We start from the raw sequence: 57,671 nt of genomic DNA, 5'->3' as shown, positions 1-57,671 counted from the left end.
CGACGGCTCGTCGAGCAGCAGCAGCTTCGGACGGCTCATCAGCGCCCGGCCGACCGCGAGCATCTGCTGCTCGCCGCCGGAGAGCGTGCCGCCGGCCTGCTTGCGCCGCTCGGCCAGCCGCGGAAACAGGGTCAGCACCCGGTCCAGGTCGGCGGCGATGCCGGCGGAGTCCCGCCGGGTGTACGCCCCCATGTCCAGGTTCTCCATCACCGTCATACCCGGGAAGATCTGCCGCCCCTCCGGCGACTGACACAGCCCCCGGACCACCCGCAGGTCGGCCCGGAGCTTGCTGATGTCCTCACCGTTGAACGTGATCTTCCCGCTGGCGAGCGCCCGGGTCCCGGAGATGGCCCGCATGGTGGTGGTCTTACCGGCGCCGTTCGCGCCGATCAGGGCCACCACCTCACCCTCGTTGACGCTCAGGCTGATGCCGTGCAGCGCCTCGATCCGGCCGTAGGCAACGGCGACGTTCTCGAGCTCAAGCAGCGTCATCGGCGGGCTCCCCCAGGTATGCGGCGATCACCTTCGGATCGCGGCTGACCTCCGCGGGCGCACCCTCGGCGATCTTGCGGCCGAACTCCAGCACCACGATCCGGTCGGTGACCCCCATGACCAGCCGCATGTCGTGCTCGATGAGCAGGACGGTCAGGCCCTTGTCACGGATCCTGCGAATCAGGGTGAGGAGCTCCTCCTTCTCCGCCGGGTTGAAGCCGGCGGCCGGCTCGTCCAGGCAGATCAGCTTCGGCTCGGTGGCCAGCGCCCGGGCGATCTCCAATCGGCGCTGGTAGCCGTACGGCAGGTTGCGCGCCTCGTCGTTGGCCCGGTCGGCGATCCCCACGAAGCGCAGCAGCTCGAGCGCCTTCGACTCGGCCGCCCGCTCCTCGAGGATGTGCCGGGACAGGCCGAAGATCTTCGCGGCCGACAGGCGCACCTGCTGCCAGGTCCGGACGATCCCGGACGCGGCGGTGACCTGCGGCAGCTCCTCCGGCTTCGGGCGAACCCGGTAGAGCCGGAACAGCGCCCCGGGCACGCTCGTCTTGTGCCGCGAGTCCGTGCCGACCATGACGTTCTCCAGCGCCGTCATCTCCGGGAAGAGACGGATGTTCTGGAACGTCCGGGAGATGCCGAGCTGGCTGATCTGGTGCGGCTTGCGACCGGTCACCTTCTGGCCCCGGAACCGGACGGCCCCGGACGTCGGCTTGTACACCCCGGTCATCACGTTGAAGCTGGTGGTCTTGCCGGCGCCGTTCGGCCCGATGAGGCCGAGGATCTCGCCCTCGTAGATCTGGAAATTGATCTTGTCGAGGGCGACCACACCGCCGAAGCGGAGCGTGACGTCGTCGACCTCGAGCAGTATCGGCCGCGGTCCCGCCTGAGTCGGGATCTTCGGCGCTGCGGTGCTGGTGGTCTGGTCAGACATGAGCTGGTGCCTCCTCTGCCTCCGCCGCGCGGTCCTTCAACTCGCGAGCCCGCCGCCGGCTCGGGACAAGGCCCTGCGGACGCAGGATCATCACCAGCACCATGGCCAGACCGAAGACCAACCACCGGTAGTCGGCGAAGTCGCGGAACCGTTCCGGCAGGTACGCCAGCAGCACCGCGCCGAGCGAGACGCCGATCATGTTGCCGGAGCCACCGACGACCACCATGGCGACGAAGAGGATGGACAGGTTCGCGTTGAACTGGGTCGGGTCGATGAACGCGTTCCGGCTGCCGAACAGGAAGCCCGACAGGCCGCCGAGGGCCGCACCGATGGCGAACGCCCAGAGCTTGAACTTGAACGGGTACACACCCATCACCGCGGCGGCGTCCTCGTCCTCCCGCACGGCCAGCCATGCCCGGCCGACCCGGCTGTGCTCCAGCCGGCGGACCAGGAAAACCATGATCAGCACGAAGGTGATCGCCAGCCAGTACCAGGGCTTCGCGTCGATCAGACCGAAGACCTTGTTGTCCGCTGACGGCGCACCCTCCGGGCCGGGGATGGCCGAGATGCCCACCGGGCCGTTGGTCAGCCCGGTGGCGTTGCGGGCCACGATCCGGATGATCTCGCCGAAGCCCAGGGTCACGATGGCCAGGTAGTCACCGCGCAGCCGCAGCGTCGGCCAGCCCAGCAGCACCCCGGAGATCATCGTCAGCACGATCGCGATGAACAGGCAGATCGCCCAGGTCACCGCCCAGGTCGCCGGCAGGTCAAACTCCTGCTGGATCCACTTCACCACCGGCGAGTTCACCGAACCGAACAGCGCCACGCTGTACGCCCCGATGGCGAAGAAGCCGATGTAGCCCAGGTCGAGCAGGCCGGCGAGGCCGACCACCACGTTCAGGCCGATCGCGACCAGCACGTAGATGGCGCAGACGAAGAGCACACCCGCCCAGTTGTTACCGCCCTCGATCGAGTCGGTACGCAACCAGGTCAGGCCCGGAATGCCGAGCAGCGGCAGGTAGTAGAGGACCGCCACGAAGGCGGCCAGCCCGAGGGCCTGCTGCCACTTCGTCAGCGCCCGCCAGCGGTCGCCGACCGTGGTCAGCAGGCTCACCCGGCGGCGATCAGCGGAGCGAATCTTGTCGATCATGCGCGGGCCCTCCCGAGCGACTCGCCCAACAGACCGGTCGGCCGGAACATCAGCACCACGATCAGCACCACGAAGGCGATGACGTCCTCCCAGTTGGACGCGAAGAGCGTGGCGCCGTAGACCTCGACGATGCCGAGGAAGAGGCCACCCAGCAGCGCGCCGCGCAGGTTACCGATGCCGCCCAGGACCGCGGCGGTGAACGCCTTGAGGCCGAGCACGAAGCCGATGCTGTTCTGGGTGAAGCCGAACCGCATGCTCCACAACAGAGCGGCGGCGCCGGCCATGATCCCACCGAGCACGAAGATCAGCATGATCACGCGCTCCTGGTTGACGCCCATCAGCGCGGCGGTCTCCGGGTTCTGGGCCACCGCCCGCACGCCCCGGCCATACCGGGTGCGGTTGATGAACCAGTCCAGCAGCGCCATCATCGCCACGGCCGCGACGAAGACGATCACCTGGATGTTCGTGATCGCCGTGTTGCCGATGGTGAACAGGGTCTCCTGCTGGATGATCGTCGGCATACCGACGATCTGCCGGGGCCGGCCGAACGCCTCCGGCAACACGCCACCGAGCAGCTTGGGCAGCACCTGGCCGAAGAGCTCGACGAAGACCAGCGACAGACCGATCGCGGTGATCAGGAAGATCAGCGGCGGCGCGTTCTTACGCCGCAACGGCCGGTACGCGATCCGCTCAAGCGCCAGAGCCGTACCGCCGGAGGCGACCGCCGCGACGATCAGACCGAGCACCAGGAACAGGATCGCCTGGCCGACAGGGGGGTTATTTTGCACCCCGAGCTGGGTCCAAAGGATCAGCACCGCGAAGGTACCGACCATGAAGACCTCGGAGTGAGCGAAGTTGATCAGACGAAGGACGCCATAGACGAGGGTGTAACCAAGGGCGATCAGGGCGTAGATAGCGCCCTTGGACAGGCCATCGACCGTGTGCTGGCCGAGATGGCCGATCAGTTCATCGAAATGCACCGGGGGTCTCCTTGAATCGAGCGCGGCCGGGGTGAGACACCCCGGCCGCACTCCAATGCCTGGGCGTCAGCTGAGCTTGAGCTCCTGCAGCGGCTCGATAGCCGTGCCCTTGATCTGGTAGGCCCAGATGACGACCTTCGACGGGTCGACGTCACCCTTGGCATCGAACTTGATGTACTTCGACACGCCCTGCTTGTCGTACGCCTTCACGTACGCCAGGATGTCGGCCCGGCTCTTCTTGCCGTCCTTGAAGGCGTCCAGGTAGACCTTGGCGCCGTCGAAGCCCTCCGCACCGTAGGAGCCCGGCGCGATGCCGTACTCCTTCTGGTAGTCGGCGGAGAAGGTGCCGCCGGCCTTGTCAGCCGGGAGGCACGGGCAGGTGATGATCGCGCCCTCGGCACCGCCGGAGGCACCCGCCGGGAACGCCGGGTCGTAGAGACCGTCCGGGCCGACGAACTTGGCCTGGACACCGGCAGCGCGCATCTGCTTCACCAGCGGAGCGGCCTCACGGGTGTAGCCGCCGTAGAAGACGAAGTCCGCCTGCGCAGACTTGATCTTGGAGATGGTGGCGTCGAACTGCGCCTGCCGCTCCTGGATCTTGTCCTTGTTCACCACCAGCGGGCCGAGCTGCTTGCCCAGCTCCTCGGTGATGCCCGCGCCGTACGCGCTGGCGTCATCGACGAGGAAGACCTTCTGCGCGCTCTGCGTCTTCAGGTAGCTCGCCACCGCACCGGCCTGCGTGCCGTCGTTGCCGACGACGCGGTAGAAGGACGTGTTGCCCTTCTGGGTCAGGTCCGTCCGGGTCGCCGACGGGCTGATCATCGCCAGGCCCGCGGCCTGGTAGATCGGCATCGTGGCGTCCGACTCACCGGAGAAGTGACCACCGATGACACCGAGGAACGAGTTGTCCCCAGCGATCTGGTTCGCGAACGGGGTCGCCACCGCGGGGTCACCCTGGGTGTCGAACTCCTGCATGGTGACCTTGCAGTTCGGGTTCGCCTCGTTGAACTGCTTCACGGCGAGCTTCGCGCCGTTCAGCGACGGGATCACCAGACCTGCGTTGTCACCCGTGAACGCGCCGAAGATCGCGATCTTGCCACCGCAGTCACCGGACGCGGTCCCATCATCGCCTCCACCGGAATCCTGGCAACCAGCCGCGACCACTAGGGTCGCGGCGAGCGCAACGGTACCCAGCGCCCGTACATAGCTTCGCCTCACGGCTTCCTGACCTCCTCCAGATGCGGACGCGGCTGACCCGAAACGACGGCGACAGCAGCAGGCCCGCAATTCCACCCACCCCGCAGGGACTTCCCCTGCGTTACGGCTCGTGATGGCGGAGCGTACCGACACGGCACACCGTCCCGGAAGGCCTGAACGGGGGGTCTGCGAAACCGTTACGAAGACGAGCGCAATCTTGTCGATGTCCGTAACAGGTGAAACCGCCGGTCGGTCCTTAAGCCGGCGTCCGGTCGGAGCTCACCCGCACACGCCCGGACCGGGATCCCCCTGGCGAAAAGCCACCTGACCTGCGGAAACGGCTCGGCACATCCCACCCGGAGCAGAGCGCCGCGCGACCACCGGTGCTCAGGCGCCCACGCCGGCCGCCGACCACAACCCCGCCCGCGTGCCGTCGTCCGCCGCCAACCACCACCGGTCGCCCACCGCCACCAGCGCCACGTCCCGATCGACCCCCGCCGACACATCAAGCGGCATCGCGGCCTCCCGCCACGACCCGCCGCGATCGGCCGAGACCCACACCGAGTGCCGGGCACCGTCGGTCACGGCGGCGACCAGCCGATCCCCGGCGGCGACCAGCGAGGCCACCCCGGGCACCCCGGCCCCGGCCCGCCGGCCGAACGTCCCGGCGGCCACCCAGCCCGACGCCTCCTGCCGCCACGCGCCGAACGTCGCCCCGCGCAGCCCGACCGCCACCGGCACCCCGCCGACGAGCGTCACCCGCTGCATCTCCTCGTACTCCGGGCCGCCCGGCAGCACCGTGCGCTGCCACGACCGCCCGTCCGGCGACGACCAGACCGCCGGATCCCGGTCGATCCGGCCGGCCGGCAGCAGGCCACCCACCGCCAGCCAGCCCGGCGGCGCCGCCACGGCGTCGAACGCCCAGGTCACCCCGACCGGGTCGCTGGCCAGCTCCGGTGCGCCCTCCACCAGTGCGAACTCCGCCGCGTCCGGCGAGGACACCCAGGAGGCCGCGCCCGCCGAGCGATTGCCGACGATCAGCCAGCCCGGGGCGCCAGCCGCCAACCGGGACACGTTGACCGCCGTCGGCCCGCCGAACGTCTCGAACGACGCCTGCACCTCGACCAGCGTGCCGTCGGGCAACTGCCGCCAGGTGCTGATCCGCGGATAGCCGTGCGCCCCACCGGTCTTGGCGCCGATCACCGCCGCCCTCCCGTCGCGGCAGGCCACCGACGAGAGCACGTTCTGCCGGCCGTAGAAGGAATCAGCGCGCACCGGCACGACCGTCCAGGTCGTACCGTCCACGCTGGTCCAGGCCGCCGGGCGGGTGCCGCCAGCGGCGTCGACGACACCACCGACCAGGAACCAACGGCCCGCGCAGGCCGCCGCGTCGCGGAGCAGCAGGCGGCCTTCGCCACCCGGCGGCGCCGGCACCGTCAGAGGCTGCCACCCCGGCCGGAGCACCGGCGCGGCGGCGGTCGGCCCCACGCTGGTCGACGTCTCGGCGGCCGGATCGGCGGGCCCGTCGCAGCCGGAGAGCAGCAGCACGAAGAGACCGAACACCGCGATGACCCGTCGGACGGACACGCCTCGATGTTATGCCCCGCAGCCGCCGCGCGGTGGCCCCCGATGTGCCGCACGACCGGAACCGATCCGACGGGGCAGTCGGGAAGCGGACGCCGATCAGACGGTCGGCTGCGCCACCTCGCCGCCGGCGGTCTCGGCGAGGATCCGCTCGGCGACCTCCTTCATGGTCATCCGGTGGTCCATCGCCGTGCGCTGGATCCACTTGAACGCCTGCGGTTCGGTCATCCCGTACGTGGTCATCAGCGCACCCTTGGCGCGCTCCACCGTCTTGCGGATCTCCAGGCGGTCGGTCAGGCCGGCGACCTCCGCCTCCAGCGCGGCGACCTCCGAGTAGCGCGACAGCGCGATCTCCACCGCCGGGACCAGGTCGCTCTTCTGGAAGGGCTTCACCAGGTACGCCATCGCGCCCGCCGCCCGCGCGCGCTCGACCAGGTCACGCTGGCTGAACGCGGTCAGGATGATCACCGGGGCGATCCGGGCGCCGGCGATCCGCTCGGCGGCGGCCAGCCCATCCATGATCGGCATCTTGATGTCGAGGATGACCAGGTCGGGCTTCAACTCCTCGGCGAGGCGGACGGCGGTCTCGCCGTCGCCGGCCTCCCCCACCACCTCGTAGCCCTCTTCGACCAGCATCTCGGCGAGGTCCAGCCGGATCAGCGCCTCGTCCTCGGCGATCAGCACCCGCCTGCGCTCGGCATCCGTCGGCGTCTCGGCCACCAGCCCTACCCCCACCATCGTTCCTGCACGGCTACCACCCATGCTCCCGCAGAAGCGTAGTCGGGTACAGTAAGCGGCACTCGCCGGGATGGTGGAACGGCATACACGGAAGTCTCAAACACTTCTGCCCGAAAGGGCTTGCGGGTTCGAATCCCGCTCCCGGCACCCACCTCAGACGCGGGCTCGAGCCCGCGTCCACCGCGCTCGCCGCCACCGCACCCGGTCGGCAGCACGCGTACTCTCATCCGTTGCTTCCGCCGATCGCACGGTGTCGACAATCCGACGGACCCCGCCGCCTACGGCTGGCCCGACCGGACCGGCCGGGCGACGAGATCGACGACAGAGGTGGGAACTGATGCGGGTGGTCATCTTCGGCGCGACCGGCATGGTCGGTCAGGGCGTGCTGCGCGAGTGCCTGCTCGCCGAGGACGTGCAGGAGGTGCTGACCGTCGGCCGGAAGCCGACCGGGCAGCGGCATCCGAAGCTGCGCGAGCTCGTCGTCGCCGACGTCGGCGAGCTGGACGCGGTGCGCGCCGACCTGACCGGCGTCGACGCCTGCTTCTACTGCCTCGGCGTCTCCTCGTTGGGCCTCGACGAGGCCGCGTACACCAAGATCAGCTATGACTATCCGCTCGCCGCGGCGCGGCTGCTGGCGGAGGTGAGCCCGAGGGTCACCTTCGTCTACGTCTCCGGCGTCGGCACCGACTCCACCGGGCGGGGCCGGGTGATGTGGGCGCGGGTCAAGGGCCGCACCGAGAACGCGGTCCGCGATCTCCTGCCCAACGGCTACGCGGCCCGGCCGGGCTTCATCCAGCCGACGCACGGCGCCGTGTCACGGACGCGCTGGTACCGGGTGCTCTACGCGGTGACCAGCCCGCTGTTCCCGGTGGTGAGCCGGCTCTTCCCGAACCAGGTGACCAGCACCGACCGACTCGGCCAGGCAATGCTGCGGGTGGCCCGGGAGGGCTCGCCCCGGCGGGTGCTGGCCGGCAAGGACCTGGCCTGAGCCGACCGGCCCGGCCGGTCAGCCGAGGATGTCGAGCGCCTGGGCGAGGTCAGCGCGCAGGTCCTCGGTGTCCTCCAGCCCGACCGAGAGGCGCAGCAGACCGCCGACGGGCTTCGCGTCGCCCTCGACCGGCCGGTGGGTGAGCGAGGCGGGGTGCTGGATCAGGGTGTCCACGCCGCCGAGGGACACCGCGTGGGTGATCAGCCGGCAGGCGCCGGCGACGGCGGCCGCGGCGGGTGCGCCGCCGCGTACCTCGAAGGCGAGCAGGCTGCCGGGGCCGGCCATCTGCCGGCCGACCAACGCCGCCGGGTCGTGCACCGACGGGTGGTACACGCGATGTACGGACGGGTGGTCGGTGAGCCAGCCGGCGAGCTTCTCGGCGTTGGCCTGCTGGGCGCGGACGCGCAGCGGCAGGGTCTGCAGCCCGCGGTGCAACAGGTAGCCACCGAGCGGGTGCAGGATCGCGCCGGTGACCGCGCGGACCTGGCGCAGCCGGGCGCCCCACTCCGCGTCGCAGGCGACGACGCCGGCGAGCACGTCGCCGTGCCCGCCGATGCTCTTGGTGGCGCTGTGCAGCACGAGGGCGGCACCGTGCCGGGCCGGCTGTTGCAGCACGGGGGTGGCGACCGTGTTGTCGACGAGCAGCGGGACGTCCCCGGCGGCGGTGGCGACGGCGGCGATGTCCACCAGGTCGAGGGTGGGGTTGGCGGGCGTCTCGACGATGACCAGCGCCGTGTCCGAACGGACGGCGGCGGCGACCTCGTCGGGGCGGGCCCAACTGACGGTGGTGCCGAGCAGCCCGGTGGCCAGCACGTGGTCGGTGCCGCCGTACAGCGGTCGGACGGCGACGACGTGCCGACGGCCGTCCCGGCCGGCGGCGAGCAGGGCGGCGGTGAGGGCGGCCATGCCGCTGGCGAAGGCGACGGCCTGCGCGGTGCCCTCCAGCTCGGCGAGGGCGGTCTCGAAGCGGGCCACGGTGGGGTTCCACAGCCGCTGGTAGACGGAGCCGCCCTCGGCTGGGCGAAGGCCGCCGGTGGCGAGCTGCTCGTAGGCGTTCCCGCCGTCCTCGACCGAGGGCAGCGGGTTGGTGGTGGACAGGTCGATCGGCGGTACGTGCACGCCGAGCGTCCGTAGGTCGTCGCGGCCGGCGTGCACGGCCCGGGTGTCCACCGTCGTCATGGCGGTAGCGTCGAACATCCGCCAACCAATGGGCAATAGCCTGGAACATAATTCTGTCCGGTGGGCTGGTTTTGCTGACAGATTCGGGCGAGGATGGCGGGATGCCCCCTGAGCCGAACGATGTGCGGTCCCACCCAACCCTGGACGAGGTGGACCGCGCGATCCTCACCGAGTTGGCCGCGGATGGCCGGCTACCGAACAACGCCCTCGCCGAGCGGGTGGGGGTGGCGCCGTCGACCTGCCTGACCCGCACCCGGGCGCTGCGCGACCGCGGCGCGATCCGCGGCTTCCACGCCGAGGTGGATCCGGCCGCGCTCGGTCTGCCGTTGCAGGCGCTGGTGTCGGTACGGCTGACCGCGCACGAGCGGGCGGCGGTCGACGCGTTCCGGGCCCGGTCGGTGCGGCTGCCCGGGGTGGTGTCGGTGTTCCACGTCGCCGGCGCGGAGGACTACGTGCTGCATGTGCGGGCCGCGTCCGGGGACGCGCTGCGCGACTTCGTGCTGGACCACCTCGCCGTCGATCCGGTGGTGCAGCACACCCAGACCAGCCTGATCTTCGAGCAGGCCCGCGGGATGGGCTGAGCAGCGGCAGGGGCGGTGAATAACCCGACGGATGCCGGCCAAGCGGAACAAAATCGGTCGCCGACGGGTTGGTTGACCCTGTGATCACCGTACCGTTGTCTGTTCTTGATCTTGCCCCGGTCGCCAAGGGCACCACCGCTGGCGCGGCACTGCGGGCCACCACCGAGCTGGCCCGCCGCACCGAGGAGCTGGGCTACCACCGGTTCTGGGTGGCCGAGCACCACAACATGCCGGCGATCGCCAGCTCCGCCCCCGCGGTGCTGCTCGCCCACCTGGCCGCGAACACCTCCACGATCCGGCTCGGGTCGGGCGGGGTGATGCTGCCCAACCACGCGCCGCTGGTGGTGGCCGAGCAGTTCGGCACCCTGGAGGCGCTGCACCCCGGCCGGATCGACCTCGGGATCGGGCGGGCGCCGGGCACCGACCAGGTGACCGCGCTGGCCCTGCGCCGCACCATGGAAGGGCTCTCGGCCGAGGGCTTCCCGCGCGAGCTGAACGACCTGATGAACTACTTCAGCGGAGAGCGGCCCGGGCAGATCATCGCCACCCCCGGGCACGGTGAGCAGCCGGCGGTCTGGCTGCTCGGCTCCAGTGGCTTCAGCGCCCAACTGGCCGGCCTGCTCGGCCTGCCGTTCTCCTTCGCGCACCACTTCAGCTCGGCGAACACGCTGCCGGCGCTCGCGCTCTATCGGCAGAACTTCCGGCCCTCCCAGTGGCTGGACAAGCCGTACGCGATGGTGGCGGTCAACGCCGTCTGCGCGGAGACCGACGAGCGGGCCGAGTGGCTGGCCGGGCCGAGCGCCCTGTCGTTCCTGAAGCTGCGCTCCGGCCGGCCGGAACCCCTCTCCACGCCCGAGGAGGCGGCGGCCTACCCGTACACCGAGATCGAGCGGGAGTTCGTGCTGCAGCGCCGCGATGGTCAGGCGATGGGCTCGCCGGAGACCGTCCGGCGACAGCTGACCGAGTTGCAGGAACGCACCGGTGCGGACGAGCTGATGCTGACCACGCTCGTCTACGACGTGCAGGACCGGGTGCGCTCGTACGAGCTGATCGCCGAGCAGGTGGCGGGCGGTCTACGCCGGGACGCGTGAAACACGATCTTCATGTCAGCGTCACCGCCCCGACCCGGACGGTGCCTAACGTTGGTGCCGGTGGTGGTACGGCATTTCCGGTCGGGACGGGTCGGGAATGCCGCGGTGTGGCGCACCGGGCCGGAGCTGAGCGGATTCCGCGGCTGCGGCCCGGTGCCTGCCACCCAAGGCGACCCCGCTCGGGGCCGCCAGGATCAGATCAGCGTAGGTAGATGTTCGGGGTGGGCGGGTTGGCCATTCCGTCGCCGATGAAGAACCCCGGGTGCGGCGGCTGGTTGTAGGCGGTGTTCTGCCAGGCGTTCGCCACCCGATACTGCGGGTCGTGCATCAGGGTGTGGATCCGGGTGCTGGTCGGGGTGGGCGTGCTGTAGATGCGCAACGCCCGGCTGTCGGTGGTCCGCCAGATCACCTCCTCGCGCCAGTCGCCCAGGATGTCTCCGGAGAGCGCCGGCGTGGACTTGGTGCCGTTGTTGGACGCCACGTCGCTGCCGGTGAGCAGCCGGGTCTCACCGCCGGTGCCGTACTTGTCGATCTTCGTGCCGTCGAGCAGCTCACGCACCGGGTCACCATCCCACCAGGCGAGGAAGTTGGCCGACGACGGCTTGCGGCCGACGTTCTGCCCCCTGGTGTTGGCCAGCCCGGTGACCGCGGACGACCACGACTCCGCGCCAGGGCTGCCCGCCCAGATGTCCGCCGAGACTCCCCGGCCGTTGTCACCCGAGGCCGGCGTGGACCAGAGGATCTGACCGGTACGCGCGTCGGCGAACCAGGAACTGGGCTTGCTGGCATCCTCGTCGACCTTGAACACCTCCAGGCCGGAGCGGCTCGGGTCGAGGTCGCCGACGTGCAGCGCGTCGCCGTGCCCGTTGCCCGTCGAGTAGAGCAGCCGACCGTTGTCGTCGATGGTGGCCGCGCCGTAGACGATCTCCTGGCGGCCGTCGACGTCGACGTCGGCGACGGAGAGTTGATGGTTGCCCTGACCGGCCGCGGCGCCGTTGCCGGAGGCGTTCGAGTCGAACGTCCAGCGCTTGCGCAGCGCGCCGTCGCGGAAGTCCCAGGCCGCGACCACCGCCCGGGTGTAGTAGCCCCGGGCCATGATCAGGGAGGGGCGCTGCCCGTCCAGGTACGCAGTGCCGGCCAGGAACCGGTCCACCCGGTTGCCGTACGAGTCACCCCAGGCCGACACGGTGCCGCGCGGCGGGTCGTAGTTGACGGTGGACAGCACGGCGCCGGTCTGCCCGTCGAACATGGTCAGGTACTCCGGGCCGGCCAGCACGTAGCCGCTGGAGTTGTGGTGGTCCGCCGAGGCGGACCCGATCACCTGGCCGGTGCCGGAGCGGGTGCCGTCGGCGGTCTTCATGGCCACCTCGGCGCGCCCGTCGCCGTCGTAGTCGTACACCTGGAACTGGGTGTAGTGGGCGCCGGCGCGGATGTTGCGGCCCAGGTCGACGCGCCACAACCGAGCCCCGGCAAGGGTGTACGCGTCCACGTAGACGATGCCCGTGTAGCCGGACTGGGAGTTGTCCTTGGCGTTCGACGGCTCCCACTTGAGCACGATCTCGTAGCTGCCGTCGCCGTCGAGGTCGCCCACCGAGGCGTCGCTGGCGCTGTAGGTGTAGCTCTCCCCGCTGGGGGTGCTGCCGCCCGGCGGAACCTGCAACGGCACGTCCAGGTAGCCGGCGCCGAACTGGAGGGCGGGCGCCGACGCGGCCTGCTCGGCGCCGCCCACCACGGCGCGGACGGTGTACGCCGAGCCGACCGCCGCGCCGCTGTCGAGGTACGTGGTGGCGCCGGCGATCGGGCTGGCGTTGACCCTGGCGGAGCCCCGGTAGAGGTTGAACGCGACGCCGGAGGTCTCGGTGCCGAGCAGCCGCCAGGAGACCAGGTTGCCGCTGCCGGAGCGGACGCTGATCAGCCCTCGGTCCAGGTCCTCCATCTGCAGCCCGCCCCCGGTGGGCGGCGGAGTGGTCGGGGGCGGAGTGGTCGGCGGCGGAGTGGTCGGCGGCGGGGTGGTCGGCGGCGGGGTGGTCGGACCGTCGGTGGGCGGCGCGCCGGTGCAGGTGGCGCCGTTGAGCGCGAAGCTGGCCGGGCCGGGGTTGCTGCTGGTCCACGAGCCGTTGAAACCGAACGCGGCGGTGCCGTTGGTGCCGATGGTGGCGTTGTAGTCGACGTTGCGCGCGGTGACCTGGGCGCCGGACTGGGTGACGGCGGCGTTCCACGCCTGGGTGACCTGCTGGCCGGCGGTGTACGACCAGGTGAGGGCCCAGCCGGTGACCGGGTCGCCGAGGTTGGTGACGGTGACGTTGGCGCCGAAGCCGCCCTGCCACTGGTTGGTGACCTGGTAGTCGACCCGGCAGCCGACGGCGGCGGCCGAGGCGACGACCGTGCCGAGGGTCGCGGCCACGACGACTGTCACCGTCGTGCCGGCGAGCAGGATCAAACGATGTCTGGACGGGTGCATGAACTGCCTCCGGGGATCCGGTGGGGTGACCGCTGTGGGTCCACCTGCCCTGCCCGGGAAAGCGCGGTGAACTGGTCCGCCGCGACGGCGGCGGGCGGCGACCTGATCGGGGATGAACGCCCTGGAACTCACGGACCCGACTCACCGCGCATCGTAAGGCAAGCGCTTGCCCGTTGCTGTACTGATGGCCCGGTGACGTCTTGCCCCGGCGGACGATGCCTGATCAACTCGTCCGGGTGAGCGCCCCACACATGGATCCTGACGAGTTCCGCCAGGCCGGCCACGCCGTGGTCGACTGGATCGCCGACTACTGGGCCACGCTGGAGCAGCGCCCGGTCACCCCGGCCGACCCGCCGGGCACCGTGGCGGCGGCCCTGCCGGTCGCGCCGCCCACCGCCGGCGAGCCGGTCGAAGCGGTCCTCGCCGACCTGGACGCGATCGTCGTACCGGGGCTGACCCACTGGCAGCACCCGGGCTTCTTCGGCTACTTCCCGGCCAACACCTCCGGCCCGAGCGTGCTCGGCGACCTGGTCAGCTCCGGGCTCGGTGTGCAGGGCATGCTCTGGGCCGCCAGCCCGGCCTGCACCGAGCTGGAGACCGTGATGATGGACTGGCTGGCCCAACTGCTGGACCTGCCGCCACGGTTCCGCTCGACCGGTACCGGTGGCGGGGTGATCCAGGACTCGGCCTCCTCGGCGACCCTGGTGGCCACCCTGGCCGCACTGCACCGGGCCAGCGGGGGCCGCTGGCGCGACACCGGCATCGACCGGCGCTACCGCGCGTACACCTCCACCCACGGGCACTCTTCCATCGAGAAGGCCGTACGGATCGCCGGGCTGGGCGCCGACGGGGTCCGCACGATCGAGGTGGACCCGGACACCCAGGCGCTCCGGCCGGCCGCACTGCGCGCCGCGATCGAGGCCGACCTGGCCACCGGGGACGTGCCCGCCATCGTGGTGGCCACCATCGGCACCACCTCCACCACCGCCGTCGACCCGCTGCCGGAGATCGGCGCGATCTGCGCCGAGTACGGGATCTGGCTGCACGTGGATGCCGCGTACGCGGGCGCCGCCGCCGTCTGCCCCGAGTTGCGCTGGTCGCACGCCGGTCTGGAGTACGCCGACTCGTACTGCTTCGACCCGCACAAGTGGCTGCTCACCGGCTTCGACTGCGACGCGTTCTGGGTGGCCGACCGCGCTGAGCTGGTCGAGGCGCTGACCGTGCTGCCGGAGTTCCTGCGCAATGCGGCCAGCGAGTCCGGCGCGGTGATCGACTACCGGGACTGGCAGGTCCCGCTGGGCCGCCGGTTCCGATCCCTGAAGCTGTGGTTCGTGCTGCGCTGGTACGGCGCCGAGGGGCTGCGGGCACACATCCGCTCCGGAGTGGCGCTGGCCGCCCGGTTCGCCGACCGGCTCCGGGCCGACGACCGGTTCGAGCTGGCGGCGGCGCACCCGTTCTCGCTGGTCTGCTTCCGGTTGCGCGCCGACGACGACGTCAACTCCGAACTGCTGGCCCGGATGAACCGCACCGGGCGGGTGCACCTGACGCACACCCGGGTGGCCGGCCGGTACACGCTGCGGCTGGCGGTCGGCTCGCCACAGACCGCCGAGCGGCACATCGACGAGGCCTGGACGCTGCTGACCTCCACCACCAACGACCTACTCCCCCACTGACCACCCTCCCGCCCCGCCCCTCCCGCGCCCCCCGCGCCCCGCCTCCCGGCTCCCGCGCGTCGATCATGGGGTTGTGGTGCCTCGTAAAGCGGGCAAGTGACGACATTCTGCCCACCACGACTCCATGATCGACGCGGCCATACCCGCCTCGCCGTGGAGCGCCTGGGCGATGTTGTCGCGAGGTTCAGCGCGTGGTGGGCGTACCCGTTGTGGCCAGGTCAGCCGGGACTGCGCTGGCGGGTGCTGGGGTGGGAGCGACGTCGGTGGCGCGGGCGCGGGCGCGGCGGGTGCGGCGCAGGGCGCGCACGGCGAACACCAGCGCGGCCAGCCAAGCGGCGGTGAGCAGGGCGTAGACCAGGGGCGGCACGGCGCCGCCCAGGTCGCCCGCGCGGATCAGGGTACGGGCGTTGGTCAGCACGATCACGCCACCGACCGCCGCGCCGAGCAGTTGGGCCGGCACGATGCGCACCAGCCAGGCGGCCAGCGGGGCGGCGATGAGCCCGCCGATGAGCAGCGCGGCCACGGTGGGCAGCAGGAATCCCTCGGTGCCCAGCCCGATCAGGAAGCCGATGCTGGCCGCGCCGGCCACCACGAACTCGGCGGTGTCCACCGAGCCGATCACCTTGCGCGGCTCCAGGCGGCCGGAGACCAGCAGCGCCGGGGTGGCCACCGGGCCCCAGCCCCCACCGCCGGTGGCGTCGACGAACCCGGCGACCAGGCCGAGGGGGCCGAGGAAGCGCCCGCGCAGCCGCCCGCCGACCCGGTCGGTACGCAGCGGTCGGGCGAAGCGGACCAGCAGGTACGCGCCGAGCGTGAAGAGGATGCCGGCCATCCACGGCGCGGCCGACTCGGTGGAGATCGAGCTGAGCAGGGTGGCGCCGGCGAACGCGCCGATCGCGCCGGGCAGCGCGATGCGGGTCACCACCCGCCAGTCGACGTTGCCGAACCGCCAGTGCGCCACCCCGGCGGCGAGCGTGGTGCCGATCTCGGCCAGGTGCACCGACGCGGAGGCGGCGGCCGGGGCGACCCCGACGACCAGCAGCAGGGTGGACGACGTCAGCCCGTACGCCATGCCGAGCGAGCCGTCGACCAACTGCGCGGCAAGCCCGACCAGAGCGAGGACCAGCAGCTTACGCACGAGCGCCCCCTGTCTTTTCGGCATCTCCTATCGACTTGGTCGACAATGCGGCACGGGGTGGCCGGGGTCAAGACCCTGATCGGTGGATGGGATGCCGGCGGTCAGCGTCGGAGCACGGCGGACCGGCCAGGACGGACGGGGTGGGTGACGCGGCCGGACGGCGGCCCGGCGGTCAGATCCAGGCGCGCGGGTCGGCGACCAGCTCGGTGACCCGTTCGGGCAGCGTGCCCGCGGCCACGTCGGCGACGCTGACCAACTCCAGGATCTCCCGCTCGCTGGCCCGCAACGCGATCCAGACCTCCTGAAGCGCGCGGGCCGGGCCGTGGTAGCCGAGCTGCTCCGGGCGCTGCCCGCGGACGTGCGCGAGCGGCCCGTCGATCACCCGGATCACGTCGGCCAGCGAGATCTCCTCAGCCGGGCGGGCCAGCCAGTAGCCGCCCTCCGGGCCGCGCTGGGCGTGCACGATGCCGCCCCGGCGAAGCTGGAGCAGGATGCTCTCCAGGAACTTCGGCGGGATTTCCTGGGCCCGGGCGATCTGGTCAGCCGTGACCGGCCGGCCCCGCCCGGGGCCACTGGCCGTCGCGGCGAGCTCGGCGGCCGCGCGGAGGGCGTAGTCAACCCGGGCGGAGAGGCGCATGCCGGCAAGGTTAGCCCGCTGCTCCGCCAACCGGGTGGGCGACCCTGGGCCGATCGGCCACGCATCGACGAAAACCCGGTCTGCTCGGACCCGTCGCCGGAGGCCTTCGGGAAATGGTGAAGTGCGTCATGAACCACCGTTAGGTGGGGCCCCGACAGCTGCTCCGGAGCGTCCTTATGCTGGGCGTGAAGTACGACTGTCTGACCGTTTGCGCGGGCCCCGGCAGCATATTGATAAACACCCGGGTGCAGCCCGGGGGGAAGGCAACACGATGACCGATATCGCGACACGCACCTGGGACGGCATGACCATCCCGGTGGCCGGCACCTATCAGCTCGATCAGGCGCACAAGCGGATCGGTTTCCTATCCCGGCACATGATGGTGAGCCCGGTGCGCGGCGAGTTCGCCAAGGCGACGGCGCAGATCTACGTGGCGGAGGATCCCCTGCTCTCCTCGGTGACCGCGACCATCGAGACGGCGAGCATCACCACCGGGAGCACTGACCGGGACACGCACCTGATGAGTGCCGATTTCCTTGACGTGGAACGCTTTCCCACCCTCGAATATCGAAGCACGGGCATCAACTGGAAGGGCAACGAAGACCCGATCTTCCAGTGGGCCCGGCTACGAAACCACCGACTCGGCGGAAGAGGCAGAAGTCACAATGTCCCGCCACAGTCCGAACCCGCTCCGGACCGATTCGTCCTCACCGGTGAGTTGACGGTGAAGGGGATCACCCGCGCGGTCGACCTTCAGGTGAATTTCGGTGGCGCCCGTCGCGATCCGTACGGACAGAACATTTTCGGATTCAGCGCGACAGCGGAAATCAACCGCGAGGACTACGGTCTGCTCTGGAACGTCCTGCTCGAAAGTGGCGGAGTTCTGGTGGGGAAGACCGTGCAGATCGAGATCGCCGGCGAGGCCATCCATCAGCCGTGATGGCTCGCCCAGACAGTCGTCCCCGCCAAGACGCACCCAGGTGCAGGTGCATGCCTGGCGGGGATGACCGACAGCCTCACGCGCCGACGCGGCGCAGCAGACCCTCCTGGACGGCGCTGGCGATCTGCGCGCCGTCGGTGGTGAACATCCGGCCGGTGGCCAGCCCGCGCGCTCCGGACGCCGACGGGCTCCAGCAGTCGTAGAGGAACCACTCGTCGGCGCGGAACGGCCGGTGGAACCAGAGCGCGTGGTCGAGGCTCGCGCCGACGACACCGCCCGGCCCCCACACCTCGCCGTGCATGGAGAGCACCGAGTCCAGCAGGGTGAGGTCGGAGGCGTAGGTGAGCGCGCAGGCGTGCAGCAGCGGGTCGTCCGGCAGCTTGCCGTCGATGCGCATCCACACCCTCTGGTGCGGGTCGGCGGGCCGGTCGCCCGGGCGGACCCAGCCGGGCTCACCGACGTAGCGCACGTCGATCGGACGCGGGATCTGACCCCAGATGCCCAGCCGCTCCGGGTAGCGGGCGAGCCGGTCGGACATCGTCGGCACGTCCTGCGGCGCGGGCACGTCCACCGGAGACGTGGCCTGGTGGTCCAGACCCTCCTCGGCCCGCTGGAAGGACGCCGACATGAAAAAGATCGGCTTGTCGTGCTGGAGCGCGACCGCGCGGCGGACCGAGAACGACCGACCGTCGCGGATGTTCTCCACCTGGTACTCGATCGGCTCGACCGGGTCGCCGGGGCGGACGAAGTAGCCGTGCAACGAGTGCACGAACCGCTCCGGGTCGACCGTACGGCCGGCGGCGACCAGGGCCTGGCCCGCGACCTGGCCGCCGTACACCCGCTGCGGGCCGACCGGGGGGCTCATCCCCCGGAAGGTCATCTCCCCGATCGGGTCGAGGTCCAGCACTTCCAGCAGCTGGTCCACCGCCGCCTGGCCGACCGCGACCGGGTTGTCGCTCACTGCAGCGCCCGCGCCGACGCCGCGTCGACCAGTGAGCCGAGCTGGTGTACGCGCAGCGTGTTGGTCGAGCCGGGAGTGCCGGGCGGGCTGCCCGCCACGATCACCACGTAGTCACCCGGGTTGGCCCGGTTGAGACCGAGCAGCGCCTGGTCGACCTGACGGAACATGTCATCAGTGTGCTGCACGAACGGCATCAGGAAGGTCTCCACGCCCCAGGTCAGGGCGAGCTGGTCGCGCACCTCGGGGACCGGGGTGAAGGCCAGCAGCGGCAGGTCGCAGTGCAGCCGGGACAACCGCCGGACGGTGTCACCGGTCTGCGAGAAGGCGACCAGTGCCTTGGCGTTGATGGCCCGGGCGATCGACGAGGCGGCCACGGTGAGCGCGCCACCGTGGGTACGCGGGTCGTGCTGCAACCGGGGCACCCCGATCGAGCCGGACTCGGTGGTCATCACGATCTTGGCCATGGTGCTGACGGTCAGCACGGGGTACTTGCCCACGCTGGTCTCGCCGGAGAGCATCACCGCGTCCGCGCCGTCGAGCACCGCGTTGGCCACGTCGGAGGCCTCTGCCCGGGTGGGGCGGGAATTCTCGATCATGGAGTCGAGCATCTGGGTGGCCACGATGACCGGCTTGGCGTTCTCCCGGCAGAGCTGCACGGCCCGCTTCTGCACCAGCGGAACCTCGTCCAGCGGCATCTCGACACCGAGGTCACCGCGGGCGACCATGACGCCGTCGAAGGCGAGCACGATGGGCTCGAGGTGCTCCACCGCCTCCGGCTTCTCGACCTTGGCCAGCACCGGCCGGAACACGCCCTCCTCGGCCATGATGCCGTGCACGAGCTTGATGTCCTCGGCCGAGCGGACGAAGGAGAGGGCGACCAGGTCGACGCCGAGCCCCAGGGCGAAGCGCAGGTCCTCGGCGTCCTTCTCCGACATGGCGGGCACGCTGACCGCCACGTTGGGCAGCGAGACGCCCTTGTTGTTGGAGACCGGGCCACCCTCGGTGACCAGGCAGCGGATGTCGTTGCCGGTGACGTCGGTGACCTCGACGGCGACCCGGCCGTCGTCGATCAGCAGCCGGTCACCGGGCTTCACCTCCTGCGGCAGCTTGCTGTACGTGCAGGAGACCCGATCCTTGGTGCCGATGATCTCGTCGCCGGTGATCACGACCGAGTCGCCGGTGCGCCACTCGTGCGGGCCGTCGGCGAACCGGCCGAGCCGGATCTTGGGACCCTGAAGATCGGCGAGGACGGCCACCGGCTTACCGGCCGCCTCGGACGCCTCCCGGACCAGTCGGTAGACCGCCTCGTGGTCAGCGTGGCTGCCGTGGCTGAAGTTGAGCCTCGCCACGTTCATGCCGGCCTCGACGAGGCCCCGGATGCGCTCCGGGGACGAGGTGGCGGGACCAAGAGTGCAGACGATCTTCGCGCGGCGTGTCACGCCCATCAGGTTAGTCTCTCCTTCAGGTCGGACCCGGGGCCGACCCCTTGCAGGCAGCGGAACGTGTGTCCAACAACGCGCGGTGCGCGTCGGGCCGGCGGGCAGAACCGCACCGGGAACGTTGTGGCGACGGGCATCGGCGACCGCGCGCCGGGAATCGTACGCCTCCGCTGGCACACACCCTCGGGGTGCTCCCGCCGGCGGCTCACCCGGAGTGCGCCGCGGGCGGCAGGGTGGGCACCGCGGTGAGCAGGTCACGCGGGTCGTAGCGCCGCTTGGCCCGGCGCAGTCGCGTCCAGTTCGCGCCGTAGGCCAGCCGGACCCGGTCGGTATCCTCCGGGGCGAGCAGGTTCGGGTAGCCCCCGGGCAGGGCGTGCGGGGCGAGGGCCGCCGAGGTGCGCTCGGCCCAGTCCCGGTGCGGCCCGGCCGCCCCGCCCGGCGGCCACACCGCGATGATCTCGGTCAGCAGGTGATCGGCGCGCAGGCCGAACGCCGTGTTGGCGAGCCGGACCCTGCTGGCCGCGCCGTGGAAGTGGTGCAGGGCCACCGCGGAGAAGGGCGAGCTGACCTTCCGGGCGGCGTCGACCAGCGCGTCCACGGCACCGTCGGCGAGCGTGGGCAGCCAGCGGGTCCGCAGCAGGTAGTGGTTGCCGTCGACCATCCCGCCGTCGAACATCCGCAGCGCGTCCGCGTACGGCAGTGGGCCGACCTGGTCGAGCAGTGGGACGCCCAGCGCCCGCAGCCGGTCCACCCAGGGCCGCCCGAGGTCCAGGTCCGGACCGCTGTAGAACGGGCAGACAAAGATCAACGGCTCGCCGGCCGGGCCGGGCAGGAAGCCCGCCATCACGGTGAGCTCGTCCGGGGCCTCGGCGAGCAGCGCCGAGTACCCGCGCAGCACGGCCGGCGCCTCGGCCAGCGCGAACATGATCATGCCGGCGAGGACGGCGGGCAGCCGATGTGCCTGGTAGCGCAGCGCGGTGACCACGCCGAAGTTGCCGCCGCCGCCACGCAGCGCCCAGAACAGCTCGGCGTCGTGCCGGGGGTCGGCGGCGACCCGACGGCCGTCGGCGAGAACCACCTCCGCGCCGATCAGGTTGTCCAGGGCCAGGCCGAACCGGCCGCAGAGCGGGCCGTACCCGCCGGCCAGGGTGAGCCCGGCCATGCCCACGTCGCGAACCACCCCGGTGGGCACCACCAGGTCGTACGGGCGGGTGGCGGTCAGCAGGTCGGCGGCGGTGGCGCCGCCGGCCACGGTCACCGTGGCCCCGTCCGGGTCGACCTGGACCGTGCGCAAACCGGTCAGGTCGAGCACCAGCCCGCCGTCACGCAGCGCCCGACCGGCCCAGTCGTGCCCGCCCGAGCGGACCGACACCGGCAGGTGGCACCGGGCGGCGATGCCGACCGCACCGGCCACCTCCTCGGCGTCCAGGCACCGGGCGACCAGCGCGGGCGCGCGGTCCACGGCGGCGTTCCAGAGGCGGGTGGCGGCGACGAATCCGGGATCTCCCGGCTCGTGGAGCCGGTCACCGAGCAGGGCGCGCAGCCGGGCGGTGGCCGAGGCGACATCGGGGTTGGCGACGGAGCTCATGGCGACTCCTCGACCGGGGCCGGCCGGTGGTGCCGGGTGCACCCCGACGGCGGTCCTCGGTGGGCGCGACCGTAGCACCGGCGGGCGGCCGACCACCGTCACCATCACGACAGCCGCCGATGGACCGACCGGTCAGCTCTGGGTCTTGACCAGCGGGAACTCCAACGAGCCGGCCGGGCAGAGAAAGGTCAGCACGTCGATGCGGTAGAGCCCGGCCTGCACCGCCGGGTCGGCCTCCAGCACGCTGCGCACGTCGTCGACACTGCCGGTGCGGGCCAGCCCGAAGCCGATCGGTGGCTCCGGGTTGCTGGTGGTCCCGTCGATCGAACCGGCGACCAGGATGATCCCGCGTCGCTGCAACGCCTGCATGTGCTGGGCGTGCTCGGCCTGCAACCGCTGCACGGTCTCGGAGGGCAGGGCCCGTCCGGCCGCGCCGGGATAGAGCACGATGCACTCGTACGTGTCGAGCGCGAAGTCGACCTGCGGCACTCCCGCCATGGGTGCTCCCTCCGCCGTCGGGCCGGGAACGCGCCGGCCCGGGCCGGCGTCGCCGGCACGCGCCCAGCGTCGCACGCCGGTGGCGGTCGCACCGGTCGCTCCGCTCAACTGGCCCCGGTCGGACCTCCCGCCGACCGCCGACACGGGTGCTCGGGCTCGCCGCACGCCCCGAACGACCAGTCGCTGGCGGCACTCCGACACGTCGGCCGACCCGGCTGCCGGTACCGGCTACGGTGGACGGTCCGGGCGCGGGCAGGGGGAGGTCGGGATGCGCGACGACGAGCCGGCGGCGGGCGTGCTGCCGTACGCCGAGGTCACCGACGAGGCGTACGCGGCGCAGACCGCGGCGAGTTTCACGGTGCGGGAGTTCGAGTTCGCGGTGCTGCTCAGCGGGCGGTGCCCGCGGTGCGACCACACGACCACCAGCACGGTGGTCGACGAGCTGTACCGGCGGGACACGCCGGCAGCGGCCCAGGACCCCGGCTACCGGACGGTGCTCTGCGAGTGCGAGACCGACCACCCCGCGCGCCCCACCGGGCTGCGCGGCTGCGGCGCGTACTGGACGTTGCGGCTGGAGGTCGAGGCGTGATCCGGCTCCGCCCGGGGCCGCCCGCGACCGTCGCCGACCTGCACCGGGCGCAGCAGTTGGCCGGGCTGCTGCGCGGCGAGCTGGAGCGGGTCCGCGCTGCTGCGGTGGCCTGGCGCAACGGGCTCGGCGGGCTGCTGGTGGCACTGTTCGGGTTCAGTTTGATCCGGGGCCGCACCGACGTCACCACGCTCGCGTCGGGGTGGGGCGCGCTGGTGGGCATCCTGCTGCTCGCCGCGCTGGTGGCGGGCGTGGGCGGGGCGCTGGCGCTGCTGCGCGCGGCGCACGGACGGCTGGCGGTGACCCCGGTGGCGACGCTGCCACCGGCCCCGCTCGGCGACCATCTGGAGGCGATGGCGGCGGTCCGGTCGCTGCGGACCGGGGTGCGGCTGGTGCTGCTCTGCACCGCGCTGCTGGTCGCCGCGGTCGGGGTGACCTGGTACGCGCCCGCCAGCCAGGCACCGCCCGCCGCCGTCTCTGCGGGCCAGAGGTAAGGACGGCTCCAAGAGAGGCTCTTCCTGACGTCTGAGCTGGTCAGGGGCCCAGGTGGGCGTAGCTCGCCCAGGTGTCGGGCCGGTCGGGCAGGGCGGCGCGGAGCCGGCGGACGGCCTCGTGCAGAGCCACCGCCGCCCGGTCCGGGGCGATCCCGCCGGGCACCGCCAGGCCGGCGTACAGGTCGGCGCAGAGTCGCACGGTCAGCGCGTCCGAGATGGACCAGAGCGCGCCGATGACGTGCCGGAACCCGGCGAGCTGGAACGCGGTGCCGAGGGTGAGCGCCTCGTCGGGCAGGGCCGCTCCGCCGCGCACCGTCTCGCACGCGGACAGGACGGCCAGCGCGGCCGGGTTGCCGGCGGGCCGCCACAGGTCCCGCACGTGCAGCGGGCCGCCGGCCAGCGCGAGGCGACCCCAGGACGGGGCGCCCAGATCCTGGGTGCCGTGACAGGACAGGTGGGCGATCGGCTGGCCGGGCAGCGCGGCGAGCACCGCCGCCGGGGTGGCCGCCGGGCCGAGCAGTGAGCGGACCCGCGGCAGGTGCCGGCGGACGATCTCCACCTCCTGGTCGACGCCGGGCAGGTCGGACAGGCCGGGGGTCTGCGGAATGCCGACGACCAGCGCCGAGTCGACCGGCTCGGGCCGGGCCGGGACGCCGCGCCGGGCGTGCGCCAGCGCCCGCAGCGACGCGGTGTACGACGAGACCACCCGGTCCAGCACCCCGTCACCACCGTCGAGGGGGCCGGCCGCGTGCAACGGCAGCAGGGTGAGCAGCCCGGTCGGGCACCACCACAGTCGTGGCCAGTCCGCCCCGGCCTCCGGTACGGGTCCGTCCGGGTCGGCGGCCGCCGAGCCGGACGGTGCCGAGGCGGGGGTGGCCGCGTCGAGCACCGGTGCGGCGACGACCCGCCACAGCCAGTCCAACGTCTGGCCGACCTCGGTCCGCGCCGCCGCCCGGCGGCGCTGCACCGCAGGCTCTGGGCCGTCCGGCGTCGCCGCTCCGGTGAGCACCGCGATCGCGGTCAGGAAACCGGCCGTCCGGGCGAGCAGGTCGGCCAGGGTCAGCCCGGGCAGCGGCACCACGGTGACCTGGCCGTCGGCGACCACCAGTGCGTCGCAGCGCCGGCTGGCGACGTTGACCAGCACCACCGGGCCACCGACAGCGGCCCGGGCCAGGGCGGCGAACGGCGGCGGGCGGAGGAAGTCGGCGAAGGCGGGTTGGTCGCGGATCACGGCGAGCAGGTCGCGGCGGCGCATGGCGAGGTCGTACCGCTGCTCCGGGGTCGGCCCAGCCCCGGCCGTCGACGCCGAACCCTCGGCGGACGCCACGCCACTCCCCCACCCGGCCGGCGACAGCACCCCACCCGGGGGCACCGCGTCGACCGACGACACCGGGCCGGCCGACACACGGCTGCTCGGACCGTCGATGCCGGCGGGCGGCAGCGCGGTGAAGCCGTCGAGGGCGGCCTGAAGGTCAACGAGGCGGGCCGCCAGCCGTGGGGCCCGTGTGCGCAGCGCGGCCAGGTCGGCGCTCGCGTCGTGTGCCCGGGTCAGCAGGACGCCGCGGCCGTACTCCAGCAGCTCGACGGCGCGTTCCGGGCGGTCGAGGTCGATGGCGACCGCCGCCGCGTCGCTGGCCAGCCCGGGGAACAGCCCGAGCAGGCGGGTTTGGTCGTCGGAGTCCATGCCGTGCCAGGCCACCAGGTCGATCAGCTCGATCGCGGTGGCGTACCCGTCGAGCGCGGCCGGCAGGTCGCCGGCCACCGCGGCGTGTTCCGCGTACCGGCTGGCGGCACTCGCCCGGAGCAGCGACGGCGCGGACTCCACCGCTGCGGCGGCGTGGAGCGCGGCGGTCGCCTCGGCCAGTACGGCCGAATCACCGACGGCAGCAGCGGCGACAGCAGAGTCGGCGACGGCGACGGCGGCGGGGCCGGTCACCGGGTCGTCGGCGGAGGACGCGACCGCCTCCAGGGCGGTGGCCAGGTTGCTCAGGCACATGGTGCGGGCGGGATGCTCGGCCGGCAGCTCCTCGACCGCTCCCCGGTAGGCCGCGAGCATGGCGGTGGCGTCCGCGTCGTCCCGGCCGGCCTGGTAGCGCAGCACCAGCGCGTTACCGAGGTTGGTGAGGACCCGGTACCGCTCCCCGTCGACCGATGGCGGGCGCTCGCTCAACTGCTGCAGCAGCCGGATCGCCTCGTCCAAGGCGGTCGGGTTGTCGTGCAGACGGTGTCGCAGCAGGTGGGCCAGGGCGAGGGTGGCGAGCGCCTGGACGTACTCGGCCGGCTCGGCCTCCCGCTCGGCCAGCTCCGCCGCCTCGCGGAGCGCGGTCACCGCGGCCTCGGAGTCTCGGGCGACGCCGGCCGCGACCTGGTCGGCGGGCTCGCCACCGGCGGGCAGCGCGCCGTCCAGGGCGAGCTCCACCCGGCGGTTCAACGCGGAGCCGTAGTTGGTCAACGCCGGCAGCCGGTCGGGGTGCCCGGGCGGCGCGATCTCGGTCACCTGCGCCAGCACCTGAATCGCCTCGGTCAGGGTGGCCAGGTCCTGGGTGGAGGCGAACAGGGCCTGCAACACCAGGCCCAGGTTCGAGCGGTACCGGGGCAGCAGGACGGCGTCCGGCGCGACGGCGGCGACCGCGGCCCGCAGCGCCACGGCGGCCGGCTCCAGCAACGCCGGTTCCCCCGCCAGGTCGGACAGCTCGCGCAGGGTGTTGCCCAGGTTGTTGAGCACCTGATGGTGCAGCGGGTCGGTACGGGGAACCAGCGACTCCGCCTCGGTGAGCGCCTCCCGGGCGGCCCGCAGCGCGGTCACCCCGCCCAGGTCGGCGTACCCCCGGCCCAGCGCGTAGCCGAGGTCGGCGAGGCGGCGGGCCCGCTGACCCGGTTCCCTGGCGACGGTGACCGCGTCGCGCAGCAGCCGCACCGCCTCGGTGATGTCCTCGGTCCGCCGCCGCTGCTCGTACCGGCTCACCAGCAGGCCGCCCACCGCACGCCGGATCTCGGCCGGATCCAACCCACCGTGTGGCGAGCCGGAACCGGCCGCCGCCCGATACGCCTCGATCGCCGCGTCGAGGTCGGCCGGGTCGGCGTCGGCCTGGTGCCGCTCGGCGAGCAGGGTGGCCAGGCCGGCCTGTGCGGTGCCGGCCAGCTCCGGTTCGAGCCCGCCGAACCCGGTCAGCGCCACCCGGTACGCCTCGATCCCGGCATCCCGGTCGGCCGGCGCCTGGTCACGCAGGAACCGTTCGGCGAGCGCCGTGCCGTGCAGCGCGGCGACCCGGGGATCGCCGCCGGCTCGGGCCGCGGCGAACGCGTCGACCGCCTCGTCGAGGTCGGCCGGTCGGCTCCGCAGCCGCCACCGGTCCCGCAGCCGCTGCCCGAGGTTGGCCCGCGCCATGGCACGCACCGACGGGCTGACGCCGGCGGCCCGGGCGGCGTCGCGCAGCAGCGTGATCGACTCGTCCAGGTCCGCCGGCACGCCGTCGACCTCGTACCGGTCGCCCAGCACGTTGCCGAGGTTGAACAGCCGGGTCGGACGTTCCGGGTCACCGGCCGGGGTGGACTCCAGGCTCTCCCGGTGCGCCTCGATGGCGGGCGGCAGGGCACTCCGCCGGCCGAGGTGCCGGAACTGGTCGCGGTGCACCTTGCCGAGGGCGGACAGGTAGTGCAGCCGCTCCGGCTCGCCCGCTGGTGTGCCGTCCACCGCTCGTTGCAGCAGCGCCGCCGCCCGGTCGGCAACCCGGTAGTCGCGGTTGGTCTCCGCGCCGCCCATCAGCATGACGGCCTCGAGGAACAGCGCGCCGGCCTCGCCGGAGGCCGACCCGGCCGTACGCCCGCTGCGACCGGGACCGGCGCCCCGGTCCGAACGGGTCGGCGCGGACGCCGGACGGCCGGGGACGCGTGGGCCGGGGACCCGGCCGGTGTCCGACGACGGTCGGTGCGCCTGCAGCAGCGCCAGCAGCGACGGGGGTACCAGCTGCGGGGCGATGCGCAGCAGGATCTCGGTGAGCGTGACCGCCCGGCCGAGATCGTCGGCGTCCTCACCGGGCGGCAGCAGTTGGTAGCGGTACCAGTGCAGACAGGCGAGAAGGAAGAGGCCCTCGAGGACCGACTCCGACATCGACCCGTCGGGGGGCGTGGAGGTCACCAGCTCCTTGACCGCCTCGGCGTCGCGCATCGCCCCGGAGTCGAGCACCGCGCGAGCGTCCCTGGTCGTGCCGAAGCGGTCCAGCCGCGCCCGCAGCCGATCCACCGGGTCCGACCTGAACCGTCGCCACATCGTGCCTCCCCCGACCGGCCACACCGACTGGGATCAGGCGTAGCAGACCGGACACGGTGGGCGCTAGCGGTAAGGCGACGCGGATCCGGTCGTGCCGTGTCGCCGCACACAGTCGGCCGACACCCGGTATGACGATCGGATTCCGGGGGATGATCACCTGGTGGTGGAGGTTTCCATCCCGCCACGACGACAACGATTGGGGATCCGCGTATGGCGACCGACATCAGCAAGCAGCCCGCGAAGGCTTCCGGCACGTACCGGATCGGGGGCGACGTCACCGTCAACCGGCTCGGCTACGGGGCCATGCAGATCACCGGGCCGGGCGTCTGGGGAGACCCGAAGGACCCGGCCGAGGCGCTCCGGGTGCTGCGCCGGGCGGTGGAGCTGGGCGTGACCTTCATCGACACCGCCGACTCGTACGGCCCGTTCGTCTCCGAGCTGCTGATCCGCGAGGCCCTGCACCCGTACGCCGATGATCTGGTCATCGCGACCAAGGGTGGGTTCACCCGGGCCGGGCCGGGCGACTGGCGCGTGGTGGGCCGCCCGGAGTACCTGCGCCAGCAGTGCGAGCTGAGCCTGCGTCACCTCGGCCTGGACACCATCCCGCTCTACCAGCTGCACCGGATCGACCCGCAGGTGCCACTCGCCGACCAACTGGGCGAGCTGGCGCTGTTGCAGCAGGAGGGCAAGATCCAGCACATCGGACTGTCCGAGGTGAGCGTCGCGCAGATCGAGGAGTCCCGCGCGATCACCACCATCGCCTCGGTGCAGAACCTGTACAACCTCGCGAACCGCAGCGCCGAGGACGTGCTGGAGTACTGCGAGCGCAACGACATCGCCTTCATCCCGTGGTTCCCGATCGCCACCGGTGAGCTGGCCCGCCCGGGCGGCCCGCTGGACGCGATCTCCTCCGCGCACGGCGCGACGCCCGCGCAGCTCGCGCTGGCCTGGCTGCTGCGCCGGTCGCCGGTGATGCTGCCGATCCCCGGTACGTCCTCGGTGGCGCACCTGGAGGAGAACGTGGCCGCGGGCGACGTGCGGCTCACCGATGACGAGTTCGAGGCGCTGGCCAAGGCGAGCTGAAAACCCGACCGACGCCGGTGGCGCGCGGCGCGCGGGTGGTCCCGGCCGGGGCCACCCGCGCGGACCGGTCAGAGCGCGAGGCAGTTGGGTCGCACCGGGCCGTCGGCCAGGGCGCCGCGCACGATGGTGTACGAGGTGCCGTCGAGCACCAACCCGAGGTGCCCGACCACCCGCACCGGGCAGTACGCCTGGATCAGCACGTTGGTCGCGCCGTCGTTGACGGCGGCGTTCCCGGTCGGCCGGACCAGCTCGTCCTGCAGCGTGCGAATGGTGGTGTAGCGCACCGCGCCCGGGGTGTCGTCGCCGGCGTTGAGGTCGGCGAGGAAGGCCGAGCCGATGGTCATCTGCTGGCAGGCCACGACGCCGGCGCAGCTGCCGAGACCCAGGAACGCCAGGATGTTCGCCACGTAGGTGCCGTACTGCGGCGAGCCCAGGCTGACGTACCGGCCGACGTTGGCGGTGCCGCCGAGCCGCTTGAGGTAGTAGCGGGCGACCAAGCCACCCTCGGAGTGACCCACGACGTCCACGGTGGCCGCGCCGGTGCTGGCGCGCACCTGGCCGACGTAGGTGGCGAACGCCCGGGCGGAGGTGGGGATGTCGCCGAAGCCCAGCCCGGGGAGTTGGTAGATGAAGGTCCGGTAGCCGTCCGCGCGCAGTCGGGCGGCGATCGGCTCGTACGCGACGGCGACGCCGGTGAGCCCGCCGACCACGATGACGGGGTTGGCCGCCGCGGCGGCGGCAACCGGGGCGGCCGCGGGTGCGGCGGGTTCAGCGGGGGCGGCGGTGGCCGTGGCGGTGGTGGCGAGCAGGGCGGCGGTGGCGAGGGCCAGGACGAGGGCGGTCTTTCGGAGCAGCATGGCTGCACCTCCGGGGGGAGGCACCCGGCGAGCCGGGCAGGTGGGTGGGGGTGTCCGGTCGACCGTGCGACGATGATGCGCGCAACAATTTGGAAACGTCAATGACTTGTTACGCGCCGGTAACCCGTTGTTCCGGCGGGGGCGCAAACCGGCAAATCGGCGGACTCCACATCGGACCCCGGCCGGCCGCGCGTACCCCGGCTCGGAACGGCGGATGGCATGCTGTGGCCGTGGCCGCCGACGAACCCACCGAGCGCCAGTTGCGGGTGATGCCGTGGTGGCTGGTCCTGGTCGGCCTGCTCCTCGCTGCCGCCCTGGGCTGGCTGGTGCTGGACCTGCTGCTCACCGAGGCTGACCGGGCCACCCAGCCGGACACCCGCGCCACGCTGCGCATCGACGCGATCCGCACCGGCCTGACCGTGGTCGCCGGCACCGGTGGCGGGCTGGCGCTCCTGCTGGCCGCCCGCCGGCAGTGGATCACCGAACGCGCCCAGCGGCACCAGGAGAGCGTCGCCGCCCGGGACCAGACCCACCGGGACCGGGTGCAGACGCACGCCGAGTCGGCGGCCGAGGTCGCGCAGCGGCACCAGGACCGGCAGTCCGGAGCGGCCGAGCACGACGCCGCCGAGCGCCGGCTGACCGAGCTCTACACCCGCGCTGTCGAGCTGCTCGGCAACGACAGCGCCGCGGTACGCCTCGGCGGGCTGCACGCGCTGGAACGCCTCGGCCAGGACAATCCGGCGCAGCGGCCGACGATCGCGGCGGTGCTCTGCGCGTACCTGCGCATGCCGGCGCCGGACGACGAGCCGCGCGAGACGGAGGTCCGACGCACCGCGCAGCGGGTGCTCACCCGGCACCTCCGCGCGGACGGCCCGGCCAACTGGCCGGAGATCACGCTTGATCTGACCGGGGCCCGACTGGTCGACTTCGACGCCGCCGGCTGCACGCTGGTCGACGCGGACTTCACCGGGGCGGTGTTCACCGGTGTCACCAGCTTCGCCGGCGCGACCGCCCGGGGGCGGCTCCGCCTCGGGGCGGTCTTCGGCGACGTCACCTTCGACGACCTCACCGCCGAGGCGGAGGTGGTCCTGGACGACGCCCGCTTCGACGGTCAAGCCAGCTTCGACCAGGCCGTTTTCACCGCCGGCCTGTCCTGTCGGCGGTGCCGCTTCGCCGGCCCGACGTCATTTCACCGGGCGACCTTCCACCAGCCGACCAGCTTCGACGCGACCCGCTTCGGCGACGGGAGCAGGTTCCGGCAGGCCACATTCCTCGGCGGCCTGTCCATGGAGCACACCGAGTTCGCCGGGTACGCCGGGTTCCGCTCGGTCCGTTTCGCGGACATGGCGCTCTTCCGGTGGACCGTGTTCGCGGCCGACGCGTGCTTCGAGCAGGCGCGTTTCGAGGGGGCGGCGAACTTCGGCCGGGCCCGGTTCCACGGCGCGGGCAGGTTCGACGGCGCTCAGTTCGGCCAGCCGCCACAGGTCGACCAGGCCCGGGCGGCGGCCGGTGGCGGGCACGCCTGGCCCGCCGGGACGACGGTCGAACGGCTCGACGACGAGTGGCTACTGCTCGTCGACCGCTGACGCCGGCACGATGGCGCACCGAGCGCCGCCGGTCAGCTCGACACGTCGCCGGTCGGGCCGCCAGCGCGGCGGATGAGTCAGTGGGCGGCGGGCGCGGGCCGCAGGCCGTCGAGGGCCACGCCAAGCACCCGGTCGCGCTGCTCGGTCGACGGGAACTGGGCCATGGTGAGGCCGCTGATCAGCCGCACCACGTCGTCGAAGCCGACGTCCTCGCGGACCGTCCCGGCCGCCTGGGCACGGTGCATCATCGGCTCGCCGGCGGCGTAGATCTCCGTCCGACAGCTACGGAAGACCTCGGAGTCGCGCAGCAGCTCCTCGGCGAGCGCCCGCTTGGTGGCCACGTACGCGACGAACCGGTGCAGCCAGGCCACGAGGGCGTCCCACGGGGGCAGTTCGGCCAGGTCCTCGGCGGACCGGCAGAGTGTCCGGACCTCCTCGACGTAGACGGCCTCGAACATCTCCTGGCGGTTGGCGAAGTTCCGGTAGAGGGTGCCGATGCCGACGCCGGCTCGGCGGGCCACGTCCTCCAGCGATGCGGACGCGCCGTTTTCGGCGAACGCCTCGCGGGCAGCGGCCACCAGCGCGTCGTAGTTGCGCCGCGCGTCAGCCCGCTTGGGCCGCCGGGCGAAGACCTCGGGCACCTGCCCCGCGCTGGTCATGACGTGCGTCACCTCACCTTGGTTGCATCCGGAGGGAACCCTCCGCTAGCTTAGTGGAGGCACCCCTCCGGAATCCCGGAGGCATACCTCCGGTTAGCTTACCTCGGGACCGCCCGATCCGCCTGGCCACCCGATCGCCCGGACCCGACAGCCTGCCCGCCGCGCACGACGGGCGTCAAAACCTCCTTCCGTACGCCAATCAGGGAGTTTCCTTTCGTGGCAGTGACCTCCCGACGCGGCTCGCGTCGGCTCACCTTCTCCGTGCTGGCCGCCGGCGCCGGGTTCTTCGCGATGCTCCAGTCGCTGATCACCCCGGTGCTGCCGACCATCCAGCACGATCTGCACACCTCCCAGAACACCGTGACCTGGGTACTGACCGCCTACCTGCTGTCGGCGTCGATCTTCACGCCGATCCTCGGCCGGGTCGGCGACATGGTCGGCAAGGAGCGGATGCTGGTCGTCTCGCTCGCCGCGCTCGCCATCGGCTGTCTGCTGGCCGCCATCGCGCCGAACATCAGCGTCCTCATCATCGCCCGGGTCGTGCAGGGTGTCGGCGGCGCGGTATTCCCGCTGTCGTTCGGCATCATCCGTGACGAGTTCCCCGCCGCGCGGGTCTCCTCCGCCGTCGCCGCCATCTCGGCGATCGTCGCCGCCGGCGGTGGCCTGGGCGTCGTCCTCGCAGGCCCGATCGTGGCCGCACTGGACTACCGGTGGCTGTTCTGGATCCCGATGGTCGTGGTGGGGCTGACCGCCGTCGCCGCCCACCTGTTCGTGCCCGAGTCGCCGGTGCGTACCCCCGGGCGGATCGACTGGCGGGCCACCCTGCTGCTCTCCGGCTGGCTGGTCGCACTGCTGCTGCCGATCAGCCAGGGCGCGGCCTGGGGCTGGACCTCCCGCCGGGTGCTCGGCCTCCTGGCGCTCGCCGTGGTGCTGCTCGTCGGCTGGCTGGTCGCCGAGGTTCGGTCGACCAACCCGCTGATCGACATGCGGATGATGCGGCTGCCCGGCGTCTGGACCACCAACCTGGTCGCCCTGCTCTACGGCGCGTCGATGTTCTCCGTGTACGCGTTCCTCCCGCAGTTCGTGCAGACCCCGACGGCCGCGGGCTACGGCTTCGGCGCCACCATCAGCCAGGCCGGCCTGCTCATGCTGCCGATGCTGGTCGCGATGTTCATCGCCGGCCTGGTCGCCGGCCGGCTCCAAGCGGTCTTCAGCGCGAAGGCGCAGCTCGCCACCGGTGCCGCGTTCAACGTGGCCGCCTCCGCGATGCTGGCCCTCGCGCACGACACCCGCTGGGAGGTCGCCATCGCCGGTGGCCTGGTCGGCCTCGGCATCGGCCTGGCCTTCGCCTCGATGGCCAACCTCATCGTGGGCAGCGTGCCCGCCAGCCAGACCGGCGTGGCGACCGGCATGAACGCCAACATCCGCACCATCGGCGGCGCGATCGGCGCTGCCGTGGTCAGCGGCGTGATCACCGCCCACCCGCAGGCCAACGGACTGCCCCGGGAGGCCGGCTTCACGATGGGCTTTCTGGTCCTCACCGCGATCGCCCTCGCCGCCGCGCTCGCGGCCCTGGCCGTCCCGTCCGCCCGGCGGGCGACGTCCGGTCGCCGGCCGTCCACCGCGACGATCGTCGAGTCGGAGCTAGCCGGCGAGTTCGCCACCATGCCGTCGACCCGCTGAACCGCACCGGCTCCCGGGTCGGAACGGGGCAGGCAGCTCATGCTGCCTGCCCCGTTTCCAACCGCGACGACCTGCACGCGCAACACTGTCGATATTTACGGATGTAAGCCTTGACGCCTACGACGCGGTCTGAGGTCAGAGGGCTGCTGTCACTGCCCCGCCCCGCGCTCAGCCGCCCTTCGCGGGGCCACCCCGACACTCCCTGGACGGCTAGGCTCCGCCGAGGAGGTGGTCCCGTGACCGCGGCTGAGCAGGACGAGACGATCGAGGACAGCCCTGTCGGCTGGGTTGCCAGCCACATCCGGCGCTACGTGGAGACCGACGGCGCCGACGGCGGTAAATACCACGGGTACCCGGCACTGCTGCTCACCACGCGGGGCCGCCGGTCCGGGAGGCTGCACCGGACCGCGCTGATCTACGGCCGTGACGGCGACAGCTATCTGCTGGCGGCGTCGGCCGGCGGCGCGGCGAAGCACCCCGCCTGGTACCTGAATCTGAACGCCGACCCCGCGGTAAAGATCCAGGTCGACGCCGAGCGGTTCACCGGGCGCGCCCGCACCGCGACAGCCGAGGAACGCGCCCGGCTGTGGCCGGTGATGACGGCGGTCTTCCCGACGTACGCCCGCTATCAGAAGGACACCGACCGCGAGATCCCCGTGGTCATCGTCGAACGCGTCTGACGCCGGTCATCCGCGCGGCCTCCTGAGGCCGATCTGGACGGTGATGACGACGCCCCGCGACACGGGTCAATACAAGAACGTCGATGAGCGCTATGGTGACCGCAGGTAAGCACCCACTCCGACAAGGAGAACGACTGTGCGCCGCATCGCAACCACCATCGCACTGCTCGGGCTGTCGCTGTTCGTGTTGCTGGCGCCGACGCCGGCGAGCGCGGCGAGTACCGTCGATGTCACGTCGGCGACTCTGGTCGCGCGCGGCGTCGCCGTGGACCTCACCCTTACCGTGACATGCCAAAACGGCATGTCCGGCGGCTCGGAGCTGATCCTCAGGCAGCGGTCGGGCGACAGGGTGGCGTACGGGTCGGGCTGGGCGCCTGTCTCCTGCACGGGCGAGCCTCAGGCTGTGACGGGACGGGTGTTTGCGGAGACGGGCGGCTTCGCCTTCAACAAGGGCGTGGCGCTGGCCACCGGATCCTTCGAACTGTGTGCCCAGGAAAACTGTGAGTTCCTGCAGTTCGACGAAACGATCCGCGTGACTCGCTGAGCTTGTCGGCAGGTGACCCGGGGCCACCTCTGCGGACCGGCCGGGGAAGCATGTACGGCATGAAACTCGATGATCTGCCATTGGTGGAGTTCGCGTTCCCCGGGCCGCTACGGGATCAACTGGTGGCCGCGATCCTGTCCGGCGCGAAGACCACGACCTCTGGCCTGCTGCTCGGATACGAGCGCGAGAACGAGCCGTTGCCCCGGGTCGGCCAGCGAATGGCGGTGGTGGACTCGCAGGAACGGCGGGTCGCGGCGATCGAGGTGACCGAGGTGCGGGTGGTCCGGCTCGCGGACGTGGACCTTCAGCACGCCCTCGACGAGGGTGAGGGTGATGAGTCAGTGGCGCAGTGGCGGGCCGGTCACGAGAGGTTCTGGCACAGTGCGGAGGTTCGCTTGGAGCTGGGCGACCCCGGTTTCACCGTGAACGACGACACTCTGGTGCTGACCAAGCGCTTCCGGCTGGTGCACCCCGAGGGAGACGAGTGATTCCTCTCGACGGCTCGCGCCGAGAGTCAGCCACCTAGGCGGGGAAGCGGATGACCGGCAGGTCACCGCCATCGCCGTACGCTTTTCCCTCGCCGGTCAGCACGCACGCGTCGTGCTCCAGCACCGCCATCACGGCGGCAGCGAGATCGACCCGGCCGGTGACGGTGCGCCAGTAGGCCAACTCCTGCCAGTCCTCGCCCCACGTCGGCAGCACTGCGCACGCGGGACGTTCCAGCAGCCGGTGGAGTACCGCCCTGTCACCCGGATCGTCCACCACCGCCAGGACCTCGGCGGCGACCACGGCCGGCACACCGAACCGCACGCCGTCCTGGGCGATCTCGTGAATGGGTTCGGCAACGTCCATCGAGCCGGCGAGGTAGGCCAGTAGCGCGGACCGATCCAGCACCAGCCTGACCGGAGGCGCCTCCGGGCCGATCACGCCGCCGGCGCCTGGCTGTCGGAACCGTCGAACAACTCCCCTGCCGCACGGCGAGACCGGTCGCGCAGCGCGGCGCGACGGCCAGGCGACCACTCCTGCTCGACCTGGGCGCGTTGAGCCCTGGCCCGAGTTCGTCCTTCCGCAGTGACGGTCATGCCACGTCGGGCCAACTCGGCGTCCAGATCCTCGGCACGCATTCGGGCACGAATCGCGTCGACGACGTAAGCGCTGGCGTTGGGCTCACGCTCCAAGCGCTCCGCGACGTCCTGCGGAAGCGAGAAGGATTTCTTGCTGACGGACCCGGTCATACTGCGGATGGTATCGAATCGCACCACCGATCGACAGTGACACGCTCAGCTTTAGGCCGTCTGGTTCAGACGTCAATCCGCCGCCTCCATCGCGGCCCAGATCTCGTCGAGGTAGTCCCACCAGCGCTGGTCATCGAGCCGGAAGCTGGTGAGCAGGAATCCACCGACCACGAAGGTGTTACCCACGACATCAGCGCGCGCGGTCGAAGTGGCAGTGACATCACCGCCGGCCGCTGCCGACAAGAGGCTGGCCAGGTCTTCACGAGGACCGAGTTCAATCCAAGAAGACTCGCTCGCAATGATCTTGTCGGCCAGTCCCGACAGTTCGGCCTCGGTCGCGCCATTGCGGAACACGTCGTTGACGATGAAGCCGACGACGAAGACGGCATAGCGCACGGCCCTCTGCGCCTCGTGCTCATTCAGGCCGGCAAGCGCCGATGCGAGACGGTCGCCATCCTTCGCAATCACGGCACGGTACGCCTCCCGCACCGCCTCCTCCACACGCTCATCAACCCGCATCGCCGCTCCTCCGCTTCTGGCGCCTGTCCCACCACGTCGTGACAGTGTCGACAGTGGATCCTGCGATCACGAGTGCAACACCCACGATTTTGTTCGGTGCCACCAACACACCAAGCATGCCGCTGGTCAGCCCAACCCCTTGCGGTGAGTAGGCGACGATCGTGTCCACTCGACGCTCCCATCGAGGCGCTTCAGACTCCCGCTCACGCGGTTGCAGGGCGTCCGGAGAAGGACGAGCAGGCCGGCCCGCCGCCGGCTCCGGCCGCGGAATCGCAGGCCGCACGGGTGGATGGCGGGTTGTGCTACCACCACCCGTGGTCAGTTTCCCAGCGCTCGGACCTTGGCGATCGTCTCCTGGACGTGCTGTTTGGCCGGGTCGCCGCCCTGGGACGCCTGCGCGAGCGCCTGACGGTACGCGTCGATCATGCCGATCAGCGGGCCGGCGGCCACACCCTCCAGCGCGCCGGCGACCAGCGCCCGCGCTTCGGCGGCGTCCTGCGCCGCCGCTGCGGTCTTCGCCTTCGCCTCGTCCAGCTTCTGCGACGCCGCCGCCAACCTCGCGATGATCTGTGCTGCGCTCACGCGCATCCTCCCCGTGGTCGACCATCGCCTCCACCACCGCACCGGCGGAGACCACAAGGGAGCGTACGAGATTCGCGCACCCTCCGCGACCGCCCGCTCGCTCACTCGTGAGCCCGAGAGCAGTGAATCTTGGAAGGTTTCGGCCCCCCAGAGGGGCAGTTTCCTTCCGAGATTCAAACGGAGTCGAGTGCGATCAGCGCTCGGCGACGTATACGCCGACGCCAGGCACGCCGACAACGAGCCCCTCAGCCTTCAGGGTGAGCATCGCGTTGCGCACGACGATCGCGGAGACGCCGTGAATCTGGCAGAGCTGGGTCGTCGACGGCAGCTTGTCGCCGGGCGACAACTCACCCGAGGCGATCTGCTTGCGGATGTGTTCGGCAAGCTCAACCCACTTGGGGCTTGGTGGCATGGCGGTACTCCCTGGTCAGCACCGCCATTCGACCACTCTTCACCTTGTTATCGCAAGTGATAGCTTGACTGCGATAGCTTGTTATCCTAGGCTCCGAATTGACCGGCTCCCTGGTCAGCACCCGAGGAGTCGGTTCTTCCCCACCGCGCAGAGAGCGCCCGGCCGGCCGGTCCCCCCGTCCGGCCGGGCGTGCCGGGGCGTGCCCGCACGCAGCCCCGATGCAACGCCATGAGCAGCAAGGAGACCCACCCGACGGGAGCCGCCCAATGGCCGATCAACCCAACGAAGGACCCGACGACCCACCCGCCCGACAGGGGCCAGACCATCGCCTCGTGTCCGATCAGGACGTCGAGGACGCCGACGACATCCTCTTCGCCCATCCGCCCCGCGTGGTGCGGCGCTGGCTCTGCGGGTGCGGCGCGGACTACCCCTGCCCCGACGTGCGCTTCGCCCTCCGTCGCCCGGACGTTGCTGCTGCTTGGGCTACTGGAGGACGAGGGCCTCACCGACCGCGAACGGGACGAGATCCTCGCGGCCGCCGCGCACGCCGCCGACGGGTCAGCGCAGGGTGCGAAAGAGCAGCAGGTACGCGCAGTAGCCCATCGGGACCAGCAGGAAACAGATCAGGAACCCGAGCGGCAGGTAGCGGGGCGGGTTGCCGGCGACCATGGGGGGCCGCCCCCACCGGCCGAGCACCAGGTACCCGCCGAAGAACGCCAACGCGGGCAACCCGGCGCAGATCCACGCGCCGAGGGTGAACCCGTCGACCAGGCCGACCCCGGAGGCGAGCACCAGGGTCAGCATGAGCACCCCCGCCGCCGCCCCGCACCCGGCGTAGACAGCGACCGCCCGCGCCAGCGGTGACCACGTCGGCAGCAGCGCCGGACGCTGGGCCAGCAGCTCCGCCTGGTGCCCGTGCCGGTCCGCCTCGTCGGCCATCCGCCGGGCCAACTCCAGCTCCACCGCCGGGTCGACCGCCGCCGCACGCTGCGCCGGCACCCCGGCGCCCGCCGGGCTCACCGCCGTCGGCAGCGCCAGCCGCGCTTCCCCCACCGGCAGCTCGGGGTACGCCCCGACATCCGCCCGCCCCGGCGCGCCGGCTGCGCCGTCGGGCCCGCCGCCCCCCGATCCGGGGCCGGCGGGCGGGCCGGACACCACAGCGGAGTCACCGGGCGACCCGGTCCCGGGTGGCGGGCTCGGCCAGGTACCGGCCGCACCCGGCCCGGAGTCCGGGTGACCCGGCCGGGGCGTCGCGGCAGCCGCTGGCTGGTCGATGCCGATCGCCCGGCCGAGCTGGTCGAGGCGGTGCCCCTGGGCGGTCAGCCGCTGGTGCAGGTAGTCGACGGCGGCGTGCAGGTCACGGCGGCGCTCGGACTCGGCGGCGGCATTCCGCTCGCCGACTCGACGCTGCTCGGCGAGTTGTCGGGCCAGCGCCGCGTACTCCTCGAAGGACACCGTCAGTGCTCCCCGTCCAGCTCGTGCCCGTCGCGGACGAACGGCACGATCAGCCGGGTGCGCTGGTCGTGCCGGTCGATCAGCAGCGCCCGGTCGGCGCGGGGCGTGTAGGCCAGGTCGTGCACCCCGAGGTGCAGGGCCAGCTCGGCCCCGGGCACGTTGAGCGCGACCAGGCAGGCGACGTCGTCGCGGTTCTGCGTGCCGCCGAGGTCGTCGGCGAGCCGGCGCAGCCCGCGCCACCAGCCGAGCAGGTGCACCCCCTGCCCGGGGCCCTGCCGCAGCACGGTACGCAGGTCGTCCAGGCCCGAGCGGAAGGTGACCGGGTCGGCCGCCCCGAGCACCGGCGCGGCGGCGTCCATCCCGAACACCACCAGGTACTCGCGCCCGTCGGGCGCCTCGGCGAGTGCCGCGATCCGGTCGCGCAGCCCCGCCGCGTCGAGGCGCTGCACCTGGTGGCCGGCGGCTCGCAGCGCGGTCTCGGTCTCGTCGGCAACCGAATCGGCGGCGGTGACCAGCGAGGCCAGCAGGAATCGGGCGTCGCCGGCGGCGTGCTGGCGGGCCAGGCTCAGCGTCGCGGCGCGCAACACGTCCGCGCCGGCCGGCGCGGTGCCCACCACGGCGAGGTGCCGGCCGGGGGTGGTGTCCATCAGGAACAGCGCGGTAGTGCCGTGCACGTCGACCGTCCGGCCGACCAGGGCCATCGGGCGTCGGCCACCGGGGCGTAGGCCGGCGAAGGTGGGGTCGTCCTCGACTCGCGCCGCCTCGTACCCCTTGAAGACCGCCGGCGCGCGCGAGCCCTGCGGGCGAGCCTGCCACAGCTCGTGGCGCAGCGCGGCGAGGTCGGCGGTGGCGGCGTGCGCGTCGGGGAACCGCAGCACGGTGTTGGCACCGACCGCGCCGGCGGCGGTGTTGACCACGGCGGAGCCGATTGGCAGGGCCGCGGCGGCGTCGTTGAGCGGGTCGAGCACCCCGCCACCACCGGGCAGCGCCACCCGCAGCGCGAACTGCCCGAAGATCGCCTCGGCTCGACCGTAGAGCGCCTCGATGCCGGTCATGCTCTGGCTGGCCAACACCAGGTGTACGCCGTAGGAGCGGCCCTTGCGGGCCAACTCCTCCAACAGGTCGACGGACTCGCGAGCCAGCGCGTCGTTGCCGGCGAGCAGCACGTGGAACTCGTCGATGACCGCCACGATGCGGGGCAGCGGATTGTCCCGGGGCAGGTCGGCGAGCTTGGTGACGCCGTGCCGCTTGAGGGCGGTGGCCCGGCGTTGCGCCTCCCGGCGCAGCTCGCGGAGCACGGCGAGGCCGTACTCGCGGTCGGACTCGATGCCGACGGCGCGGGCGTGCGGCAGCCAGGACGGGTCCCGCCCGGTGGGCACGAACTCGGTGAAACTCACGCCCTCCTTGAAGTCGAGCAGGTAGAGCTGCAGCTCGGCCGGCGAGTAGCGGGCGGCCAGCCCGTACAGAACGTCGAGCAGGAAGACGGTCTTACCGGCGCCGGTGCGCCCGCCGACCAGCCAGTGCGGGGTGGCGTCGTCGAAGGCGACCGTCAGTGCGGTGTCGAAGGCTCCCGTCAGCCGAGAGTCGAAGGCGCCCGTCAGTGGAGAGTCGAAGGCGCCCGTCGGTGAAGTGTCGCCGGTCAGCGGGGCGCGGCCGACCCGGCCGATGACGGTCCGCAGGCCGTTGCCGGCGGACTCGGCCCAGCGCCGCTCCGGCAGCAGCTCGGCGAAGTGCAGCGCGTCGGCGCGGCGGGCGGCGGCGCCCAGGTGTTCGGCGAGGGCGCGCACCGAGGCTGGCGGCGGGTCGCCGTCGAGCAGGACCGGCGCGGCGAGGCCACTGCCGTCGGCGCTGAACGGGACGCCGGGCGGATCGCCGACGTACGCGTACCGCTCGGTGAGCCGCACCGCGGTGGTGCCGCCCAGTGGTGGCGAGGTCTCACCGGGCAGCCGGGACGGGTGGCCGGCGAGCAGCACGCAGACGGCGGCGGACGGGCCGGCGTGGGTGAGCGCGGCGAGCCGGGCCAGCTCGCGCGGCGGCGGGGCCGCGGTGGCGACCACCACCAGGAGCTGCCGGGTGTCGGGCTCGGCGTGCTGCGCGGCGCGGGCGTGTTGTTCGACGGCGTCCAGCAGTGCCGCGACCTCGCCCTCACCGGTCGCTGGCGGGTCGAGGACCCCGGCGTCGAGCAGCGGGCGCAGCGGGCCGAAGGTGGCGCCCAGCGCGGCGGTGTCGATGCCGACGACCCGGACCTGCCCGGCCGGGGCCGTGGCGACCAGGCGCAGCACCAGCGCCCGCAGCAGTCCCGCGACCCGCGGATCCCGGGCGTCGGTGTCCAGCGCCAGGTGGTGGCCGCCGCCGAGCGGCAGCAGCACCGGGAAACCGCCGTCGGGAGTGGACGCCTCGCCGACCCGGACCGCAGTCGGCACGTCGGTCAGCGGGGTGGCGCCCGGGGTGGGGGTGGCCAGCGCGCCGCCGACCCGGGCCAGTCGGGCCACCAGCTCGTCGGCGCCGACCGGCGCGACGGGAGCCGGTGCCGCGCCGAGCGCGCCCCGGGCGGTGTCCAGGTGTGACCGGGCCGCCCGGTGGGCGCTGACCGCCTGCCCGTACGCCGACGCGAGCCTGCCCACGCTCTGCCTCCCACGCCACGGCTGTCCGGTTCGCGGAAACCCTAACGGACGGCGGTGGCACCGGGACAGTACCGACGCGACCGGGTCGGGTCGGCGCGCGGCGGCCGACGGTCCGGGGTGGACCGTCGGCCGTCAGGGACGGGTGTGCGGGTCAGCCGGTGACCGCGTTCAGCGCCGGCAGGTAGCCGTAGCGGTAGCCGTCGGCGTCCGGGTGGTACGCCTCGATGATCCCGGAGATGTCGTTGATCCACGGGTCGCCGGCGCAGACGCCGTGACCGTCGAAGGTGGACCGGGTGTCGGCGAAGGTGGCGCCGGCCGCCCTGGCCCGACTGGCGGTGACCGAGGCGAGCACGTCGGCGGCCTCGTTGAGGATCGTGCGCTTGTAGGTGCTCATCGCCAGCCATCCGCAGGAGCTGGTCTCGAACAGTCGCGGGTAGCCGAGGACGATCAGCCGGGCGTTGGGAGCCCGGTTGCGGATGGCGGCGTAGGTGGCGTCGAGCCGGCCGGCCAGCGTCGACGTGGCGAAGGCCTTGGCGGTGTTGACCGCGTTGGTGCAGGACGAGGTGCTGCCGAACCGGCAGCTGGTGATGACGTTGACGAAGCCGGCGTCGTTGCCACCGATGGTGATGGTGACCAGGGTGGTGCTGGCGCTGAGCGCGCTGACCTGGTCGTTGAGCACGTCGGCGGTGACCGCACCGCCGCAGGCCCGGAAGTTGAAGCTGGTCACGCCGTGGGCGGCCGCCCAGAGCGGGGCGTACGACTTCTGGCTGCGGAGGCAGCCGGACAGGTCGTACGGGCCGGCGCCGACGCCGGAGGAGTACGAGTCGCCGAGCGCGACGTAGTTGACGGCGGCGGCCTGCGCGGTGCTGGGGACGAGCACGGCGCCGAGGGCGGCGGTGAAGAGTGCGACCAGCGCGGCCAGGGCGCGGGCCAGCGGGCGGTGGGGCATGACGGACCTCCACAGGACAGGGGGGTGGGATCCTGCGACCGCGCGCGTGGCCAGGGGTGGGTCTCTTGTTACTAGTCGGTAATGCTATCGAAACATTTAGATCAATGGAATAGCGCGACGACACCGCGCGGCGGGCCGGCGACGTTCACAGTTGTCGATTAGGTTGGCGGGGCGAACACCCCGATGGAGGGAGTCCACCTCGTGCGACGAGTCCTCACGGCGGCCACCGCCGCCCTGACCCTCACCACCGCCGGCACCATGCTCGCCGGCACCCCTGGCCAGGCCGCCCCGACGGGCTGGGGCCGGCCCGTCGTCACGGTCGCGCCGCAACCCGGCGCGCCCGGCCTGGGCGACAGCTACTTCCCCGACTACGGCAACGGCGGCTACGACGTCTCGCACTACGACGTCCGGCTGCGCTACGACCCGGCCACCGACCGGCTCACCGGCACCACCACCATCCTCGCCACCGCCACCCAGGACCTCTCCCGGTTCAACCTGGACTTCCTGCTCGGCGTCGAGTCGGTGCGGGTCAACGGCTGGGCGGCGAGCACCAGCACCGCAGGCGCGCACGAGCTGGTGGTCACCCCGGCTCGCACGGTGACCCGGGGCCAGCAGCTCACCATCGTGGTGCGCTACGACGGCATCCCGTCGGAGACCCTGGTCAACGGCTACACCGGCTGGACGCGTACCGACGACGGGGCGCTGGCGGTCAACGAGCCGGAGTCGGCGTGGTGGTGGTTCCCGAGCAACGACCACCCGTTGGACAAGGCCACCTTCGACATCTCCGTGTCGGTGCCCAACGGCGTTGAGGTGATCAGCAACGGCGTGCAGCCGCGGCCGCCGCTGGCCGAGGCCGGCAACCGCACCCGGTGGATCTGGCGGACCACCTCCCCCACCGCCACCTACCTGGCGTTCATGGCCATCGGCCAGTACGACATCGTCACCGACACCACGCCGAGTGGCCAGCCGGTGATCAACGCGTACAGCACCTCGCTCGGCGAGCTCGGGCCGGCCGCGCGGGCCAGCATCGAGCGCACCGCCGAGATCGTCGACTGGGAGAGCGGGATCTTCGGCCCGTACCCGTTCGAGGCGCAGGGCGGCGTGGCCGGGCCGGTGGACGGCATCGGCTTCGCACTGGAGACGCAGACCCGACCGGTGTACGGCCCGGGCTTCTGGCGGCGCGGCGCCAACACGTACGTGGTGGCGCACGAACTCGCGCACCAATGGTTCGGCGACTCGGTCTCGGTGGCCGACTGGCGCAACATCTGGCTCAACGAGGGCTTCGCCTCGTACGCGGAGTGGCTCTGGTCGGAGGAGCAGGGCGAGGGCACCGCCCAGGAGGTGTTCGACTTCACCTATGCCAGCTACCCGGCCGACTCCGAGTTCTGGCAGGTGCTGCCGGGTGACCCGGGCGCCGGTCGGGTCTTCGACAACGCCGTCTACGACCGGGGCGCGATGACGCTGCACCAGCTGCGGCTGGCGGTCGGCGACGACGCGTTCTTCGAGATCCTGCCTGCCTGGACCGCAGAGCACCGGTACGGCAACGGCACCATCGCGCAGTTCCAGGCCCTGGCCGAGCGGATCTCCGGGCTGGACCTGGACGATCTCTTCACCACCTGGCTGTTCACCGCCGGCCGGCCCGAGGTGGCCTCGGCCGCGCGCAAGGCCGCCCCGCCGGCCGAACCGAAGTCCTGGGCCAAGATCCGTGAGGCCCACGAACTGATGCACTGAGTTCCGACATCGGCTGGGAGGCTCGCCGCCCACGCGCGGCGGGCCTCCCCGAACCGCACAGCACGCCTGTCGAGCTGCCGCAATAACGGGGCAGCCCGCGTCCGCCCGCGCGGCGTTCCTCCCGCCAGCCCCGGCCACCTCGCTGCGCTGGCACAGCGGGTCCGACCCACCCCCCTACACGCCTGTCGAGCTGCCCCAAAATGGGGCACCCCCGCGCCTGCCGGCACCAGCACCGCACCGGCAACTGCACCGGTCTCTTGCGACGGCCTGGACCGGCGACGCGGACGTCGTCCCATCGCCTTTGATTGACACGGTGCGATCGCTGGCGGACTGGTGGCGGATTACGCCGGCGGATGGCGCGCGGCGTCCCATCGCGTTCATGCTCGGCGCTCGTCGGTCCAGATATGGGGCAGCTCGACAGGCACGACCCGACCCGCGCCGGGCCGGGCCGGGCCGAGCCGAGCCGAGCCGACCCGACCCGAGCCGGGCCCGCTCCGGTGCAGCTGCCCTCATGAATGTAACGACGCGAGCGCAGCCAGCGGTAGCGCCGGCTAAACAGGCCAGGCGCTCGCTGGATTCAGGACGCCTGCCCCGGTGAGGCGGGCACCGGCACCGGGGCGGCACCGGCCGTCTCGGCCGTTCTCGCCTCGATGGCGCGGATGTGCCGGTAGGCGAACCAGAGCGGCGGGAACGCACCGACCGCGAAGGAGAGGTCGATCAGCGTCCAGAACCAGGGGATGTCTCGGATCGGGCCGCAGATCAGCGCCAGCGGGATGATCCCCGCACAGGCGATCATGCCGACCTGCACCACCCAGACGTTGCGCACCGGGTCGCGCAGCGGCCCCCAGAACGCCACCGCCAGCACCAGGTGGGCGAAGGCCAGCCAGTCGGTGCCATAGAGCAGGAAGGGGTAGTCCTCGCCGGCCGTCACGAGCCCGGTGTGGACGCGCTCGATCCAGTCGACCAGCGCCGGCAGTTGGCCGGCGAGCGGGTCCAGCGCGCGCAGCAGCCAGCGCACCTCGATCTCCAGCGGGAACGCGGTCACACCGCTCAGGAAGAGCCCGATCAGCACGATCCACAGCCACCGGCGGGTCCGCCGCAGCCGCTCCTCGATGTCCATGATCGGAGCGTAACGATGATCTTCGTATCATTCGGTCCCGTCGGCCGCCCGCCGGGGGTGACTGCTGTCTCAGGGGCAGCGACGCCTGCGAGCCGGGCCGGTCAGCACAGGCTGGCGCACCCGGCGGTGTGCCGGACGTCCCGAGGCGGCTGCGCCGGTCGACTCGTAGCGGGCGACGGTGCGCAGACGGGGCACTCCCGGGCCAGCCGGGTCGACCGACCCAGGCTCGCCGGCACCGGACGTGGCGTCGACCGGACGCCACCGAACGCCCCGGCGGGCCGGACGATGCGGGCCGCCGTCCGCGCCACCTGCCGTACCGGACGCCGCAGCGGCGGCGCGACCAGCACCTGGGCGACCCGTCCGGGCAGCCGGCGACCGCGCTGCCGGTCCAGGGCCACTGCCGCCGCCGTCGTGGCGATCGCCGCGACGGATCCGGCCAGGACGAGTGTCTGCCGGGGTCCGGCGTGTTCGGCGAGCCAGCCGAGCAGCGGCGCGCCGACCGCGGCGGAGACCGAGCCGGTCACCGCCAACGCGGCGAGTACCCGGCCGCGCATCGCAGCGTCGGTGTCGAGTTGGGCGCGGGTGCCGACGGTGGTGTCGATGACCACGGCGGCGGCGGCGATCGGCAGCATCACGGCGGCGAAGCTCCAGGTTCCCGGAGCGAGGCCGGCGATGATCTGCAGCCCGCTGGCCAACAGGCCCGCGGCGACCAGCGTCCGGTAGCCCAGGGTGCGCCTGCGGGCCGCGACGAGCGCGCCCACCACCGTCCCGACCGCGAAGACGGTCGACAGGAACCCGTAGCCGGACGCCCCGGCGGCGAGCGGCCCGTCGCTCATCGCGGCCATCGTCACCTGGTAGTTGCGGCCGAGGCTGCCGAGCACGAAAGAGAGGGCGAGCGCGAGGAGCAGCACCGGCTGCCGGCGCAGGTAGGCGAACCCGGCCCGTGCGCCGCCCCGGTGGCTCGGACCACCGTCCGGCACCGCCTCCGGCTGATCCTGCAGGCTCGCCGGGCGTACGGCGAACAGCGCCACCACCACGGCGGCGAAGCTCGCCGCGTTGATGCCGAAGAGCAGCGCGGGGCCGACGGCGGCCACCACGACGGCGCCGAGGCTCATGCCGAGGATGCGGCCGGCGGAGTTGGTGAGCGAGCCGAGCGCCAGCGCGTTGCCGAGCGTCTCCCGGTCCACCAGCGTGGATGCCCAGCGCCCCATCACCGGGCCCTCGATCGCCGAGACGGCGCCGGTGCACAGGGAGATTGCGAAGATCACCGGAAGGCCGCCGACGCCGGTCAGGGCGACCGCCGCCAACCCTGCGGCCAGTGCGGCGTGGGCCACCTGGGCGGTGATCAGCAGCGGACGGGCGGGGAGCCGGTCGGCCAGCACACCGCCCCAGACGCTGAGCAACAGCGTGGGCGCCGCCTGGAGCAGCACGGCGAAGCCCATGGACGTCGCGGAGCCGGTCTCCTTCAGCACGTACCAGTTGACACCGAGTACCTGCATCCACGTCCCGATGACGGAGACGAAGCCGGCGAAGGCCCAGATCCGGTAGTTGCGGTGGCGCAGCGCGGCGAAGGTGGCACCCTTGGCCACGACGAATCTCCCGGGCGATCGACGGCATGATCATCGCGCCCAGTCAGGCGCGGTTCAGCAGCCGGCAAGTCTTGCCGACTTAAACCGATTTGACTACTTCTGTGAGCGGTCTCACCGGCCCCACCACGCATCGGACACCGAACTGGGACAGCCGGCCGGCGGGCAGCAAGCTTCCCGCCGGCCGGACATACCGGTCGGTTCAGTGGAGCCGTCGGCTAACGCCCCCGGATCAGCGCGCGGCGAGCGGCTGCGTGGCCGGTGCGACCGGGGCCGGCAGCGCCCCGGCACCGCCGAGGTAGCCGTGGATGGCGGCGGCCGCCGCACGCCCCTCGGCGATGGCCCAGACGATCAGGGAGGCGCCCCGGTGCATGTCACCGGCGACGAACACCCCGTCGACGTCGGCCTGCCAGTCGTCCCGGGCGTCGATGGCGCCCCGAGGGTTACGGGTCACCCCGAACTGGGCCAACAGGGGCTGCTCCTCGGTGCCCTCGAAGCCGATCGCCAGCAGCACCAGGTCCGCCGGTAGCTCCCGCTCGGAGCCCGGCACCGCGGTCACCACCCGTCGGCCGTCGCGCTTCTCCACGGTCACCTCGGCGATCCGCACCGCCCGCACCTGGCCGGTGCCGTCGTCCACGAACTCCTGCACCGCCACGGCGAAGACCCGCTCGCCGCCCTCCTCGTGCGCCGGGTAGCTGCGCAGAACCCACGGCCACGTCGGCCACGGGTCCCGCGCCTCGTCGCGCTCCTGCGGCGGCTGCGGGTACAGGTCGAGCTGGTACACACCAGCGGCGCCCTGCCGGTGCGCGACGCCGAGGCAGTCGGCCGCGGTGTCGCCACCGCCGATGATCACCACGTGCTTATCGGCCGCGTCGATCGGGGTGCCGTCGGGCAGCACCGCGACGGACGGCCGGCCCTCGCCGGTGGCGGCGACGCCGGGCTGGCCGGCGGCCGCGGCGGCGACCGCACGGTTCGCGGCGACCAGATGCGACATGGCCTGGTGTACGCCCCGCAGCGCCCGGCCCGGGGTCTCCGGGGTGTCCCGGCCCTGCAACGCACCACAGGCCAGCAGCACCGCGTCATGGTCGGCGCGCAACTGCTCGGCGGTGACGTCCACCCCGACGTTCACGCCGGTGCGGAAGCGCACCCCCTCGGCGGTCAGCTGGGCCAGCCGGGCGTCGATGTGCCGCTTCTCCAGCTTGAAGTCGGGGATGCCGTACCGGAGCAGACCACCGATCGCGTCGTCGCGCTCGTACACCGTCACCGCGTGACCGGCGCGGGCCAACTGCTGGGCGGCAGCCAGGCCGGCCGGCCCGGAACCGACCACGGCGACCGACCGGCCGGACGGTGCCGGCAACGGGCGGGGTGTGAACCCGCGCGCCGCCGCGGCATCGGCGATCTCCACCTCGACCTGCTTGATGGTCACCGGCTGGCCGCCGGCGATGCCCAGCACGCAGGCCGCTTCGCAGGGCGCCGGGCAGAGCCGGCCGGTGAACTCCGGGAAGTTGTTGGTGGCGTGCAGCGACTCCACCGCGGCGTCCCAGTTGCCGGTACGGACCAGGTCGTTCCAGTCCGGGATCCGGTTGCCCAGTGGGCAGCCGTCGTGACAGAACGGGATGCCGCAGTCCATGCACCGGGTGGCCTGCTCGCGGACCAGTTCCTCGCCGGCGGGCGGGTACACCTCACGCCAGTCGCTGATCCGCACCGGCACCGGGCGGCGGGCCGGCAGTCGCCGGTCGTAGCGCAGGAAACCGTTCGGGTCAGGCACGTGCCACCTCCTGGGCAGCCACCCGCGGGGCGGACGGCACCGGCGCGGCCGAGGGCACACTCAGTGCACTCATCACCGCGTCGTCGACATCGCGGCCGGCGGCTTCGGCGGCCCGCATGATCTCCAGCACCCGGCGATAGTCGCGGGGCACCACCGCGGTGAACTCGGCCACCGCCTCCGGCCAGCGCTTCAGCAGCTCGTCGGCGACCGCCGACCCGGTCTCGGCCACGTGCCGCTGGACCAGCTCGTGCAGCAGCGTCTGCTCCTGCTCACCCAGCGGCGCCAGGTCGACGAGCTCCGCGTTGACCCGGGCCCGGTCCAGCTGGTGCACGAACGCCGTGCCACCGGACATCCCGGCGGCGAAGTTGCGGCCGGTCGCGCCGAGCACCACCACCGTTCCGCCGGTCATGTACTCGCAGCCGTGGTCGCCGACGCCCTCGACCACAGCGACCGCGCCCGAGTTACGCACCGCGAACCGCTCCCCCACCCGGCCGCGCAGGAAGACCTCACCGCCGGTGGCGCCGTACAGGATGGTGTTGCCGGCGATGATCTGGTCCTCGGCCCGATGCCCCGGCTCGGCGTCGTTGTCGAGGAACGGGGCGGCCGCGTCCGGACGGACGATGATCCGCCCGCCGGAGAGGCCCTTGCCCACGTAGTCGTTGGCGTCGCCGTGCAGCCGCAGGGTCACCCCGCGCGGCAGGAACGCGCCGAACGACTGCCCGGCGGTGCCGTGCAGCACGAACTCGATGGTGTCGTCGGGCAGGCCGGCGCCGCCGTAGCGGCGGGTCACCTCGCCGCCGAGCATCGCGCCGACGCTGCGGTGCTCGTTGCGCACCGCCACCTCGACCCGCACCGGCGCGCCATCGGACAGCGCCGGACGGGCGAGCGCGATCAGCTCGTTGTCCAGGGCGTGCTCAAGGCCGTGGTCCTGGGCGCGCACCCCACGCCGGGCGGCGCCGGCGGGCAGCTCCGGCAGGTGCAGGACGGGCGCCAGGTCCAGCCCGTGCGCCTTCCAGTGCGTCACCGCCGAGGCCACGTCGAGCAGCTCTGTCTGCCCGATCGCCTCCTCGATCGACCGGAAGCCCAGCTCGGCCAGGTACCCGCGGACCTCCTCGGCGAGGAACAGGAAGAAGTTCTCCACGAACTCGGGGGTGCCGGTGAACCGCTCCCGCAGCACCGGGTTCTGGGTGGCGATGCCGACCGGACAGGTGTCCAGGTGGCAGACCCGCATCATCACGCAGCCGGCGACGATCAGCGGTGCGGTGGCGAACCCGAACTCCTCCGCGCCGAGCAGCGCCGCGATCAGCACGTCCCGGCCGGTCTTGAGCTGGCCGTCGACCTGCACGGTGACCCGGTCGCGCAACTTGTTGAGCAGCAGCGTCTGCTGCGCCTCGGCCAGGCCCAGCTCCCACGGGGTGCCGGCGTGCTTGAGCGAGTTCATCGGTGACGCGCCCGTGCCGCCGTCGTGGCCGGAGATCAGGATGACGTCGGCCTTGAGCTTGGCGACACCGGCAGCGACGGTGCCCACGCCGACCTCGCTGACCAGCTTGACGTGCACCCGGGCGGCCGGGTTGACGCACTTCAGATCGTGCACCAGCTGGGCGAGGTCCTCGATGGAGTAGATGTCGTGGTGCGGCGGCGGGGAGATCAGGCCGACGCCCGGGGTGGCGTGCCGGGTCCGGGCGATCCACGGCCAGACCTTGTTGCCGGGGAGCTGACCGCCCTCACCCGGCTTGGCGCCCTGGGCCATCTTGATCTGGATGTCGTCGGCGTTGACCAGGTATTCGCTGGTGACGCCGAACCGTCCGCTGGCGATCTGCTTGACCGCGGAGCGGCGGGCCGGGTCGTGCAGCCGATCGACGTCCTCGCCGCCCTCACCGGTGTTGGACTTGCCGCCGAGCCGGTTCATGGCGATGGCGAGCGTCTCGTGCGCCTCGGCGGAGATCGACCCGTACGACATGGCGCCGGTGGCGAACCGCTTGACGATCTCGGTGGCCGGCTCGACCTCCTCGATCGGCACCGCCGGGCGGACCCCGGTACGCAGGGTGAACAGCCCGCGCAGCGAGCCGGCCTGCGCGGCGAGCGCGTCGACCTTCGCCGTGTACTGCCGGAAGACGTCGTACTGCCGGCTACGGGTGGCGTGCTGGAGCAGGAAGACCGTCTCCGGGTTGAACAGGTGCAGCTCACCCTCGCGGCGCCACTGGTACTCGCCGCCGACCTCCAGCCGGTCGGAGGTCGGGGTGCCGGCCGGCGGCCAGGCCAGCGCGTGCCGGGCGGCCACCTCGGTGTGGACGCCGGCGAGCCCTACCCCGCCGATCCGGCTGGGGGTGCCCCGGAAGTAGCGCTCGACCAGCCGCTTGTCCAGCCCGACCGCCTCGAAGACCTGTGCACCGCAGTACGACGAGACCGTCGAGATGCCCATCTTCGACATGATCTTCAGGACGCCCTTACCGAGCGCCTTGGCGAAGTTGCGCACCGCCGCGGCGGGTTCGACGCCGACCAGCGTGCCCGTGGAGATCATGTCCTCCACCGACTCGAAGGCCAGGTACGGGTTGACCGCCGCCGCGCCGTAGCCGATCAGCACCGCCGCGTGGTGCACCTCGCGGCAGTCGCCGGACTCCACGATCAGCGCCGCCTGCGTGCGGGTCTGCTCGCGGACCAGGTGCTGGTGCACGGCGGCGGTGAGCAGCAACGACGGGATCGGCGCCAGGTCGGCGTTGGAGTCCCGGTCGGAGAGCACCAGGATGCGGACGCCGTCCTCGATGGCCTCGGAGACGTGCCGGCAGATCTCGGTCAGCCGCGCCTTGATGCCGGCAGCGCCATCCCGGATGCGGTACAGCCCGGAGACCCGGACCGCCTTGAAGCCCGGCAGGTCGCCGTCCTCGTCGATGGAGAGGATCTTCGCCAGCTCGTCGTTGTCGATCACCGGGTGCGGCAGCACGATCTGCCGGCAGCTCGCCGCGCCCGGGTCCAGCAGGTTGCCCTCCGGCCCGATGGTCGACGCCAGGCTGGTGACCAGCTCCTCCCGGATGGCGTCCAGCGGTGGGTTGGTGACCTGGGCGAAGAGCTGGTGGAAGTAGTCGTAGAGCAACCGTGGCCGGGTGGACAGCGGCGAGATCGGGGTGTCCGTGCCCATCGAGCCGAGCGGCTCGGCGCCGGTACGGGCCATCGGCGCGAGCAGGATCTTCAGCTCCTCCTCGCTGTAGCCGAAGGTCTGCTGGCGGCGGCGGACCGAGTCGTGCGTGTAGACGATGTGCTTGCGGGCAGGCAGGTCGTCCAGCTCGATCAGCCCGGCGTGCAGCCACTCGCCGTACGGCTGCGCGGCGGCCAACTCGGACTTGATCTCCTCGTCGTGCACGATCCGGCCGGCGACGGTGTCGACCAGGAACATCTTCCCCGGCTGGAGCCGCCCCTTGGCGACCACCCGGGCCGGGTCGAGGTCGAGCACGCCCGCCTCGGAGCCGAGCACCACAAGCCCGTCGTCGGTCTGCCACCAGCGCCCCGGGCGCAGCCCGTTGCGGTCCAGCACCGCGCCGACGAGCTCGCCGTCGGTGAAGGCCACCGACGCCGGCCCGTCCCAGGGCTCCATGAGGCTGGCGTGGAAGCGGTAGAAGGCCCGCTTGTCCGGCTGCATGCCGGGATCGTTCTCCCACGCCTCGGGGATCATCATGAGCACCGCGTGCGGGAGACTCCGCCCGGCCAGGTGCAGCAGCTCCAGGACCTCGTCGAAGTTCGCCGAGTCGGAGGCGCCGGGGGTGCAGACCGGGAAGACCCGCCGGAGGTTGCCCGGCACGTTCGGCGAGCGCAGCAGCGCTTCGCGGGCCTGCATCCAGTTGCGGTTGCCGCGGATCGTGTTGATCTCGCCGTTGTGGGCGATGAACCGGTACGGGTGCGCCAGCGGCCAGGACGGGAACGTGTTGGTGGAGAACCGCGAGTGCACCAGAGCGATCGCGCTGTCCACCCGCTCGTCACGCAGGTCCGGGTAGAACGCCGGCAGCTGGTCGGGAGTGAGCATGCCCTTGTAGACCATGGTCCGGCTGGACAGCGACGGGAAGTACGCCGGCACGCCCCGCTCGGCGGTCTCCCGCTCGGCCTGCTTGCGCAGGCAGAAGGCCACCCGGTCCAGCTCGACGCCGCGCAGCGCGGAACCGGCCGGCCCGGCAGGCGAGTCGGTGAGCCGGTGCGCGGCCAGGAAGATCTGCCGCACCCGGGGCATCGCCGCCAGGGCGGTCTCGCCGAGCCCGGTCGGATCGATCGGCACGTTCCGCCAGCCGAGCAGGTCGGCCCCTTCGACCAGCGCGTACTTCTCGACCACCCGACGGGCGCGGGCCTCGGCGCCGTCGTCGTCGGGCAGGAAGACCAGGCCGGTGGCGTACTCGCCGGCCGGGGGCAGCGCGACGCCGGCCACCGCACGCAGGAACGCGTCCGGGACCTGGATCATGATGCCCGCGCCGTCGCCGGTGTTGGGCTCCGCGCCACGAGCACCGCGATGGTCCAGCCGGCAGAGCGCGCCGAGCCCGTTGGCGACGACCGAGTGCGAACGCCGGCCGTACAGGTCCGCCACGAAGGCAACCCCGCAGGCGTCGTGCTCCTGCGCCGGGTCGTAGAGGCCCTGGGCGGGTGGGCGGGGGCCGGGCATCGGGGACGCCTGCGGGCTGTGCGGGTACGGAAAGGCCACCGGGCCTCCTGTCGTCACTCAGGTTGGATCATGGTGGGGACGACGTCGGCCCGTGGGTCTATTGAGTCTACGTTAGGGCGACGGGCGCAAGGCCACTCAAGATTGATCACACCGTCCAGAGTCTGGGACGTGTAGTCTCGCGCGGTGGATGCGCTGAACAAGGACATCTTCGACCGGTTGGAACGCTTCTACGACGCGGTGCCCCGCGACGTCGCCGGTGTCGAAGAGCATGGCGGTCTGGTGCTGTTCGTCCGCGATGGTGCCGGCTGGCCGTTCTACGCCCGGCCCCGGATCGACGCCACCGAGCCGCCGTCACTGGCCGACGTGACCTCGGTCCGCGAGCGGCAGCGGGAGCTGGGCCTGCCGGAGGCCTTCGAGTGGGTGCACGAGACCAACCCGGAGCTGCTGGCGGTGGCCCGCTCGGCGGGGCTGAACGTGCTGGAGGCGCCGCTGATGGTGCTCGACCCGGCCGCGCTGCCCGACCCGGCGACACTGTCTGACGTACCGGTACGGGTGCTGGCGGCGGACTCACCCGGCTTCGCCGCCGACGTGGCCGGTCGGCGGGCGGTGGCGGCCGTGTCGTTCGCCGCCGCCGGTACCGAACGCGGCGACGCCGGCCCGGCCGAGCGGGACGCCGCGGTCACCGAGCTGGAGCAGGCCGCGCTGGACGAGGAGCGAACCCGGATCGCCGACGGCCGGCGGATCTCCGCCCTGGCCGGCACGCCGGCCGAGGGTGCGCTGGCCAGCGGCATGGCGATGCGGGTGGGCGACGTCGCCGAGATCGCCGGGGTGGCCACCCTGCCGGCCGCCCGGCGGCGCGGACTGGGCGCCGCGCTGACCGCCACCCTGGCCCGGGAACTGCTCGCCGCCGGCACCGACCTGGTCTTCCTCTCCGCGGGCAGTACGGAGATCGCCCGGGTCTACCTGCGGGTCGGCTTCCGCCGCATCGGCACCGCCTGCATCGCCGAACCCGCCGCCCTCATCCCCTGACCCGTCCCCCGGTCACCCGCCGGATCGGCGCGCGCCCGTATCGGGTCAGGTTGGCGGGCGCCACTGGGCGGCCGATGCGGCGGCGCTGGACAGCAGCCGCGAGTTGATCGTGCCGAGTGCGGCGTCCCGGGCGCGCAACGCCAGCCGGCCCCGGGTCTGGAGCACCGCCGACATCCGCCGGGTCTGCCGGACCACGGTCGCCGCCCGGGGGCGGCGCACCCGGTCGTACGCCTGCACAGCGTCGGGCAACCGGGACTCGCGCAGCAGGGAGGCGAGCGTGGCGGCGTCCTCGAAGGCGAGGCAGGCGCCCTGGCCGAGGTGCGGCGGCATGGCGTGCGCCGCGTCGCCGAGCAGCACCACCCCACCCGGGCCGACCGGGAAGCCGTACGTGCGGGGCAGCGGGCGCAGTTCGCGGACCTCCTGCTGGACCAGGTCGGTCGGGTCGGTGGCGTCGAGGAGCGCACCGATCGGGTCCGGCCAGCCGGCGTACCAGCGGCGCAGCAGGGCGAGTTGGATCTCCGGCGGCTCCGGGCGAGGCGCGCCGGCGGCGGTGGCCACCCAGTAGATGCCGCCTCGGGTGGAGCCGCCCGAGGAGCCACGCTCGCCCAGCGAGGCGGCCACGAACCGGTAGCCCGCGCCGAGGACCTCCCCGGCGACCGGCTGGTCGGCGGGCAGCCGGGGCGCCCGGTACCAGGGAATGACGGCCCGCCATGCGGCGCAGCCGGAGCTGACCACGCGGGATTCCGGGGCGAGCTGGCGGCGAATGCCGCTGTCCGTGCCGTCGGCGGCGACCACCAGGTCGGCTTCGATGGTGTGCCGGCCGTCGCCGACCGCCGGGCGCTGGCCCGGGTCAACCCGGACGTGGCGCACGGTCACTCCGGTCCGCAGATCGACCCGGTCGCCGAGCCCGGCGATCAGCGCGTCGTGCAGGTCCTCGCGGTGCACCACCACCGGCATCCGGTCGGCCGGGGTGGGTCGGGGCTGCACCAGCCAGTGCCCGTCCGGGCGGCGGACCCCGCCGTCGGGCAACGGGGTGGCGATCGCGGTCAGGCCATCGCCGAGGCCGAGGGCCTGCAACGCGCGGACACCGTTGGGCCAGAGCACCATGGCGGTCGGCTCAGGGCGGACCCGCTCGGCGCGTTCCAGCACGGTGACCTGCCAACCGGAGCGGGCCAGCGCGCCGGCCATCGCGAGGCCACCGACCCCGGCGCCGACCACGACCGCGCTTCGCATCGGTGCCGCCCCCGCTCAGCTGTCCCGGTCGGTGGGGCGGGCGCCTGCGGCGTCGGCCCGGTCCTCGCGGGGTTCCGGCGTACCGTCCGCGGCCGGGTCGTCGGTCGACGAGTCGTCGCCGGGTGCCCGCCCGTCGAGCGGCTCACCGTCATCCGGCCGGGCGTCGTCGGCCGGCTCGGGCGGCAGCACGCCACTGTCCCGCCAGGCCTGGTACTGCTCCTCGCTGACCACGCGGTAGCCCTCCGGCGCGGCGGCCTTCGCGCCCGCCTCCCGCTCGGAGAGGTCGACCTGGGACAGGTCGGACGTGGTGGGTGGGGTCGGCGTCGCCGCCGCGCCGAGCGGGATCAGGTAATCCCGGGGACCACGGACCCGCACGAAGTAGATCAACGCGCCGAGGAAGACCAGGGCGGCGGTCCAGACGTTGAGCCGGACGCCGAGGATCTGGTTCGCCTCGTCGGTGCGCATCAGCTCGATCCAGAACCGGCCAGCGGTGTAGCCCATCACGTAGAGCGCGAACGCCCGGCCCCGGCCGAGCCGCAGCCGCCGGTCGAGGATGAGGACCAGCGCGACCACGCCGAGATTCCACAGCGCCTCGTAGAGGAAGGTCGGCTGGTAGAGGCCCGGTTCGAGGATCGGTTGGCCGGCGTCGTCGCGCAGCGCGTGGCCCGGGTTGTCCGGATCCATCCGGTGGATCTCCAGACCCCACGGCAGGGTGGTCCGGCCGCCGAACAGCTCGTTGTTGAACCAGTTGCCGAACCGGCCGACCGCCTGGGCCAACGCCAACCCGGGGGCCACCGCGTCGGCCACCACGCCGAACGGGATGCCCAACTGCCGGGCCGCGATCAAGGCGCCGACCGCGCCACCCGCGACCGCACCCCAGATGCCGAGGCCGCCCTCCCAGATGGCGAACGCCTTCATCGGGTCACCGCCAGCGCCGAAGTACTTCTCGGGGGAGGTGATCACGTGGTAGATCCGGGCGCCGATGATGCCGGCGGGCACCGCCCAGACGGCGATGTCGAGCACCGCGCCGGGCGCGACGCCGCGCTGGCGCAGCCGGCGCTCGGTCACCCAGCAGGCGAGCACGATGCCGATGATGATGCACAGCGCGTACGCCCGGATCGGCACCGGCCCGAGCTGCCAGACCGCGGTGCTGGGACTGGGCAGGGCCGCCTGGGGGGACAGCGGGGCGAGGTTCACGGGTGCACACGCTACCGCTGCACACCCCCGAAGCGGCACCCCGGGCCGCTTCCCGCTCATGTCGGTGACTTCTGGTTTGCGCCGCCGTACGCTCTTTGTCCATGAGCGCGCTCATCGGGGCGGTCGCCGCGGTCGTCACCGACGACGCCGGCCGGGTGCTGCTCTGCCGGCAGGGCCGGGGCGAGCGACGGTACGCGTTACCCGGCGGGCGGCTGCGCCCGGCGGAGAGTCCCGTCCGGGCGGCGCTGCGGGACATCCGCGCCGAGACCGGCTGGGAGATCGAGCTGGTCGACCTGGTCGGCATCTACCACGTGGCGAGCCCTCCCGCGAGCACGGCGGCCGGGCGTGCCGGCCCGCTGCCGGACGTCCTGGTGCACGTGTTCCGGGCCCGCGCGGCCGAGGTCCGACCGACCGCCGACCCACCGCCGGGTTGCCTGCTGTCCTGGCACCTTCCCGCCGCACTGCCCGAGGCGGTCACCCCGCTCACCCGGGCCGCCGTCACCGACGCGCTGGCCGGCCGCTCCGGCGTGCTGCGTGACGCCCGGTGGGCGCCCAGCACCGTCGACCCCTCCGACGAGCCGGCGGACGGCCCCGGCGGCCAGGCGGCGGACGGCCACGATGGGCGGCCAGGGGCGGGGCAGCCACCGGAGCAGCGCGGCGAAGCGGCGTCGGACCCTTCGCTACGCCCCTGAGCACGGCGGAACCCTCCGAGAGTCAGCTCCCCCGCAGCCGTTGCGGGGTCGTCGGGCCCAGTGGGTGCCTCGATCCGGCGGGCATCGCCCTGTCGAGCGTGATACCTGTGAGGCATAAATATGGGTCTTGTGTCGGGTGTGTGGGTGGGGTGGTCATCTTCGGGGTAGTTCGGGTCGGTGGCCGCCGAGGCTGAGCATGGCCAGGGCGATGAGGG

49 protein-coding genes and 1 tRNA gene (1 of these 50 running past the window's edge) are annotated in these 57,671 nt (G+C 72.5%); 17 read left to right on the top strand and 33 right to left on the bottom strand.

The genetic code is table 11. The features are described 5' to 3' along the window. The 7 genes from ABZV00_RS23575 to ABZV00_RS23545 all read right to left on the bottom strand — a co-directional run. On the bottom strand, positions 1–492 hold the 5' portion of the coding sequence (locus ABZV00_RS23575; RefSeq protein WP_328418794.1) for an ABC transporter ATP-binding protein. Its footprint begins 222 nt before the window's first position; 492 of the gene's 714 nt are visible here — the first part of the coding sequence; its start codon is at positions 490–492; its stop codon lies beyond the left edge, outside the window. Continuing rightward, complete coding sequence (locus ABZV00_RS23570; RefSeq protein ID WP_328418795.1) at positions 479–1,420, bottom strand: ABC transporter ATP-binding protein; 942 nt, start codon at positions 1,418–1,420, stop codon at positions 479–481. The genes ABZV00_RS23575 and ABZV00_RS23570 overlap by 14 nt, the downstream gene beginning before the upstream one ends. Beyond that, positions 1,413–2,570 carry a branched-chain amino acid ABC transporter permease gene (locus tag ABZV00_RS23565; RefSeq protein WP_355609711.1) on the bottom strand — a complete coding sequence of 386 codons (1,158 nt, stop codon included), beginning with the start codon at positions 2,568–2,570 and terminating at the stop codon, positions 1,413–1,415. Before ABZV00_RS23565 ends, ABZV00_RS23570 begins: the two co-directional genes overlap by 8 nt. Then, the gene (locus ABZV00_RS23560; protein ID WP_355609709.1) at positions 2,567–3,550 is read right to left on the bottom strand and encodes a branched-chain amino acid ABC transporter permease; all 984 of its coding nucleotides are present in this window, start codon (positions 3,548–3,550) and stop codon (positions 2,567–2,569) included. Before ABZV00_RS23560 ends, ABZV00_RS23565 begins: the two co-directional genes overlap by 4 nt. A gap of 66 nt (positions 3,551–3,616) precedes the next feature. Further along, positions 3,617–4,768 carry a branched-chain amino acid ABC transporter substrate-binding protein gene (locus ABZV00_RS23555; protein ID WP_328418798.1) on the bottom strand — a complete coding sequence of 384 codons (1,152 nt, stop codon included), beginning with the start codon at positions 4,766–4,768 and terminating at the stop codon, positions 3,617–3,619. 366 nt (positions 4,769–5,134) lie between these two features. Beyond that, positions 5,135–6,334: a hypothetical protein gene (locus ABZV00_RS23550; RefSeq protein ID WP_355609708.1), complete on the bottom strand. Its 1,200-nt coding sequence runs from the start codon at positions 6,332–6,334 to the stop codon at positions 5,135–5,137. 96 nt (positions 6,335–6,430) lie between these two features. After that, positions 6,431–7,051: a response regulator gene (locus ABZV00_RS23545; RefSeq protein WP_089019813.1), complete on the bottom strand. Its 621-nt coding sequence runs from the start codon at positions 7,049–7,051 to the stop codon at positions 6,431–6,433. A gap of 82 nt (positions 7,052–7,133) precedes the next feature. Between ABZV00_RS23545 and ABZV00_RS23540 the strand changes: the two genes are divergently transcribed. Together ABZV00_RS23540 and ABZV00_RS23535 are read left to right on the top strand one after the other, a co-directional pair. Then, positions 7,134–7,216 (top strand) — tRNA-Leu (locus ABZV00_RS23540). Between the two features lie 190 nt (positions 7,217–7,406). After that, positions 7,407–8,057: an NAD-dependent epimerase/dehydratase family protein gene (locus ABZV00_RS23535; protein WP_355609706.1), complete on the top strand. Its 651-nt coding sequence runs from the start codon at positions 7,407–7,409 to the stop codon at positions 8,055–8,057. 18 nt (positions 8,058–8,075) lie between these two features. Here ABZV00_RS23535 and ABZV00_RS23530 read toward each other — a convergent pair whose 3' ends face one another. Then, positions 8,076–9,254 (bottom strand): PLP-dependent transferase, encoded by a 1,179-nt coding sequence (locus ABZV00_RS23530; RefSeq protein WP_355609705.1) that lies wholly within the window; start codon positions 9,252–9,254, stop codon positions 8,076–8,078. An 83-nt stretch (positions 9,255–9,337) separates the two neighbouring features. Here ABZV00_RS23530 and ABZV00_RS23525 point away from each other — a divergent pair, with 83 nt between their 5' ends. Both ABZV00_RS23525 and ABZV00_RS23520 read left to right on the top strand, forming a co-directional pair. After that, positions 9,338–9,817 (top strand): Lrp/AsnC family transcriptional regulator, encoded by a 480-nt coding sequence (locus ABZV00_RS23525; RefSeq protein WP_328418802.1) that lies wholly within the window; start codon positions 9,338–9,340, stop codon positions 9,815–9,817. A gap of 68 nt (positions 9,818–9,885) precedes the next feature. Continuing rightward, positions 9,886–10,908 carry an LLM class flavin-dependent oxidoreductase gene (locus ABZV00_RS23520; RefSeq protein WP_355609703.1) on the top strand — a complete coding sequence of 341 codons (1,023 nt, stop codon included), beginning with the start codon at positions 9,886–9,888 and terminating at the stop codon, positions 10,906–10,908. Positions 10,909–11,107: 199 nt separating this feature from the next. Here ABZV00_RS23520 and ABZV00_RS23515 read toward each other — a convergent pair whose 3' ends face one another. After that, positions 11,108–13,369, bottom strand: coding sequence for a cellulose binding domain-containing protein (locus ABZV00_RS23515; RefSeq protein WP_355609701.1), 2,262 nt, complete (start codon positions 13,367–13,369; stop codon positions 11,108–11,110). A 236-nt stretch (positions 13,370–13,605) separates the two neighbouring features. Between ABZV00_RS23515 and ABZV00_RS23510 the strand changes: the two genes are divergently transcribed. Beyond that, a complete protein-coding gene (locus ABZV00_RS23510; RefSeq protein WP_355609699.1) occupies positions 13,606–15,042 on the top strand; it encodes a pyridoxal-dependent decarboxylase in 1,437 nt (478 codons plus the stop codon). A gap of 184 nt (positions 15,043–15,226) precedes the next feature. Here the strand turns inward: ABZV00_RS23510 and ABZV00_RS23505 are convergent, their stop codons facing one another. After that, positions 15,227–16,180: a sulfite exporter TauE/SafE family protein gene (locus ABZV00_RS23505; protein ID WP_355609697.1), complete on the bottom strand. Its 954-nt coding sequence runs from the start codon at positions 16,178–16,180 to the stop codon at positions 15,227–15,229. Positions 16,181–16,352: 172 nt separating this feature from the next. Then, the gene (locus tag ABZV00_RS23500) at positions 16,353–16,817 is read right to left on the bottom strand and encodes an Rrf2 family transcriptional regulator (protein ID WP_355609695.1); all 465 of its coding nucleotides are present in this window, start codon (positions 16,815–16,817) and stop codon (positions 16,353–16,355) included. Positions 16,818–17,088: 271 nt separating this feature from the next. Here ABZV00_RS23500 and ABZV00_RS23495 point away from each other — a divergent pair, with 271 nt between their 5' ends. Continuing rightward, positions 17,089–17,757, top strand: a complete 669-nt coding sequence (locus ABZV00_RS23495; RefSeq protein WP_355609693.1) for a YceI family protein — start codon at positions 17,089–17,091, stop codon at positions 17,755–17,757. Between the two features lie 76 nt (positions 17,758–17,833). Here ABZV00_RS23495 and ABZV00_RS23490 read toward each other — a convergent pair whose 3' ends face one another. The 4 genes from ABZV00_RS23490 to ABZV00_RS23475 all read right to left on the bottom strand — a co-directional run bounded on the left by ABZV00_RS23490 (position 17,834) and on the right by ABZV00_RS23475 (position 22,243). Continuing rightward, positions 17,834–18,718, bottom strand: a complete 885-nt coding sequence (locus ABZV00_RS23490; protein WP_355609691.1) for an acyl-CoA thioesterase II — start codon at positions 18,716–18,718, stop codon at positions 17,834–17,836. Next, positions 18,715–20,163, bottom strand: a complete 1,449-nt coding sequence (gene pyk / locus ABZV00_RS23485; RefSeq protein ID WP_355609690.1) for a pyruvate kinase — start codon at positions 20,161–20,163, stop codon at positions 18,715–18,717. Before pyk ends, ABZV00_RS23490 begins: the two co-directional genes overlap by 4 nt. A 199-nt stretch (positions 20,164–20,362) precedes the next feature. Next, entirely contained in the window at positions 20,363–21,745 is a 1,383-nt protein-coding gene (locus tag ABZV00_RS23480; protein WP_355609688.1) for an FAD-binding oxidoreductase, read from the bottom strand. A 132-nt stretch (positions 21,746–21,877) separates the two neighbouring features. Then, the gene (locus ABZV00_RS23475) at positions 21,878–22,243 is read right to left on the bottom strand and encodes a YciI family protein (protein ID WP_355609686.1); all 366 of its coding nucleotides are present in this window, start codon (positions 22,241–22,243) and stop codon (positions 21,878–21,880) included. A 268-nt stretch (positions 22,244–22,511) separates the two neighbouring features. On the opposite strand from ABZV00_RS23475, the gene ABZV00_RS23470 reads away from it, so the two are divergent. Together ABZV00_RS23470 and ABZV00_RS23465 are read left to right on the top strand one after the other, a co-directional pair. Further along, the gene (locus ABZV00_RS23470) at positions 22,512–22,832 is read left to right on the top strand and encodes a hypothetical protein (protein WP_328418812.1); all 321 of its coding nucleotides are present in this window, start codon (positions 22,512–22,514) and stop codon (positions 22,830–22,832) included. Further along, positions 22,829–23,323 carry a hypothetical protein gene (locus ABZV00_RS23465; RefSeq protein WP_355609684.1) on the top strand — a complete coding sequence of 165 codons (495 nt, stop codon included), beginning with the start codon at positions 22,829–22,831 and terminating at the stop codon, positions 23,321–23,323. The genes ABZV00_RS23470 and ABZV00_RS23465 overlap by 4 nt, the downstream gene beginning before the upstream one ends. Before the next feature lie 40 nt (positions 23,324–23,363). Here the strand turns inward: ABZV00_RS23465 and ABZV00_RS23460 are convergent, their stop codons facing one another. Next, positions 23,364–27,593 carry a CHAT domain-containing protein gene (locus ABZV00_RS23460; protein WP_355609683.1) on the bottom strand — a complete coding sequence of 1,410 codons (4,230 nt, stop codon included), beginning with the start codon at positions 27,591–27,593 and terminating at the stop codon, positions 23,364–23,366. Positions 27,594–27,803: 210 nt separating this feature from the next. On the opposite strand from ABZV00_RS23460, the gene ABZV00_RS23455 reads away from it, so the two are divergent. Continuing rightward, positions 27,804–28,676, top strand: a complete 873-nt coding sequence (locus ABZV00_RS23455) for an aldo/keto reductase (protein WP_328418815.1) — start codon at positions 27,804–27,806, stop codon at positions 28,674–28,676. A gap of 68 nt (positions 28,677–28,744) precedes the next feature. Here the strand turns inward: ABZV00_RS23455 and ABZV00_RS23450 are convergent, their stop codons facing one another. Then, entirely contained in the window at positions 28,745–29,533 is a 789-nt protein-coding gene (locus ABZV00_RS23450) for an alpha/beta fold hydrolase (protein ID WP_355609680.1), read from the bottom strand. Positions 29,534–29,763: 230 nt separating this feature from the next. Here ABZV00_RS23450 and ABZV00_RS23445 point away from each other — a divergent pair, with 230 nt between their 5' ends. Then, on the top strand, positions 29,764–31,119 hold the full coding sequence (locus ABZV00_RS23445) for a pentapeptide repeat-containing protein (RefSeq protein ID WP_355609678.1): 1,356 nt from the start codon (positions 29,764–29,766) through the stop codon (positions 31,117–31,119). Positions 31,120–31,196: 77 nt separating this feature from the next. Here ABZV00_RS23445 and ABZV00_RS23440 read toward each other — a convergent pair whose 3' ends face one another. Next, positions 31,197–31,778 carry a helix-turn-helix domain-containing protein gene (locus ABZV00_RS23440; RefSeq protein ID WP_355609768.1) on the bottom strand — a complete coding sequence of 194 codons (582 nt, stop codon included), beginning with the start codon at positions 31,776–31,778 and terminating at the stop codon, positions 31,197–31,199. Between the two features lie 216 nt (positions 31,779–31,994). Here ABZV00_RS23440 and ABZV00_RS23435 point away from each other — a divergent pair, with 216 nt between their 5' ends. The 4 genes from ABZV00_RS23435 (at position 31,995) to ABZV00_RS23420 (ending at position 35,173) form a co-directional block, all read left to right on the top strand. After that, positions 31,995–33,461, top strand: coding sequence for an MFS transporter (locus ABZV00_RS23435; protein WP_355609676.1), 1,467 nt, complete (start codon positions 31,995–31,997; stop codon positions 33,459–33,461). Between the two features lie 236 nt (positions 33,462–33,697). Continuing rightward, positions 33,698–34,141, top strand: a complete 444-nt coding sequence (locus ABZV00_RS23430; RefSeq protein ID WP_355609674.1) for a nitroreductase family deazaflavin-dependent oxidoreductase — start codon at positions 33,698–33,700, stop codon at positions 34,139–34,141. 136 nt (positions 34,142–34,277) lie between these two features. Beyond that, a complete protein-coding gene (locus ABZV00_RS23425; RefSeq protein ID WP_355609672.1) occupies positions 34,278–34,685 on the top strand; it encodes a hypothetical protein in 408 nt (135 codons plus the stop codon). Positions 34,686–34,744: 59 nt separating this feature from the next. After that, complete coding sequence (locus ABZV00_RS23420; RefSeq protein WP_355609670.1) at positions 34,745–35,173, top strand: ASCH domain-containing protein; 429 nt, start codon at positions 34,745–34,747, stop codon at positions 35,171–35,173. A 34-nt stretch (positions 35,174–35,207) separates the two neighbouring features. Here the strand turns inward: ABZV00_RS23420 and ABZV00_RS23415 are convergent, their stop codons facing one another. From ABZV00_RS23415 to ABZV00_RS23375, 9 genes are all read right to left on the bottom strand, one after another. Beyond that, complete coding sequence (locus tag ABZV00_RS23415; RefSeq protein ID WP_328426778.1) at positions 35,208–35,537, bottom strand: hypothetical protein; 330 nt, start codon at positions 35,535–35,537, stop codon at positions 35,208–35,210. Positions 35,538–35,608: 71 nt separating this feature from the next. Further along, positions 35,609–35,920: a hypothetical protein gene (locus tag ABZV00_RS23410; protein WP_355609668.1), complete on the bottom strand. Its 312-nt coding sequence runs from the start codon at positions 35,918–35,920 to the stop codon at positions 35,609–35,611. A gap of 72 nt (positions 35,921–35,992) precedes the next feature. Continuing rightward, positions 35,993–36,439: a hypothetical protein gene (locus ABZV00_RS23405; RefSeq protein WP_355609666.1), complete on the bottom strand. Its 447-nt coding sequence runs from the start codon at positions 36,437–36,439 to the stop codon at positions 35,993–35,995. Then, on the bottom strand, positions 36,429–36,608 hold the full coding sequence (locus ABZV00_RS23400) for a hypothetical protein (protein ID WP_355609664.1): 180 nt from the start codon (positions 36,606–36,608) through the stop codon (positions 36,429–36,431). The genes ABZV00_RS23405 and ABZV00_RS23400 overlap by 11 nt, the downstream gene beginning before the upstream one ends. A 149-nt stretch (positions 36,609–36,757) precedes the next feature. Further along, positions 36,758–37,027: a DUF6244 family protein gene (locus tag ABZV00_RS23395; protein ID WP_256483105.1), complete on the bottom strand. Its 270-nt coding sequence runs from the start codon at positions 37,025–37,027 to the stop codon at positions 36,758–36,760. A 187-nt stretch (positions 37,028–37,214) separates the two neighbouring features. Beyond that, complete coding sequence (locus tag ABZV00_RS23390; RefSeq protein ID WP_252418405.1) at positions 37,215–37,433, bottom strand: winged helix-turn-helix domain-containing protein; 219 nt, start codon at positions 37,431–37,433, stop codon at positions 37,215–37,217. 558 nt (positions 37,434–37,991) lie between these two features. Continuing rightward, a complete protein-coding gene (locus ABZV00_RS23385; protein ID WP_355609661.1) occupies positions 37,992–38,888 on the bottom strand; it encodes a hypothetical protein in 897 nt (298 codons plus the stop codon). Positions 38,889–38,890: 2 nt separating this feature from the next. Beyond that, entirely contained in the window at positions 38,891–41,512 is a 2,622-nt protein-coding gene (locus ABZV00_RS23380; RefSeq protein WP_355609659.1) for an FtsK/SpoIIIE domain-containing protein, read from the bottom strand. 151 nt (positions 41,513–41,663) lie between these two features. Beyond that, a complete protein-coding gene (locus ABZV00_RS23375; RefSeq protein WP_355609657.1) occupies positions 41,664–42,461 on the bottom strand; it encodes an SGNH/GDSL hydrolase family protein in 798 nt (265 codons plus the stop codon). A gap of 201 nt (positions 42,462–42,662) precedes the next feature. On the opposite strand from ABZV00_RS23375, the gene ABZV00_RS23370 reads away from it, so the two are divergent. Then, positions 42,663–44,192, top strand: coding sequence for a M1 family metallopeptidase (locus tag ABZV00_RS23370; RefSeq protein WP_355609655.1), 1,530 nt, complete (start codon positions 42,663–42,665; stop codon positions 44,190–44,192). A 577-nt stretch (positions 44,193–44,769) separates the two neighbouring features. Here the strand turns inward: ABZV00_RS23370 and ABZV00_RS23365 are convergent. The 4 genes from ABZV00_RS23365 to gltB form a co-directional block, all read right to left on the bottom strand. Beyond that, positions 44,770–45,312 carry a hypothetical protein gene (locus ABZV00_RS23365; protein WP_355609653.1) on the bottom strand — a complete coding sequence of 181 codons (543 nt, stop codon included), beginning with the start codon at positions 45,310–45,312 and terminating at the stop codon, positions 44,770–44,772. A gap of 101 nt (positions 45,313–45,413) precedes the next feature. Then, positions 45,414–46,901, bottom strand: coding sequence for an MFS transporter (locus tag ABZV00_RS23360; RefSeq protein ID WP_355609651.1), 1,488 nt, complete (start codon positions 46,899–46,901; stop codon positions 45,414–45,416). A gap of 229 nt (positions 46,902–47,130) precedes the next feature. After that, positions 47,131–48,666, bottom strand: a complete 1,536-nt coding sequence (locus tag ABZV00_RS23355) for a glutamate synthase subunit beta (RefSeq protein ID WP_355609649.1) — start codon at positions 48,664–48,666, stop codon at positions 47,131–47,133. After that, a complete protein-coding gene (gene gltB, locus ABZV00_RS23350; RefSeq protein WP_355609647.1) occupies positions 48,659–53,344 on the bottom strand; it encodes a glutamate synthase large subunit in 4,686 nt (1,561 codons plus the stop codon). Before gltB ends, ABZV00_RS23355 begins: the two co-directional genes overlap by 8 nt. Positions 53,345–53,497: 153 nt before the next feature. Here gltB and ABZV00_RS23345 point away from each other — a divergent pair, with 153 nt between their 5' ends. Next, positions 53,498–54,334, top strand: a complete 837-nt coding sequence (locus ABZV00_RS23345; protein ID WP_355609766.1) for a GNAT family N-acetyltransferase — start codon at positions 53,498–53,500, stop codon at positions 54,332–54,334. Between the two features lie 45 nt (positions 54,335–54,379). Here ABZV00_RS23345 and ABZV00_RS23340 read toward each other — a convergent pair whose 3' ends face one another. Both ABZV00_RS23340 and lgt read right to left on the bottom strand, forming a co-directional pair. Then, the gene (locus ABZV00_RS23340) at positions 54,380–55,567 is read right to left on the bottom strand and encodes an NAD(P)/FAD-dependent oxidoreductase (protein ID WP_328418830.1); all 1,188 of its coding nucleotides are present in this window, start codon (positions 55,565–55,567) and stop codon (positions 54,380–54,382) included. Between the two features lie 15 nt (positions 55,568–55,582). Beyond that, positions 55,583–56,764, bottom strand: a complete 1,182-nt coding sequence (lgt, locus tag ABZV00_RS23335) for a prolipoprotein diacylglyceryl transferase (RefSeq protein WP_355609645.1) — start codon at positions 56,762–56,764, stop codon at positions 55,583–55,585. Between the two features lie 101 nt (positions 56,765–56,865). Between lgt and ABZV00_RS23330 the strand changes: the two genes are divergently transcribed. Next, the gene (locus ABZV00_RS23330; RefSeq protein WP_355609643.1) at positions 56,866–57,456 is read left to right on the top strand and encodes an NUDIX hydrolase; all 591 of its coding nucleotides are present in this window, start codon (positions 56,866–56,868) and stop codon (positions 57,454–57,456) included. Positions 57,457–57,671 lie beyond the last annotated feature (215 nt).

Source organism: Micromonospora sp. NPDC005173, from assembly GCF_040608515.1.
Lineage (GTDB): Bacteria > Actinomycetota > Actinomycetes > Mycobacteriales > Micromonosporaceae > Micromonospora.
The sequence above is the reverse complement of the archived record's forward strand: the minus strand, read 5'-3'. Positions and strand labels throughout refer to the sequence as shown.

Coding starts and splice junctions, on each gene's coding strand:
- ABZV00_RS23570 (WP_328418795.1), bottom strand. CDS start 1,420: ATGTCTGACCAGACCACCAGCACCGCAGCGCCGAAGATCCCGACTCAG.
- ABZV00_RS23565 (WP_355609711.1), bottom strand. CDS start 2,570: ATGATCGACAAGATTCGCTCCGCTGATCGCCGCCGGGTGAGCCTGCTG.
- ABZV00_RS23535 (WP_355609706.1), top strand. CDS start 7,407: ATGCGGGTGGTCATCTTCGGCGCGACCGGCATGGTCGGTCAGGGCGTG.
- ABZV00_RS23530 (WP_355609705.1), bottom strand. CDS start 9,254: ATGTTCGACGCTACCGCCATGACGACGGTGGACACCCGGGCCGTGCAC.
- ABZV00_RS23525 (WP_328418802.1), top strand. CDS start 9,338: ATGCCCCCTGAGCCGAACGATGTGCGGTCCCACCCAACCCTGGACGAG.
- ABZV00_RS23515 (WP_355609701.1), bottom strand. CDS start 13,369: ATGCACCCGTCCAGACATCGTTTGATCCTGCTCGCCGGCACGACGGTG.
- ABZV00_RS23500 (WP_355609695.1), bottom strand. CDS start 16,817: ATGCGCCTCTCCGCCCGGGTTGACTACGCCCTCCGCGCGGCCGCCGAG.
- ABZV00_RS23495 (WP_355609693.1), top strand. CDS start 17,089: ATGACCGATATCGCGACACGCACCTGGGACGGCATGACCATCCCGGTG.
- pyk (WP_355609690.1), bottom strand. CDS start 20,163: ATGGGCGTGACACGCCGCGCGAAGATCGTCTGCACTCTTGGTCCCGCC.
- ABZV00_RS23480 (WP_355609688.1), bottom strand. CDS start 21,745: ATGAGCTCCGTCGCCAACCCCGATGTCGCCTCGGCCACCGCCCGGCTG.
- ABZV00_RS23475 (WP_355609686.1), bottom strand. CDS start 22,243: ATGGCGGGAGTGCCGCAGGTCGACTTCGCGCTCGACACGTACGAGTGC.
- ABZV00_RS23470 (WP_328418812.1), top strand. CDS start 22,512: ATGCGCGACGACGAGCCGGCGGCGGGCGTGCTGCCGTACGCCGAGGTC.
- ABZV00_RS23460 (WP_355609683.1), bottom strand. CDS start 27,593: ATGTGGCGACGGTTCAGGTCGGACCCGGTGGATCGGCTGCGGGCGCGG.
- ABZV00_RS23455 (WP_328418815.1), top strand. CDS start 27,804: ATGGCGACCGACATCAGCAAGCAGCCCGCGAAGGCTTCCGGCACGTAC.
- ABZV00_RS23450 (WP_355609680.1), bottom strand. CDS start 29,533: ATGCTGCTCCGAAAGACCGCCCTCGTCCTGGCCCTCGCCACCGCCGCC.
- ABZV00_RS23440 (WP_355609768.1), bottom strand. CDS start 31,778: ATGACCAGCGCGGGGCAGGTGCCCGAGGTCTTCGCCCGGCGGCCCAAG.
- ABZV00_RS23420 (WP_355609670.1), top strand. CDS start 34,745: ATGAAACTCGATGATCTGCCATTGGTGGAGTTCGCGTTCCCCGGGCCG.
- ABZV00_RS23415 (WP_328426778.1), bottom strand. CDS start 35,537: ATGGACGTTGCCGAACCCATTCACGAGATCGCCCAGGACGGCGTGCGG.
- ABZV00_RS23410 (WP_355609668.1), bottom strand. CDS start 35,920: ATGACCGGGTCCGTCAGCAAGAAATCCTTCTCGCTTCCGCAGGACGTC.
- ABZV00_RS23405 (WP_355609666.1), bottom strand. CDS start 36,439: ATGCGGGTTGATGAGCGTGTGGAGGAGGCGGTGCGGGAGGCGTACCGT.
- ABZV00_RS23395 (WP_256483105.1), bottom strand. CDS start 37,027: ATGCGCGTGAGCGCAGCACAGATCATCGCGAGGTTGGCGGCGGCGTCG.
- ABZV00_RS23390 (WP_252418405.1), bottom strand. CDS start 37,433: ATGCCACCAAGCCCCAAGTGGGTTGAGCTTGCCGAACACATCCGCAAG.
- ABZV00_RS23375 (WP_355609657.1), bottom strand. CDS start 42,461: ATGCCCCACCGCCCGCTGGCCCGCGCCCTGGCCGCGCTGGTCGCACTC.
- ABZV00_RS23365 (WP_355609653.1), bottom strand. CDS start 45,312: ATGGACATCGAGGAGCGGCTGCGGCGGACCCGCCGGTGGCTGTGGATC.
- ABZV00_RS23340 (WP_328418830.1), bottom strand. CDS start 55,567: ATGCGAAGCGCGGTCGTGGTCGGCGCCGGGGTCGGTGGCCTCGCGATG.
- ABZV00_RS23330 (WP_355609643.1), top strand. CDS start 56,866: ATGAGCGCGCTCATCGGGGCGGTCGCCGCGGTCGTCACCGACGACGCC.